52 protein-coding genes and 1 pseudogene (2 of these 53 only partly in view) are annotated in these 56,589 nt (G+C 60.4%); 37 read left to right on the plus strand and 16 right to left on the minus strand.

What is annotated here, in order from left to right:
* The 3 genes in view from ACYU70_RS10445 to ACYU70_RS10455 are tightly spaced (at most 32 nt apart) and all read left to right on the plus strand, a layout consistent with a single transcriptional unit that may run on beyond the window.
* Nucleotides 1-804: the 3' portion of an acyl-CoA dehydrogenase family protein gene (locus ACYU70_RS10445; RefSeq protein WP_342295936.1), read on the plus strand. Its footprint begins 378 nt before the window's first position; the window shows 804 of its 1,182 coding nt (coding positions 379-1,182); its start codon lies off the left edge, out of view; the stop codon is at nucleotides 802-804.
* A 32-nt stretch (nucleotides 805-836) separates the two neighbouring features.
* Complete coding sequence (locus tag ACYU70_RS10450; protein ID WP_342295934.1) at nucleotides 837-1,580, plus strand: PIG-L deacetylase family protein; 744 nt, start codon at nucleotides 837-839, stop codon at nucleotides 1,578-1,580.
* Nucleotides 1,577-2,173, plus strand: a complete 597-nt coding sequence (locus tag ACYU70_RS10455) for a class I SAM-dependent DNA methyltransferase (RefSeq protein WP_342295933.1) — start codon at nucleotides 1,577-1,579, stop codon at nucleotides 2,171-2,173. The genes ACYU70_RS10450 and ACYU70_RS10455 overlap by 4 nt, the downstream gene beginning before the upstream one ends.
* Here ACYU70_RS10455 and ACYU70_RS10460 read toward each other — a convergent pair.
* From ACYU70_RS10460 to ACYU70_RS10475, 4 genes are all read right to left on the minus strand, one after another.
* Nucleotides 2,170-3,405: a glycosyltransferase family 2 protein gene (locus ACYU70_RS10460; RefSeq protein WP_342295932.1), complete on the minus strand. Its 1,236-nt coding sequence runs from the start codon at nucleotides 3,403-3,405 to the stop codon at nucleotides 2,170-2,172. The two genes, ACYU70_RS10455 and ACYU70_RS10460, sit on opposite strands and share 4 nt — an antisense overlap.
* Nucleotides 3,406-3,619: 214 nt before the next feature.
* Nucleotides 3,620-4,888, minus strand: a complete 1,269-nt coding sequence (locus tag ACYU70_RS10465; protein WP_342295930.1) for a BamA/TamA family outer membrane protein — start codon at nucleotides 4,886-4,888, stop codon at nucleotides 3,620-3,622.
* A 125-nt stretch (nucleotides 4,889-5,013) separates the two neighbouring features.
* A complete protein-coding gene (locus ACYU70_RS10470; protein ID WP_342295928.1) occupies nucleotides 5,014-5,337 on the minus strand; it encodes a (2Fe-2S) ferredoxin domain-containing protein in 324 nt (107 codons plus the stop codon).
* 38 nt (nucleotides 5,338-5,375) lie between these two features.
* The gene (locus ACYU70_RS10475) at nucleotides 5,376-5,765 is read right to left on the minus strand and encodes an ArsR/SmtB family transcription factor (protein ID WP_342295927.1); all 390 of its coding nucleotides are present in this window, start codon (nucleotides 5,763-5,765) and stop codon (nucleotides 5,376-5,378) included.
* 141 nt (nucleotides 5,766-5,906) lie between these two features.
* On the opposite strand from ACYU70_RS10475, the gene ACYU70_RS10480 reads away from it, so the two are divergent.
* Nucleotides 5,907-6,557, plus strand: a complete 651-nt coding sequence (locus ACYU70_RS10480) for a carboxypeptidase-like regulatory domain-containing protein (RefSeq protein ID WP_342295926.1) — start codon at nucleotides 5,907-5,909, stop codon at nucleotides 6,555-6,557.
* 102 nt (nucleotides 6,558-6,659) lie between these two features.
* On the opposite strand, the gene ACYU70_RS10485 is transcribed toward ACYU70_RS10480, so the two are convergent.
* The 5 genes from ACYU70_RS10485 to ACYU70_RS10505 all read right to left on the minus strand — a co-directional run bounded on the left by ACYU70_RS10485 (nucleotide 6,660) and on the right by ACYU70_RS10505 (nucleotide 14,900).
* A complete protein-coding gene (locus tag ACYU70_RS10485) occupies nucleotides 6,660-7,970 on the minus strand; it encodes a M16 family metallopeptidase (RefSeq protein ID WP_342295925.1) in 1,311 nt (436 codons plus the stop codon).
* Nucleotides 7,971-8,038: 68 nt separating this feature from the next.
* On the minus strand, nucleotides 8,039-9,262 hold the full coding sequence (gene porV / locus ACYU70_RS10490; RefSeq protein ID WP_342295924.1) for a type IX secretion system outer membrane channel protein PorV: 1,224 nt from the start codon (nucleotides 9,260-9,262) through the stop codon (nucleotides 8,039-8,041).
* A 49-nt stretch (nucleotides 9,263-9,311) separates the two neighbouring features.
* Complete coding sequence (porU, locus tag ACYU70_RS10495) at nucleotides 9,312-13,331, minus strand: type IX secretion system sortase PorU (RefSeq protein WP_342295923.1); 4,020 nt, start codon at nucleotides 13,329-13,331, stop codon at nucleotides 9,312-9,314.
* Between the two features lie 148 nt (nucleotides 13,332-13,479).
* Nucleotides 13,480-14,193, minus strand: a complete 714-nt coding sequence (locus tag ACYU70_RS10500) for a CDP-alcohol phosphatidyltransferase family protein (RefSeq protein ID WP_342295922.1) — start codon at nucleotides 14,191-14,193, stop codon at nucleotides 13,480-13,482.
* Between the two features lie 65 nt (nucleotides 14,194-14,258).
* Entirely contained in the window at nucleotides 14,259-14,900 is a 642-nt protein-coding gene (locus tag ACYU70_RS10505; protein WP_342295921.1) for an MBL fold metallo-hydrolase, read from the minus strand.
* Between the two features lie 142 nt (nucleotides 14,901-15,042).
* On the opposite strand from ACYU70_RS10505, the gene ACYU70_RS10510 reads away from it, so the two are divergent.
* The 7 genes from ACYU70_RS10510 to ccsA (ACYU70_RS10540) all read left to right on the plus strand — a co-directional run bounded on the left by ACYU70_RS10510 (nucleotide 15,043) and on the right by ccsA (ACYU70_RS10540) (nucleotide 24,572).
* The gene (locus ACYU70_RS10510) at nucleotides 15,043-16,122 is read left to right on the plus strand and encodes an NAD(P)/FAD-dependent oxidoreductase (RefSeq protein WP_342295920.1); all 1,080 of its coding nucleotides are present in this window, start codon (nucleotides 15,043-15,045) and stop codon (nucleotides 16,120-16,122) included.
* A 200-nt stretch (nucleotides 16,123-16,322) separates the two neighbouring features.
* On the plus strand, nucleotides 16,323-19,592 hold the full coding sequence (locus ACYU70_RS10515) for a hypothetical protein (protein WP_342295919.1): 3,270 nt from the start codon (nucleotides 16,323-16,325) through the stop codon (nucleotides 19,590-19,592).
* 128 nt (nucleotides 19,593-19,720) lie between these two features.
* Entirely contained in the window at nucleotides 19,721-20,395 is a 675-nt protein-coding gene (locus ACYU70_RS10520; protein WP_425293313.1) for a heme exporter protein CcmB, read from the plus strand.
* A 2-nt stretch (nucleotides 20,396-20,397) separates the two neighbouring features.
* Nucleotides 20,398-21,063: a cytochrome c biogenesis protein CcsA gene (gene ccsA / locus ACYU70_RS10525; protein ID WP_342295917.1), complete on the plus strand. Its 666-nt coding sequence runs from the start codon at nucleotides 20,398-20,400 to the stop codon at nucleotides 21,061-21,063.
* A complete protein-coding gene (locus tag ACYU70_RS10530) occupies nucleotides 21,053-21,298 on the plus strand; it encodes a CcmD family protein (protein ID WP_342295916.1) in 246 nt (81 codons plus the stop codon). Before ccsA (ACYU70_RS10525) ends, ACYU70_RS10530 begins: the two co-directional genes overlap by 11 nt.
* Nucleotides 21,299-21,354: 56 nt before the next feature.
* The gene (locus tag ACYU70_RS10535) at nucleotides 21,355-21,783 is read left to right on the plus strand and encodes a cytochrome c maturation protein CcmE domain-containing protein (RefSeq protein ID WP_342295914.1); all 429 of its coding nucleotides are present in this window, start codon (nucleotides 21,355-21,357) and stop codon (nucleotides 21,781-21,783) included.
* A gap of 188 nt (nucleotides 21,784-21,971) precedes the next feature.
* Nucleotides 21,972-24,572 (plus strand): cytochrome c biogenesis protein CcsA, encoded by a 2,601-nt coding sequence (ccsA, locus tag ACYU70_RS10540; protein WP_342295913.1) that lies wholly within the window; start codon nucleotides 21,972-21,974, stop codon nucleotides 24,570-24,572.
* A 350-nt stretch (nucleotides 24,573-24,922) separates the two neighbouring features.
* On the opposite strand, the gene ACYU70_RS10545 is transcribed toward ccsA (ACYU70_RS10540), so the two are convergent.
* Nucleotides 24,923-28,549, minus strand: a complete 3,627-nt coding sequence (locus tag ACYU70_RS10545) for a T9SS type A sorting domain-containing protein (RefSeq protein ID WP_342295911.1) — start codon at nucleotides 28,547-28,549, stop codon at nucleotides 24,923-24,925.
* Nucleotides 28,550-28,791: 242 nt separating this feature from the next.
* On the opposite strand from ACYU70_RS10545, the gene ACYU70_RS10550 reads away from it, so the two are divergent.
* From ACYU70_RS10550 to pruA, 8 genes are all read left to right on the plus strand, one after another.
* Entirely contained in the window at nucleotides 28,792-29,586 is a 795-nt protein-coding gene (locus ACYU70_RS10550; RefSeq protein WP_342295909.1) for a Rossmann-like and DUF2520 domain-containing protein, read from the plus strand.
* A gap of 70 nt (nucleotides 29,587-29,656) precedes the next feature.
* Nucleotides 29,657-29,992 (plus strand): 2Fe-2S iron-sulfur cluster-binding protein, encoded by a 336-nt coding sequence (locus tag ACYU70_RS10555; protein WP_342295907.1) that lies wholly within the window; start codon nucleotides 29,657-29,659, stop codon nucleotides 29,990-29,992.
* A gap of 134 nt (nucleotides 29,993-30,126) precedes the next feature.
* Nucleotides 30,127-30,363 (plus strand): Fe-S cluster assembly protein IscX, encoded by a 237-nt coding sequence (gene iscX / locus ACYU70_RS10560; protein WP_342295906.1) that lies wholly within the window; start codon nucleotides 30,127-30,129, stop codon nucleotides 30,361-30,363.
* A gap of 147 nt (nucleotides 30,364-30,510) precedes the next feature.
* Nucleotides 30,511-30,705, plus strand: coding sequence for a cold-shock protein (locus tag ACYU70_RS10565; RefSeq protein ID WP_168673555.1), 195 nt, complete (start codon nucleotides 30,511-30,513; stop codon nucleotides 30,703-30,705).
* A gap of 154 nt (nucleotides 30,706-30,859) precedes the next feature.
* On the plus strand, nucleotides 30,860-31,798 hold the full coding sequence (locus tag ACYU70_RS10570) for a geranylgeranylglycerol-phosphate geranylgeranyltransferase (RefSeq protein WP_342295903.1): 939 nt from the start codon (nucleotides 30,860-30,862) through the stop codon (nucleotides 31,796-31,798).
* A 162-nt stretch (nucleotides 31,799-31,960) separates the two neighbouring features.
* Nucleotides 31,961-32,653, plus strand: coding sequence for a YjjG family noncanonical pyrimidine nucleotidase (locus ACYU70_RS10575; protein WP_342295901.1), 693 nt, complete (start codon nucleotides 31,961-31,963; stop codon nucleotides 32,651-32,653).
* Between the two features lie 154 nt (nucleotides 32,654-32,807).
* Nucleotides 32,808-33,356 carry a nucleoside/nucleotide kinase family protein gene (locus ACYU70_RS10580; protein ID WP_342295900.1) on the plus strand — a complete coding sequence of 183 codons (549 nt, stop codon included), beginning with the start codon at nucleotides 32,808-32,810 and terminating at the stop codon, nucleotides 33,354-33,356.
* Between the two features lie 145 nt (nucleotides 33,357-33,501).
* A complete protein-coding gene (gene pruA, locus ACYU70_RS10585; protein WP_342295898.1) occupies nucleotides 33,502-35,166 on the plus strand; it encodes an L-glutamate gamma-semialdehyde dehydrogenase in 1,665 nt (554 codons plus the stop codon).
* A 46-nt stretch (nucleotides 35,167-35,212) separates the two neighbouring features.
* On the opposite strand, the gene ACYU70_RS10590 is transcribed toward pruA, so the two are convergent.
* Genes ACYU70_RS10590 through ACYU70_RS10600 form a run of 3 tightly spaced genes read right to left on the minus strand, consistent with a single transcriptional unit; the run spans nucleotide 35,213 to nucleotide 37,828 of the window.
* The gene (locus tag ACYU70_RS10590; RefSeq protein ID WP_342295897.1) at nucleotides 35,213-35,824 is read right to left on the minus strand and encodes a Uma2 family endonuclease; all 612 of its coding nucleotides are present in this window, start codon (nucleotides 35,822-35,824) and stop codon (nucleotides 35,213-35,215) included.
* A 47-nt stretch (nucleotides 35,825-35,871) separates the two neighbouring features.
* Nucleotides 35,872-36,288 (minus strand): response regulator, encoded by a 417-nt coding sequence (locus ACYU70_RS10595; protein WP_342295895.1) that lies wholly within the window; start codon nucleotides 36,286-36,288, stop codon nucleotides 35,872-35,874.
* On the minus strand, nucleotides 36,269-37,828 hold the full coding sequence (locus tag ACYU70_RS10600; protein WP_342295893.1) for a sensor histidine kinase: 1,560 nt from the start codon (nucleotides 37,826-37,828) through the stop codon (nucleotides 36,269-36,271). Before ACYU70_RS10600 ends, ACYU70_RS10595 begins: the two co-directional genes overlap by 20 nt.
* Before the next feature lie 232 nt (nucleotides 37,829-38,060).
* On the opposite strand from ACYU70_RS10600, the pseudogene ACYU70_RS10605 reads away from it, so the two are divergent.
* The 11 genes and pseudogenes from ACYU70_RS10605 to ACYU70_RS10655 form a co-directional block, all read left to right on the plus strand.
* Nucleotides 38,061-38,450, plus strand: a pseudogene (locus tag ACYU70_RS10605) (NADH-quinone oxidoreductase subunit A); the annotation flags it as partial.
* Nucleotides 38,451-38,551: 101 nt separating this feature from the next.
* Complete coding sequence (locus tag ACYU70_RS10610; protein WP_342295892.1) at nucleotides 38,552-39,109, plus strand: NADH-quinone oxidoreductase subunit B; 558 nt, start codon at nucleotides 38,552-38,554, stop codon at nucleotides 39,107-39,109.
* A 73-nt stretch (nucleotides 39,110-39,182) separates the two neighbouring features.
* Entirely contained in the window at nucleotides 39,183-39,743 is a 561-nt protein-coding gene (locus tag ACYU70_RS10615; protein ID WP_342295890.1) for an NADH-quinone oxidoreductase subunit C, read from the plus strand.
* A 93-nt stretch (nucleotides 39,744-39,836) separates the two neighbouring features.
* The gene (locus tag ACYU70_RS10620; RefSeq protein ID WP_342295998.1) at nucleotides 39,837-41,024 is read left to right on the plus strand and encodes an NADH-quinone oxidoreductase subunit D; all 1,188 of its coding nucleotides are present in this window, start codon (nucleotides 39,837-39,839) and stop codon (nucleotides 41,022-41,024) included.
* A gap of 21 nt (nucleotides 41,025-41,045) precedes the next feature.
* The gene (locus ACYU70_RS10625; protein WP_342295889.1) at nucleotides 41,046-41,621 is read left to right on the plus strand and encodes an NADH-quinone oxidoreductase subunit NuoE family protein; all 576 of its coding nucleotides are present in this window, start codon (nucleotides 41,046-41,048) and stop codon (nucleotides 41,619-41,621) included.
* A gap of 30 nt (nucleotides 41,622-41,651) precedes the next feature.
* On the plus strand, nucleotides 41,652-42,992 hold the full coding sequence (gene nuoF, locus ACYU70_RS10630; protein ID WP_342295887.1) for an NADH-quinone oxidoreductase subunit NuoF: 1,341 nt from the start codon (nucleotides 41,652-41,654) through the stop codon (nucleotides 42,990-42,992).
* A gap of 121 nt (nucleotides 42,993-43,113) precedes the next feature.
* On the plus strand, nucleotides 43,114-44,130 hold the full coding sequence (locus ACYU70_RS10635; RefSeq protein WP_342295885.1) for an NADH-quinone oxidoreductase subunit G: 1,017 nt from the start codon (nucleotides 43,114-43,116) through the stop codon (nucleotides 44,128-44,130).
* A 130-nt stretch (nucleotides 44,131-44,260) separates the two neighbouring features.
* Nucleotides 44,261-45,340 carry an NADH-quinone oxidoreductase subunit NuoH gene (gene nuoH / locus ACYU70_RS10640; RefSeq protein ID WP_342295883.1) on the plus strand — a complete coding sequence of 360 codons (1,080 nt, stop codon included), beginning with the start codon at nucleotides 44,261-44,263 and terminating at the stop codon, nucleotides 45,338-45,340.
* A 6-nt stretch (nucleotides 45,341-45,346) separates the two neighbouring features.
* On the plus strand, nucleotides 45,347-45,925 hold the full coding sequence (locus ACYU70_RS10645) for a NuoI/complex I 23 kDa subunit family protein (RefSeq protein WP_342295881.1): 579 nt from the start codon (nucleotides 45,347-45,349) through the stop codon (nucleotides 45,923-45,925).
* Between the two features lie 77 nt (nucleotides 45,926-46,002).
* Nucleotides 46,003-46,509 (plus strand): NADH-quinone oxidoreductase subunit J family protein, encoded by a 507-nt coding sequence (locus ACYU70_RS10650; protein WP_342295879.1) that lies wholly within the window; start codon nucleotides 46,003-46,005, stop codon nucleotides 46,507-46,509.
* A gap of 129 nt (nucleotides 46,510-46,638) precedes the next feature.
* Complete coding sequence (locus ACYU70_RS10655; protein ID WP_342295877.1) at nucleotides 46,639-47,673, plus strand: phytanoyl-CoA dioxygenase family protein; 1,035 nt, start codon at nucleotides 46,639-46,641, stop codon at nucleotides 47,671-47,673.
* 154 nt (nucleotides 47,674-47,827) lie between these two features.
* On the opposite strand, the gene ACYU70_RS10660 is transcribed toward ACYU70_RS10655, so the two are convergent.
* Nucleotides 47,828-48,016 carry a hypothetical protein gene (locus ACYU70_RS10660; RefSeq protein WP_342295875.1) on the minus strand — a complete coding sequence of 63 codons (189 nt, stop codon included), beginning with the start codon at nucleotides 48,014-48,016 and terminating at the stop codon, nucleotides 47,828-47,830.
* Between the two features lie 278 nt (nucleotides 48,017-48,294).
* A complete protein-coding gene (gene aspS / locus ACYU70_RS10665) occupies nucleotides 48,295-50,058 on the minus strand; it encodes an aspartate--tRNA ligase (protein ID WP_342295873.1) in 1,764 nt (587 codons plus the stop codon).
* A 538-nt stretch (nucleotides 50,059-50,596) separates the two neighbouring features.
* Between aspS and ACYU70_RS10670 the strand changes: the two genes are divergently transcribed.
* From ACYU70_RS10670 to ACYU70_RS10695, 6 genes are all read left to right on the plus strand, one after another.
* Nucleotides 50,597-51,037 carry a hypothetical protein gene (locus ACYU70_RS10670; protein WP_342295871.1) on the plus strand — a complete coding sequence of 147 codons (441 nt, stop codon included), beginning with the start codon at nucleotides 50,597-50,599 and terminating at the stop codon, nucleotides 51,035-51,037.
* A gap of 151 nt (nucleotides 51,038-51,188) precedes the next feature.
* Nucleotides 51,189-51,743 (plus strand): hypothetical protein, encoded by a 555-nt coding sequence (locus tag ACYU70_RS10675; protein WP_342295869.1) that lies wholly within the window; start codon nucleotides 51,189-51,191, stop codon nucleotides 51,741-51,743.
* A 3-nt stretch (nucleotides 51,744-51,746) separates the two neighbouring features.
* On the plus strand, nucleotides 51,747-52,181 hold the full coding sequence (locus ACYU70_RS10680) for a nucleoside deaminase (protein ID WP_342295867.1): 435 nt from the start codon (nucleotides 51,747-51,749) through the stop codon (nucleotides 52,179-52,181).
* A 104-nt stretch (nucleotides 52,182-52,285) separates the two neighbouring features.
* A complete protein-coding gene (locus tag ACYU70_RS10685; RefSeq protein WP_342295866.1) occupies nucleotides 52,286-52,900 on the plus strand; it encodes a superoxide dismutase in 615 nt (204 codons plus the stop codon).
* A gap of 182 nt (nucleotides 52,901-53,082) precedes the next feature.
* Nucleotides 53,083-54,213: an alkene reductase gene (locus ACYU70_RS10690; RefSeq protein ID WP_342295865.1), complete on the plus strand. Its 1,131-nt coding sequence runs from the start codon at nucleotides 53,083-53,085 to the stop codon at nucleotides 54,211-54,213.
* 148 nt (nucleotides 54,214-54,361) lie between these two features.
* On the plus strand, nucleotides 54,362-55,648 hold the full coding sequence (locus ACYU70_RS10695; protein WP_342295863.1) for a nucleoside permease: 1,287 nt from the start codon (nucleotides 54,362-54,364) through the stop codon (nucleotides 55,646-55,648).
* A 109-nt stretch (nucleotides 55,649-55,757) separates the two neighbouring features.
* Here the strand turns inward: ACYU70_RS10695 and ACYU70_RS10700 are convergent, their stop codons facing one another.
* Nucleotides 55,758-56,168: a nucleoside-diphosphate kinase gene (locus ACYU70_RS10700; protein WP_342295861.1), complete on the minus strand. Its 411-nt coding sequence runs from the start codon at nucleotides 56,166-56,168 to the stop codon at nucleotides 55,758-55,760.
* Between the two features lie 226 nt (nucleotides 56,169-56,394).
* Here ACYU70_RS10700 and ACYU70_RS10705 point away from each other — a divergent pair, with 226 nt between their 5' ends.
* Nucleotides 56,395-56,589: the beginning of a DHH family phosphoesterase gene (locus tag ACYU70_RS10705; RefSeq protein WP_342295860.1), read on the plus strand. Its footprint extends 852 nt past the window's final position; the window shows 195 of its 1,047 coding nt (coding positions 1-195); its start codon is at nucleotides 56,395-56,397; the stop codon falls past the right edge of the window.

Raw genomic sequence — 56,589 nt, forward strand, 5'->3', positions numbered from 1 at the left:
CGCTACGCCGCCGACGCCCGCGCCGGGCACTTGTTCGGTGTCTGGAACACTGAAAACCCAGTCGATGGTGTGCACCTGGAGGCCTTGCCCAACGGGCGCTACCGCCTGCGTGGGGCCAAGACATTTGCCTCCGGCGCGGGCCATCTGGCGCGGCCACTCATCACGGGGGCACTGCCTGATGGGCAGGGCTGGCAGCTGTTTGTGCTGCCGGCCGATGCGCAGCCGCCCACGCTGGACCGCTCGTTCTGGCAGCCGCTGGGCATGCGGGCCACCGCCAGCTTCCGGGCCGATTTGACCGGGTTGGAAATCGGGCCGGAGGACCTTATCGGACCACCCAATGCTTATTATCAGCAGCCAGCATTCAGCGGCGGGGCCATCCGGTTTACGGCCGTGCAGCTGGGCGGGGCTGAAGCTGTTTTTGACGAAACCGTTGGCTTTCTGCGCGGCCTGGGCCGCACCGACGACCCTTACCAGCGCCAGCGCCTCGGCGAAATGGCCATTCTATTGGAAAGCGGCCGCCAGTGGCTGCGCGGGGCCGCCGAAAACGCCGCCCGGCCCAATGCAGCTACGGCGGACGGAGCCGAAACTACCGTGGCCTACGCCAACATGATGCGTACTGCCATCGAAACCATAAGCCTGGAGATGCTGCGCCTAGCCGAGCGCTGCGTAGGAGCGCGCGGCCTGCTACGCCCCCAGCCGTTCGAGCGTCTGCACCGCGACCTCACCCACTACCTCCGCCAGCCCGCCCCCGACGGGGCGCTGGCCGATGTGGGCCGTTTTGTGCTCGAAGGCAAGTCGTTTTAGTTGTCCGTTTTTCGTTGTCAGATTTTTTCAGCGTGCTTTCTTTCTCCGAATACCCAGTCCGCGCCGCCAGCCTTGTGGCCGGCCTGGGCTCTACCGTGGTTGTTGCCCCACACCCCGACGATGAGGCGCTGGGTTGCGGCGGCCTGCTGGCCCTGCTGCGTCAGGCCGGGCAGCCCGTGGCGGCCGTGCTGGTGAGCGACGGCACCATGTCGCACCCCAACTCTGTACTGTTTTCGGCCCCGGCGCGGCAAGCGGTGAGGACAGCTGAATTCCGCCATGCCCTCACCATTCTGGGCGCTGATGCAAGAGAGCCGCTCCTTCTGAACCTGCCCGATGGCCGGGTACCCGCCAGTCCAACCGAGCCCGGCTTTACCGAATCCGTAGCGCAGCTGCGCGAGTTTCTGGAGCACCACCAAACCGAAACCGTGCTGGTGCCCTGGCGGCGCGACCCGCACCCCGACCACCGCGCCACAGCCCAACTGGTACAAGCCACGCTAGCTGCCATGCCGCACCTACCACGCCGCCTTGAGTATGTGGTGTGGGCCTGGGAGCGCGCCGCGCCGGAGGACCTGCCCACGGCGGCCGATGCCGTGCAGGGCTTCCGGCTGGACATCGCAGCGGGCCTGAGCCAGAAACAACGAGCCATTACGGCGCACCGCTCACAGGTGGCACCCGGCGTGTTTACGGATGATAGCGAAGGGTTTTTATTGTCGCCGGAGATGCTGGCGCACTTTGCCGGGCCCTACGAAGTTTATTTTGAAGCGCTTGAATCATGAACGAAAACCAGCCCAATACCCTGCCGCCGGAGTATTTTGACCACGTGTACCAAGCCAACCGCGACCCGTGGAATTTTGAAACCAGCCCCTACGAGCGGGAGAAATATGCCGACACGCTGGCCGCCTTACCCCGAACGCAGTACGCCGAAGTCTTTGAAATCGGCTGCTCGTTGGGCGTGCTCACGGCGCAACTGGCCCCGCACTGCGGCCACCTGCTGGCCGTGGATGTGAGCGAGGCCGCGCTGGCCCAGGCGCGGGCACGGTGCGCTGGCCTGCCACAAGTGGAAATCCGGCAGCTGCGGGTGCCCGAGGAATTCCCCAATCAGTCGTTCGATTTAATCGTGCTTTCGGAAGTCGGCTACTATTGGTCGCCGGCCGACCTGGCCCGCGCGGCCGACTTGCTCATCGCCGGCCTGAACCCTGGCAGCCAGTTGCTACTGGTACACTGGACGCCGCCGGTGCACGACTACCCCCTGACCGGCGACGATGTGCACCAGTTCTTCTTGGCCAAAACCACTGAAAATGGCGCGCTGCGCCACCTCGCCGGCCACCGGCACGAAACCTACCGGCTCGACTTGCTGGAAAAGCGCTAGCTCACCGGCCGCCACTCCGCCGCCACGCCACTCCGGATGAGTCGGGGCAATACCAGCAACGCCTGCGAAAGCGGCATTAACGTCATGGTAAGATTGGGACTGTGGACCAGCGCCCACTCCCACAGCACGCCAAATGTGGCCGACTGCTGCATTCGGGCCAGCACCGTGGCTACGGGCAGCCCCAGCCGGGTCATAGTTGCGTCTGGCTCGGCCCCCGGGTGGGTGGCCCAGCAGGCACAAAGCTGGCGGCGCAACTGCCACCGCCGCATTAGCTGCACGGGGTTTTCGACATGCGGCTCGCGCTGCTGCTGGCTCATGCGCAGCCATTCGCTCAGCTGCCAGGACAAGCCTACTTCTACTCTACCTTGGCGGCGGGCCGAGGTGAGGACACGCACCCGGGGGCTGTGGCGCAGGGCCAAATCATGCCGGCGCAGCTCCTGGCACAGGGCTTCATCTTCCAAAAATCGAACTTCGGGCAGGCCGCCCACCCGGCGGTAGGCGCGGGCCGTGAGCGCCAGGCTGGCCCCGAAATGCTGGTAATGGCGGGGCCAACGGTCCATGGGCGCGGGGTCAATCAGGTCTTCGAGGCGGGTGCAGAGCAAGTGATAAGCCGCGTCTTGGGCCTGGATGCGTTGGAGCGCCACCGGCGCTTCTTCATGACTGGTCAAAATGCGGCCGCCTACGGCATCGGCCCCGGCGACTATTTCAGCCTGAATAGTAGCCAGCCAATCAGGCGCTACCTGGGTATCGGCATCGGTGCTGGCGATGATACCAAGGGGCTGGCCCACCTGCTCCAGCCGGGCGCAGGCCTCGTCCATCAGCAGGCGGCGGGCGCGGCCTACGTGGGCCGTATCGCCGGTCAGGCACAGCTCGGCTACATGCACCACCAGTTCAGGGAACCGCTGGGCCTGGCGGCGCACCACGGCGGCCGTGGCATCCTGGCAATTATTGGCCAACACAATTACCTCAAAACTATCCGGCGGCAAGGCCTGGCCGCATTCTGTGACTTGAGCGGCGAGGGCAGCCAGCGCGGTGGGCAAGGTGACAGCTTCGTCTTTGGCCGGAATGATGACGCTGATGCGCAGGCCAGCACGGGGCGGCGGCAATTGCTGGCGTAGGCGCGCCGCGCAATGGTCACGCGGCGGGGCCGGCAGCCTCAGTAACGAAGAAATGGGGGCGGTAGCGGTGGCCTCGTGGGCGGCCAGGAAGCGCGCGGGGGTAGCGTGGTCCATTGGGCAGGGTGTACGCCGGGCACTAGCGAAAGGATAAGGCCCAGCTTATTTCCCGAGCCGCCAATGCCCTTATTGATGGGCTTTTGCGCGGTCATTTATCAAATAATCACTGCACTATCACTCGTAGCTGTTTCGGTTATAAATCCCGGTTGAATTTCACAAAAAAAGCCTCTCCTGATTTCAGGAGAGACTTTTTTGTGAAATTCAACCGGGATTAGAATGCCTCGCCGATGGCAAACAGGATGCCGGGCTTGCTACCAGTGCCGCCGGCATAATCAAGACGCAGATTCACCCGGTCGCGGCGGATGAAGTTGAAGCGGATGCCCGCGCCGCCGGCGTATTTCGTATCGCTGAGATTGAACTTGTCGATGTACTGGTTCACGTTGCCCACGCCGCCAAATACGGCCCCGTCGAAGCGCTTCAACCAGCTGACGCTGGTATTGGGGAACAGCTTATGGCGGATTTCGGCCTGGAACATAATCATCTGGCGGTCGCGGAAGCGCTGCTCGTAGATGCCGCGCAGCAGGTTGGCGTTGTTATACAGCGTGCCGCCCAGGTTGGCACCCAGGCCGGCCAGCTCGCGGAAGGGCACATCGCCGGTGTGGAACTGCCCGAGGAATTGCGCGGCCAGAATCGTATTGTTCGAGCCAAGGGGCTGGAAGTGGCGGGCATCGAGCTGGTAGCGCACGAAGCGGTAGTCCGACCCCAGGCCCGTGCCGTTGAACGTAGCGCCGAAATCGAGCAAATCGCCGTGGAAGGCGGCCAGCGGCACATCCCGAGTGTCGTAGGTAATGACCGGGCCGAGACCCGAAATCTGCGTATTCTGCCGCTCGCGGGCCGTCATGCGCCCCTCGTTGTAGAATATGCTGGGGGTTTTATCATCGGTAGCGGTGGCTGGGCCGTGCACATCCGTGATTTTGGTGAAGCGGTACTGCGCGCCAAAAAACAGCTTGGGCGCAATCTGCTTCTGAATCCGCTGGTTGATAATGAATAGTTTATAATCAGTTTCCGACTCGTTGACACTGGAAGTACCGGCCCCTTTGCCGTAGTAATACAGCAGGATATCATAGGCGCTGATTTCGCCATTCAGATAGAATTTCTCGCCCGGCGTGTACACCGAATGCACCAGCTGAATGAGCGACTGACCCTCGGTAGTGGTCCAGTACTGCACCCGGGCATTGGATGGCCGGGTGAGGGTATCGGCCGAAAACCGACCGCTGAGCAGTGCGCCCAGGCCGTAGCCAAGTCCGGTTTCGGCCTGATAGAATAACACCGGAATGGGCAGCAGGCTAAGTGTACCGTTTTTACCCAACTGCCCGAAGGACTTCGTGCTGCGAACCTGCTGTCCGGCCATTGGCACCAGACCAACGCTGCGAGGCGCGGCCGGGGGAGTGGTATAAACCGAATCGAGGGGGGCTGCCGGCTGCGCGGCGGCAGTAAAGCTCAGCCCGGCGAGGGCCAGGGCTGCGAGAGAAAAACGCATGGGAGCGAGGATGAAAAGCAAATGAATTGCCCTATCAACGGATTATGTAGCTCCACGGTTGGCGGTGGCGGCGGCCGGGCCGGCCAAAGGCCTTATCTACCCCGCTAGTGGCGGCTTCTGCCCGCCTACTGGTCCCGTATCAGCAGGCGCTCCACCACCTGCCCCAGGCCCAGGTGCCGGGTCACCAGCTCAGCAGCATCGGCGGGGCGCACTTTGCCGTAGGCTGTGCCTTCGGGATAGATAATGAGGGCCGCGCCGGGGCCTTTTTTGCACTGCTTGCAGAGGTCGAGGCAATTGCAGGTTTGCACCCGCACATGCTCCCGCTCATCACCAGTCAGCAGCTTTTTCAGGCCTTGGATTTTCAACTCTTTTTTCAGGGCCTTGGCTACGTCCTCCCCCACCCCGGATTTCTGGTTGGTGCACACAAAAAGGCGGCGAACGGTACTCATAAGCGAAAGAAAATGGCCAACTGCACCACGCCAACTAATTACGCGGGGCCGTGCCAGTGGCGGTTTTGAAGCTTATACGCGGCCAGCTCGCGGTTCGACCACAGGGTTTGGTACACTTGCTGGTCGTGCAGCAGCTGGGGGTCTTTTTCCATGAAGGCCAGCAACTGCTGGAGCAGTTCGGCCGTCTCTTCTTTCAGGAAATAGTACATCCAGTTGTCGAGCCGGCGCACGTTCACCAAACCTGCATTCTTTAAGTACGATAATTGCCTACTGGTTTTGGTCTGGGTGAAATCCAGCACTTGCTCCAGGTCGGCCACCACCATTTCGTGGTTGCGCCACAGCAAATGCAGGATGCGCACCCGGCTTTCGTCGCCCAGAGATTTAAAAAGTTGCTGACCAAAAGCAACCGTGAAATGTTTCAAGCGCATCTGCTGTCTGAGAAGCGGGAAGTTCGCCCGTCGTTCTTTCTGCCTAAAGTTACCATCGGCCCCGAACCTAGTGCCGTATATTTGTTCTTCCGCTATCTGAATATGCCTGATTTCTTGCGCCTTCGTCGCTTTTCTTTCTTTTTGGCCGCGGCCCTTTTGGTGCTGTTGCTGGCCACGCCGGGCGCGCACGCCCAGGGCAAGCGCAAGGTGATTCAGTTCACCGGCATCGTGGCCACCGGCGACAGCCTGCTGGGCGTGCCCGGCGCTACCATCTACGTGCCCAAAGCCGGCCGCGGCACGGCCTCAAACATCTACGGCTACTTCTCGATGGCCGTGCTGGCCGGCGACAGCATCGTGATTCGCTCGCTGGGCTACGCCAACCAGACCATCGTCATTCCGAAGGATTTCCAGCGTCAGAGCTACTCTGTCATCGTGCAGCTTAAGGAAGATGCCACCGTGCTGCCCGAGGTGCGCGTGTTTCCCTACACCACCGAGCGCGACTTCAAAAAGGCCTTCCTGGCCCTGCGCCTGCCCACCGAGCGCGGCAGCGCCGCCGCCGACAACCTGAACCAGGAGCTGATGAACCGGATTTTCCGCACTCAGCCCATGGGCGCGGTAGCCAACTTCCGCCAGACCATGAGCAACCAGCAGCTCGACTACGACCGCCACATGGGCATGGCCCCCAACCAGTATTCCAACAACCCGCTGCTCAACCCCTTCAGCTGGCTCCAGCTGATTCAGCAGGTGAAAAAAGGCGAGTTCAAGAAGAAGGATACCAACGACGATTATTAATCGACACGGCCGCAGGTTTCAGTAAGTATTGTTAAAAAAGGACGGCCCCCGAACAGTTTGTTCGGGGGCCGTCCTTTTTTATTGAGAATCAGGACTGATTTCTCAGGCACCGGCCGGGCCGGCAATGACCACCTGCATGGCTTCCGGTGCGAAATAGGCCCGGGCCAGGGCTTGCAGCGTTTGAGCATCGGCAGTTTCAATCTGCTGCACGAATTGGGTGTAGTAATCGGCGGGCAGGTTAAGGAACACGAGGCTTTTGTACTTATCGCACTGCTCGAACACGGTGGATAGCTCGTTGGCAAACTTGCCCAAGATGTAGTTTTTCACCGTTTCCAGCTCGTCCTCCGGAATCAGCTCGTCCTGCAGGCGGCGCAGCTCCAGCACAATCTCGCTCACGGCAAAGTCGGCGCTTTCGCCCTTCACATCGGTGCCGATGACGAGGGACGTACCAAACTCACGCGGGGCCACGCTGGCGTAGATGCCGTAGGTCAGGCCTTTGTCTTCGCGGATGTTGCGCATCAGGCGCGAGCCGAAGTAGCCGCCGAACACGTTCACCAGCAGCTTGAGGCGGTGGGTGTCGGGGTGCGTGGGCGCAGGCCAGTGCCGCCCCATGCGGATGGATGCCTGCAGGCTGCCGGCCACCGCCACCCGGTCGGGCAGCGTGGAGATGATGGGCTCGTCAACCACCGGCGCGGCGGCTGGGGGTACTTCGCTGGCGCGGGCCGTGCCGAAGGCGGCAGCCACCAGCTCCTGCTCGGCCGCCACGTCGCCGCAGAGGAAGATTTCGGCATTGCCAAACGAGTACATCGCCTGATGGAAAGCCTGGGCTTCGGCCGCCGTCAGGGCCTGGTAGCCGTCGGCATCGAAGGGCCGGCCGTAGGCCGTGTGGGCCCCAAATAGTAGCTCATTGAACCGCTCGGAAGCGAGGAAGCTGGTTTTTTTGCGCTCCACGCGTACGTTCTGAATGGTGCGGGTTTTGAGCTGCTCCAGCTCGGCTGCCGGGAAGGCGGGGTTGCTGAGCACGTCAATCACCAGCGGCAGCAGCGTGGGCAGGTGCCGCGTGAGGCAGTAGAGCGTGAGCGTGGAGCGGTCGAAACCCGAATCGCACTCCAGCGACGCGCCGTAGAAAGCCACTTCGTCGGCAATCTGGCGGGCGGTGCGGGTGGTGGTGCCCTCCAGCAGCATGCGAGCGGTGAGGGACGCCAAGCCGGGGCGGTTTTCGGCCAGCTTGCCGGCTCGGAACACGGCTTGCAGGCGCACCACGGGCTGGGCATCGTTGGCCAGCACGTGCAGGCGGGCCCCGCTGGGCAGGGTGCGCACAGCGGCATCGGGCAGCGTGACGCGGGCCAGCGGCTGAACGGGAGGGGCTATGGTACGGTCGAGCACCGAAGCAGAAAGCGAAGAAGTAGGCATATGCAATAATAACAAACTCCTCTTCCCGGCCGGGAAGAGGAGCTGTGGGGTAACCAGAAAAGGCTGGGTTAGTTTGAAGGCGTGCTGCCGCTGGTGCCACCGGCACCGTTCTCGTCAAAGGCTTCGGACAGCTTGTTCAGGTTGAAGTGCAGCGACACCCGGATGGTCTGGGCCAGGGGGTTGGCCTGGCTGTTCTGGCCCGTGGGCACCAGGTAAGTGCCATCGATGCCGAATACCTGGTAGCGCACGCCCAGGCCCAGGCTCACGTACTGACGGCCGCCCTTGTCGGGGTTTTCGTAGAAATAGCCACCGCGAGCGTACAGCAGGTCGTTGTAGTTGTACTCCAGGCCGGTGGAGAGGTTGATTTCGCGCAGCTCTTCTTTGGCCCCGCCGGGCGCGTCGCTGAACGAGTTGAAGATGCCGCTCACAATGTTCTGGTTATTGCGGCGGGTATTTTCATCCGTGATTCGCTTGTCGTTAGCCGGCACCCCGTCGATGTAGTACGGCGAAGGCACGAGCAGCTTGCTGGCATCGAACGTGAGCGTAATTTTATTGTACTGGTCAATCTCGCGGGTGATGGCCGTCCCCAGTCGCATCATGGTGGGCAGGAAGCTGGGATTGAGCGGGTCCCGGTAGGTCATCTTGTTGCCGATATTGGTTATCGAAGCCCCAAATGCCAGGTTGTAGATGCCGGTGCCAATAGTGGCATCCTTGGAGTAGTAAGCGCCCAGGTCGACGGCGGCGGCATTGCCCGACTGGGCATCGTTGTTGGCATAGGCCCCCACCAGGTTCGAGCGGATGTAGCGCGCCGAAGCACCCACACCAAAATTATCGGTGAGCTGCAGGCCATACGAAACGGCCAGGGCATACTCTTTGGGGTTGAAGCTACCCAGGCTGTGGTTGCCGGAATCCGTGTAATCAATGCTCCCCAAATCGAAGTACATCAGCGAAGCGCCAAAGGCCGAGCGTTTGCCCACCTTGGCATAGCCCGAGAGGTACGACAGACTCATGTCGTCGGTGATGTTGCGCAGCCAGGGCGAGTACGACATCGAAGCCGCGTACTTATACTGCACAAAGCCCAGCTTGCCCGGGTTGAAATACGCCGCGTTGGCATCGGGCGAGGTGGCTACGCCGGCTTCGCCCAGCGCCGATGACCGCGAATCGGGGCTGAGGGTCAGGATGGGCACGGCCGTGGTGATTGTGTGGGGGGTAGTCTGGCCCTGAGCAGTAGCTGCTACGGCCACCAAACCGGCGGCAAGCGCCACGCGCGAACGAAAGAAAAGAGGCTGCATAGAGTGGGAAATGGGGACCAGGCGTGGCCCGGGCACAAATAAAAGCGGATTAATTGAGGATGACGAGTTTTTCGTATTTCGAAGCCACCGCGTTGTTGCGCTGCGAGCGCACGGTGAGGCGGTAAACGTATACCCCACGGGCCAGCTGGTCGTCGTAATCGTCGCGGCCATTCCAGCTGATGCTCTGCTGATGCGCTACGGTGCTGGGCACAATGGCATTGAGGGTGCGCACCAGATGGCCGGCCACGGTAAAAATCTGCACTTGTACGTCCAGGTTGTCGGGCTCGCTGCCGGCCTGGTTGTGGTCGAAGAAGAACGTAGTGGAGTGGGCAAACGGATTGGGGTAGTTGAGCACGTGGTCGAGCGCCAGCTTCACATCCTGGGCCACCACGAACTCAATTTCCTTCTCGGCCGAGTTATTATAAGTGTCCCAGGCTTTGAGGGTGAGCGAATGCGGGCCGGTAGCGAGGTCCTTGAACAGGTTCTTCACGTTGCCCGAAGTAAAATCACCAACATTGGCCACGTAGCTGTCGTTCAATATCAGCTTCTTATTGGGGTCGTGGTCAAGAATGGCCGTGATGTCGTGGCCAATGCCCGTGCCCGTGGTGTTGATGCCGTTTTCGTCGGCCAAATCGGCCAGTAGCGTGGTGGTCTGGCCGGTGAGGCCGCCATACACGAAGGCTTTGCTGTCCATAAACAGGCTGATGCGCGGCGGCTGGTTGTCCTCGGGCGCATTGCGGGCCGCGCCGCCCACCAGCCGGGGCTGGTAGCCGTTGGCGTCGATGCTGTGCGTCCCATCGGAAGCGTAGAGGCTGATTTTGCCCGTTCCCACCTGGTAGTTGATGTCCTTGGGCACCACGAATACCAGGCTGAACTTGCCGTTCACCACGTCGGCCTGCCCGCCATAAATTACGCTTTCCTGAATGCTGACCGATGCCACGGTATCGTCGGGCTCATTGCCGAGGGTCTTCACGGTGGTGGGCTTGTCGTAAATCGTAACCTGAGCCCGGCCGGTGAAGGTCGAATTCAGGACACCATTATTCAGCAGATGGCCGTCCAGGCGGATGCGGGCGAGGGCATGCAGGGTATCCGCATTTACCCAATCCTTCCCGATGCGCTGGCGCACGCTGTCGAGCACCACCGTTTGCTTGGGGTAAGCCAGCGTCATGCTGGGGTCGGCCAGCAGCGTGTAGTTGCGGTTGTTGATGCCGCCGGCCTGGTAGTCGTTCTTGCTCATCATCACAATGGTGCCCATGCTGGGCATGCGGCCATTGATGGGCTGAAGCACCCGGTTGAAATAGCGCTGGTTGAGGCCGGCATTGAGGTAGGCTTCGACCACGCGGGTGGTGGTGAAGAGGCCCACGGCGCCGCCCGTGGCATTGTCCGTGAGCGACTGCTCGCCGGCCGAGGTGAAGTCGGGGTTGTCGTAGGTACTGAAATCGCAGGTGCCGGTGGTGAAGAACGTCAGGTTGTTGGGGTTGCGCAGGGCCAGCACCGAGGCGTTGGTCACAATCTGCTCATCGGCCAGGCCCTTGGGGCCGCCGTGGCCCAGGTAGTTCACAATCAGCGAGCCCTGCTCCACCGACTGGTCGATGGCACGGTTGGCATCGGGCGAGCGTTGGCCGGCGGCCACGGCCTGCTGAGCGTACAGGTCAAGGTACACTTTGTGCACGTTGTAGACCGGCGCGGTGGAGTTGATGATGTTGGCAATGCCATCGGAGCCAATGCTGCTGTTGATGAAGATGTTGCCATTGCCATCGTCCGACACCAGGGTAATGCGGTTGCGCCACTTGCCGTAGGCGGCGGTAGCATCGTAGCCAATCACCTTGTTTATTACCTGCTGGGCCTGGGTGGTATTGCGCAAATCATTTTTGGGCGTGCGCACCGGCAGGCGGCCTACGCCGATATCAAACAGCTCATTGCCAATATTCTGCTCAGCCCATTCGCCTTCGTTGTCATCCAGCAAAGCGTAGAAATCATCGGAAGAATAGCTGGACGGCCCGTAAAACCCAGCGGAAAAATAAGGCGACTGCGACTCCCGCGACTCGTAGGTGGGCACGTAGTTCTGGTTGAAGGCGTCGAAATCGGAATCGGTTTTGAAGGGAACCCGTTTTTTCCACCAGGCAGGCTCGGAGCCTTTGTCGTTCGTAGGGTCCGATTTGTAGTCGTACGAAGCATCGCCCAGCAACAGCAGCTGCATGGTTTTGCCGGCCGGGGCGCGGTCGTACAGCATTTTCATGAAATCACGAATGGCCGACACGTCCTGCCCGCCCGAGCCGAACTCGTTGTATATCTGGCTGGGTACCACCACCTGCACCTTCAAATCGTCGTGCGTAGTGCGGTGAGCGGCCAACTGCATGGCCTGCGCCATGAACGCGGGGTGCGTCAGAATAACGAGGTCAATCATGCGCGCGCCAGCGGTAGCATTGAGCGCGTGCAGGTCTTGATTGGCCACTTTTCCAAAGGCCCGCACCGGATGGTCCGAGAAGTCGCCGCCGGGTTGCAGGGCCACAAACTCGCGCACCGTATCGGCCGGAGCGATGAAGCTGCTGGTGGTGCCGTCGAACGTAACGGCCTGCGGGTGGCGCGGGTTGGTCACATCCCACACCACGGCCCCCGTAGGCAGGCCGGTGAACACATAGCGGTTCTGCGCGCCCGGCCCAACGTTGCTCAGGGTCCGAAACTCCAGCTGCGCACCGCTCAGCTTGAGCAGGCGCTCGGCATTGATTTCGAAGAAGTCGAGGTAGCCGCTGGCCCCGGGGTCACCGCTGTTATACGTCAGGCCCAGCTTCAGCTCAGTGCCCGGGGCACTTAGGGGCAATTGGTTGGTGGCTGAAGTCACAATGGCATCGGCCGAGAACGACTGGCCGGAACGGGCATTGATGGACTGCGTGGCCAGGGCTTGCCCATTCAGCGTGAGCTGGAAAGCGCTGGCCACCGAGGAGCTCGCCACCAGATTGGTGGTGACGCGCACGGGGCTGTTCGCCACCAAATCGCTGATGCCGCCCAGCACAAACTCCTGCGTGCCGCCCACCTGAAACCCTTCGCCCACCCAGTTGCGGCCCGAGTGCAGCAGGTTCACCAGGTCGTGCTCGTAAAAGTCACGGTAGGTGAAACTGGTGATGCTCGTGGGCTGGCCCGTAGCCGGCACGGCCGGCTTCGTCGATACGCGCTTGCCCGGCCGCGCATCCACTTTCACGAAGTAGTAAGCCGTGTCAGTATAAACGTTGTTCCGGTGCTGAAACATCCCGTTCTGCGCCGCCCAGGTATGCGCGCCGGGCGAGTAGAACAGGAAATACTCGTTGTCGTCGAGCACGCTGTCATTGTTTTTATCAACAAACAGAATTTCGTTCTCCACCAGGTCGTCGGGGCGGTACACGGCATTAGCCTGGGGCAGAATGCCCATGGCATTGCCGTACAGGTGCAGGTTTTTGGGGTTGATACCCGACGGCAGGCCCAGTCTGCTCAGCGTGGCTTTATCAAGCTTGTAAATGCCGCTCTTGGAGTTGCCGTTTTCGGCTACGCCCAGCTTGTACCAGTCGCCGCTTTGCAGCACCGAATGGCTGGCGTAGTTGCGGGTAGATGCCGTGCCCCGGGCGGCGACGCCGGCCCCGTTGGGGGTGTAGCGATAATCGAACGAAACCAGGCGCTCGGGCTGGCCGCTCTGAGGACCGCGCCGCACGGGCCGCAGGCGCAGGAACGTCACGGCCTGCTTCATCTCGATGCCGGTGATGAGTTGGGCTTCGGGGCCGGCCGGCAGCTTACTGACGTTGAACAGCTTGGCATCGGCAGCCGAGAATGGCTCGTACACCATGTTGAGGAACTCGCCCTGGCGCACGGCCCCATTCAGGCGCAGGCTGAACCAGCCTACCTGGTCATCCATCACCAGCTGGGCTTCGCTGAAGCCGGGTACTTTCTGCTTGCGCGGGCTCAGGCTGGGCACCTCAATGTAACCGCCCCACTTCACTACGCCGTGGGCCGTGGTACCATCCGATTGGGCCTGTGCCGCCGGGGCTGCCGCCCCCACGATGATTCCCACGAATGCAACAAAGAGGAAAGAAAGACGCATACACCTTACTAAATTGAGACCTGTTTCCTGCCTGCCCCGTCCGTCACGTAGTGGCTCCCGCAACAGCACCACCGGGCGGCAGGTTCACCCGGCAGTGGCTTCTTAACAACCAAATAATCTATTTATTGCGTCCCTGCATCCAACAATACTAACGAACGGCCGTTTTCGGCACCGAGAGCAGCACGTAGAGCAGCACCACCAGCGGCACGGCGGCGGCTTTGAGCACCAGCAATAATCCTGCCGCCAACAGCAGGAAGATGAACCGCCGCCGGTTATCGCCCCAACGGAAGGTCTTAAACTTGAGGGCAAACAAGGGCAGCTCGGCCACCAGCAGCCCCGAGAGCAGCATCGTGAGGCCCAGCAACAACCAGGGATTCAGAATAATCGGAGCTATACCAAACTGGTCGTAAGCCAGAATGAGCGGCAGCGAAGCCACCACCAGCGTGCAGGCTGGCGTGGGCAGGCCGATAAAGGAAGTCGTCTGCCGGGTGTCGTTGTTGAACTTGGCCAGCCGCAGGGCCGAGAAAATCGTGACGAGGAAGCCGAAATAGGGCAACCAGGACCAAAGCAATGTTGGTCCAGCATAACCCGCTCCTTCTACAGCTCTGGTTAATAATGCGCCTAAAATAGCGCCCGGCACCACCCCGAAGGAAACCATATCGGCCAATGAATCAAGGTCTTTTCCAATGGCGGAGGATACGCGCAGGGCCCGGGCCAGCAGGCCGTCGGCAAAGTCGGCGGCGGCGGCGGCGGCCACAAACCAAGCCCCGATTTCCAGCCGGCCGGCAAAAATATTGGTCAGCGCCAGGCAGCCGCACAGTAGGTTGAGGCAGGTTACGGCGTTGGGCAGGTGTCGTTTCAAAAGAAGAGGCGAAGTAGGGTGGTGAGGTAAATGGAACGCCAGGCACTGCCTGGCACGGGACGTTTTTAGTTAAGAAACGGGTTGCCGCGCCGCTCTTCGCCAATGGTGGTGGCGGGGCCGTGGCCGGGGTACACCATGGTATCATCGGGCAAGGTCATGAGCTCGGTTTCGATGCTGTGGAGCAGCGTGGCGTGGTCGCCGCCGGGCAAATCAGTGCGGCCGATGCTGCGCTGAAACAGTACGTCGCCACCAATGACGGTGGCCGTGGGCGCGTGGTAGAACACCACATGGCCGGGGGCATGTCCCGGCGTGAAACGTACTTCCAGCTCGGTTTCGCCGATGTGAACGGGCTGGCCGGCTACCAGTTCGCCGGTGGGTTCGGCTGGCTGGTACTGCGGAAAGCCGTAGCTGCCGGCGTAGGTGGGCACGGCGCGCAGCGTGGCTAGGTCGAGCCGGTGCAGCAGAAACGGCGTGCCGGGCCAGGTGTTCAGCACAAACTGATTGCCCAGCACGTGGTCGATGTGCGCGTGGGTGTTCAGCAGCAGTACCACTTGTAAATTATTGTCCTCCACGTATTCCCGCAGGGCCTGCTGCTCAGCGGGCGCGTAGCAGCCGGGGTCCACGATGGCGCACTGCCGGGTGGCCTCGTCGATGAGCAGGTAGGTATTCTCGGAAAAAGCGTTGAAGGTAAAACCAGCGACAGTCATAGCAAAACAGAGGGTCTGAGCAATGCGGAAAGGTACGACGCTGGGCGGAAAGCGGAATGGAGACGGTTGTCAGCCTGACTGGCTAACGCCTTCCTTCGGTTCTTAATTATTCATTAAGCCCAGCGTCCTTACCTTGCCAGCCATGATGACGGACTGTGATTTTCTGGTAGTGGGCCACGGCATTGCGGGCGCTACGCTGGCTTATGTATTGCGCGAGCGGGGCCACCGGGTGCTGGTGTATGACCCCGGCCAGGAGAGCTCGGCCTCCAACGTAGCGGCGGGCCTGATGAACCCCGTGGCCGGCAAGCGCTTCGCTCTCACCTGGCAGGCGGCCGAGTTGCTGCCCTTCGCGGCGGCTTTCTACCGCGAGCTGGAGCAGCGCTACCAGCAGTCGTTTTTTACCGAAACGCCCATTTTCAAAATCTTTGCTTCGGTAGAAGAGCAAAATGCCATGCTGGCCCGCAGCGCCGACAATCCGTGGGGTGATTTTGTGGCGGGTTTCGATACCACCGACCCCGGCCTGCCTGGCGTGAACGCGCCCTTTGGCGGGGCCTGGCTACGGCACGGCGGCCACGTAGCCGTGCGCGAGCTGCTGGCCGCCCTAGCCGCCGAGGGCACCCGCGACGGCTGGCTGCGCCGCGAAACGTTTGACTGGAATCAACTGGTTTTCGAGCCAGCTGGAGCCGAATACGCCGGGCAGGTACGGGCACGCCACGTTATCTGCTGCGAGGGGGCGGCCGCCGTGCGTAACCCCTACTTCAACTGGCTGCCGCTCACGCCCAACCAGGGCGAGGTGTTGGACGTGCAATGCCCGGGCCTGAGCCCGGACCAGGTGCTCAACCGAGGGGCTTACGTGGTGCCGGTGGGCGCAGGCCGGTTTCGGGTGGGCGCTACCTACCGCTGGCCGCCGTTTGCGGACGGCCCCACGGCGGTGGGCCGCGAGGAGTTGGCCGCGCGCCTCACCGTGGTAACCGACCTGCCGTTTGCCGTGACGGGGCAGCGGGCGGGGGTGCGGCCCGCCGTGCGCGACCGGCGGCCGCTGCTGGGCCCCCACCCCACCGTGCCGGCATTAAGCTTTTGCGGCGGCTACGGGTCAAAGGGCGTGATGCTGGCCCCGCGAATGGCAATGCTGCTGGCTGATTTCCTGATTAATCAGGCGGAACTCTGGCCCGATGCCAGCCTGCAGCGTTATCAGGCTTTACAGCCGGCTGGCGTACATTGAAACCCTATTGGGCGCGGCTCCGGGCGGGGCGGCGGCGCGCCATTTGCCCGGCTGGTAGGCGGCCGGATAACAATTCTCCGTTAACTGCTTTTATTGCAGCCCGGGCGGGCAGTTTGGTACTGCTCAGGTCGGCGGTGCGGGCCGTAAATTTTTTAGCGTTTCGGCGGATTAATTTTTGTTTTTGCTCGTTGGTTCCCATTATGACCATTCCACTATCCACTACTACGAAGCGTACGCTGGGGGGCCTGGCGCTGCTCCTGCCGATGCTCTGCCCGCCCACGGCCCGGGCCCAAACGGCGCAGGAGCCTTTTGGACGGGTGCGCGTGCAGTACAAGGATTTTCGCTGGCAGCAGCTTAGCACGCAGAATTTCAACGTGATGTACTACGATGGCGGCCAGGCCAGCGCCCGCCACGCCGCCGAGTATGCCGAGAAAGAGCTGCAGCGCATCACGGCGCTCATCGGCTACTACCCGTATTCGAAATCCACGCTGCTGTTTTATAATTCGGTAGGAGACTTGCGCCAGAGCAACATCGGCCTCACCGCCACGCAGCAGCAGATAAACGGCGGCGAAACCCCGCTGGCCCGCATGAGCAAGGTCCAGATTGCCTTCACTGGCGAGGAAACCGAGTTCAAGCGCCAGCTCAGCACCCAGATTACCGAGGTGCTGCTCAATGACATGATGTACGGCGGCTCACTGAAGGAAGTGCTGCAAAGCAGCTACCTGCTGCAGCTGCCCGACTGGTTTATCGGCGGGGCTTCGGCCTACGCCGCCGAGGGCTGGAGCGTGGACATGGACGGCTACATGCGCGACATGACCAAGCAGTACCCCACCGGCAACCGCACGGCCCCGTTTTTTCTGCGCAATTCCAAACTAGCCGGCCAGAGCATCTGGAACTACGTGGCCGAGCGCTACGGCTACACCACCATCCAGAACATCCTGAACCTCACGCGCATAACGCGCGACGTGGAAGTCGGCATCAGCTCGTCGCTGAACGTGCCGTTTAAGGTTTTCCTGAAAGACTGGCTGACGTACTACCGCGAGCTCAACGGCCAGCCCGTGGCCACGCTGGTGGAGCCCGACAAGAAATTCCGCCAGAGCGGCCGCAACCGCCACGCCGATGTTTTCTCGCAGCCCATTGTGAGCCCTAACGGACAGCAAGTGGCTTATGCCCAGAACGAAGGCGGCCGCTACCGCGTGATGGTGGTGGACCGCGACGGCCGCCACCGCCGCACCCTGAGCCGCGGCGGCTATCACACCCCCGACCAGCAGGTGGAAACCCGCCTGCCCGTGCTGGCCTGGCACGGCAATTCTCAGGTAGCAGTGGCCGAAATGAGCCGGGGCGAAATGGCCCTGCACCTGCGCGACGCCGATGGCCGCGGCCTGGTGCGCCGGGTACGCGAGGCTATTCGGTTCTCGCGGCCGGCCTCGCTGTTCGCCGCTTATGACCAGATACTGAGCATGAGCTATTCGCCCGATGGCAAGGCACTGGTATTTAGCGCAGTGCGCAACGGGCAGAACGATATTTACCTGTTGCGGGCCGGCAGCCGTAAGGTGGAGCAGCTCACCGACGACCTGTTCGATGACGTGCAGCCGGTGTTCCTGCCCGGCGGGCAGGGGCTGGTTTTCAGCTCCAACCGCTACCTCGATTCGCTGGGCCGCGCCCGACCCGCTACGTTCCAGAACGTGGTGAACAACTACGATTTATTCCAGTATCACCTCGATGGCCGCCCGGTGCCGGTGGAGACGCTGGTGAGTACGATTTCGAACGAAACCCGGCCCCGCGCTATCTCCGACGATGAAATTCTGTATCTCGGTGAAGAAAGCGGCGTGCGCGCCCTGTATCGGTACTCGTTGAAAACCAAGCAGCACGCGCTACTAACTAACTGGCTGCCGAACACGCAGGATTTTGATTATAGCCCACTGACTTCGGCGCTGGTATTCGTGGCCCCGGCGCAGTCGCGCGATATCCTGTACGTGTACCCCGAGTACCCGCTGCCGACCACGCTGCCCCTCACCAAAACCGCCCGCCAGCAAACGCTGGAAGAACGGTCGGCGGCTCCACGTCCTGCCACTCCCAAGCCCGCCGCGCCAGCAGCTACGCAAGCTGCCACTACCGTAACGCAGCCAGCTGACACGGCTGATACCCGACCGGCCAACCGCCGCAAAGCCAACGAAGCGGTGAATACCAGCGACTACCAGTTTGAGGAGGATGAGCCCGCGCAGGCCGCCTCGGCCAAGCGACGGCGCCTCACGCCTACTGCTGCCTCCACGGCGGCGGCGGCTACAGCCAAAGCGCAGTCCGAAGCCCCGGCCCTCACCGGGCCCTTCCGCTACGATACGCGCTTCATGGCCGATAACGTGTCGACTTCGCTTTACATGGACCCGCTGCTGGGGCTCGGCCTCCAGTTCAAGGCGGCGCTGACCGATGTACTGGAAAATCAGCGCATTGATGCTAGTCTGTTTGGACTGTTCGACCTGCGCACCAGCAACATCCGGGCTTCTTACACCAACCTGACCAAGCGCTACGACTGGAGCATTGCCTACCAGAAACAAGCTTATTTCTTCGACCTCGACGATGGCCGCTACCGCTACGGCCGCCACGAGATAGCGCCCACCATTGCCTACCCGCTCACCCACAACCTGAGCGTGCGCGGCGGGCCCCGCTTCGTGAGCATTTCGCGCACCCGCCTGGGCGATGTGTCGACGCAATCGGACCAGAGCTACAACTACCTGGGCTACAATGGCGAGCTGGTGTTCGATAACAGCATCAACACCGGTGTGAACATGGTGAGCGGCACCCGCCTGAAGGCCAGCGTGCTGAACCTGACCAACCTGAACAGCCAGAGTCTGAGCTTCGGCAAATTTGTTGTCGACCTGCGCCACTATCAAAAAATCAGCCGCTCCATTGTGTGGGCCAACCGAGCCAGCTACGGGCAGTTTTTTGGTCCGCGGCCGCAGGTTTTCCGCATCGGCGGCATGGACGACTGGCTGAACGGCGGTTACACCGGTTCCCGCTTCCTGACCGACTACCAGGCTCCCGACCAGGTATTCAACCAGGAATTCGTGACCAATCTGCGCGGCTTCGATTACAGCGCCCGCAGCGGGCCGCGCTACGTGCTGTTCAACAGCGAGCTACGTATTCCCATCGTGCAGTATTTCGCGCACCGCCCCATCTACTCAGGGTTTTTCCGCAACCTGCAGCTGGTTGGTTTCACTGATGCCGGTACGGCGTATTCGGGCACCAACCCATTCGGTACCGACAACTCGGCCAACACTAAAATCAAGCAGTTCAACCAGTATTTTGGGGCCACGGTCACCAATTTCAGCAACCCGTTGCTGGTGGGCTACGGCGTGGGTGCCCGCACTACCTTGCTGGGCTTTTATGGCAAAGTAGACGTGGCCTGGGGCCAGGAAGACTACGTAACCCACGGCCCGAAATTCTACTTCACGCTGGGCTACGACTTTTAGGGCTTCACAAGCAAGCGCAATCCTCACTGAAAGGTCTTGCTGAGCAGTGCTCAGCAAGACCTTCTTTTTTATACCCCTCAGCGTCCGGTCCGGTCGTATCTTTGCGGCCCGAAACCGAACCGCTGCCTGTGCCCTTGCTCCGCGAAATTTCCACCTTGTTGGCCAAAGACTTCCGCCTGGAATGGCGGCAGCGGGCGGCGCTGGGCGGGCTGCTGCTCTACGTGGGCAGCACGGTATTCGTGTGCTTTCTGAGCTTTAGCCTGCGCGGCGGCACGCCCCCACCCCCGGCTTGGAACGCGCTGCTGTGGGTCATTCTGCTCTTCGCCGCCATCAATGCGGTGGCCAAAGGCTTTATGCAGGAAAGCCCCGGCCAGCGGCTGTACTACTACACGCTGGTGCGGCCGCAGGCCGTTATTCTGGCTAAAATCCTTTACAATGCGCTGCTGCTCACGGCGGTGGCCTTGCTGGGCTTGTTTCTCTACACGGTGTTTCTCGGCAACCCAATTCAGGATGCGCCGCTGTTTGTGGCCAACCTGATACTTGGTGCGGTAGGCTTTGCCACCACGCTCACGCTGGTATCGGGCATCGCGGCCAAAGCGGGCGGCAACGGGGCCACGCTTATGGCCATCCTCGGCTTCCCGCTGATGGTGCCCATGCTGCTGCTGCTCATCAAGGTGAGCAAGAATGCGCTGGACGGGCTGGACCGTAGCGTGAGCCAGCAGTCGCTACTCACATTGCTGGCCCTGAACATGTTGGTCGGTGCCGTGTCTTATTTGTTGTTTCCTTTTTTGTGGAGGGGTTGAGTATGAAATGGACCTGGTGGAAAGTATTGACCGTGGTGTTCCTGCTGTATTCGGCGGCGGCGGGCTTTTTGCTGCCGGTGCCGCGGCTGGCCATTGTGAATGAGAGCATTCGCAACCTGTATTTCCACGTGCCCATGTGGTTTGCCATGATGGTGATTCTGGGCACGTCGGTGTTCCGCTCGATGCAGTATTTGCGCAATCCGTCGGCGCGGCTGGATATTCTCAGCCACGAGGCGGCCAAGTCGGGCATCGTGCTCGGACTGTTGGGCCTGGCCACAGGCAGCCTGTGGGCCAAGTACACCTGGGGTGCCTGGTGGACGCCCGACCCGCGCCTGAACGCCGCCGCCGTGGCCATGCTCATCTACGGGGCTTACCTGGTGTTGCGCGGCTCGTTCCGCGATGAACAGCAACGGGCCCGCGTGTCGGCCATCTACAACATTTTCGCGTTTGCGGCGGCCATTCCACTGCTGTTCATCCTGCCTCGTTTGGCGGGCAACTCGCTGCACCCCGGCCAGACCGGCAACCCCGGCTTCAACAAATACGACCTCGACAGCACTATGCGGATGGTGTTTTACCCCGCCGTCATCGGCTGGATTCTCTTTGCTTTCTGGATGACTCAGGTGAGCAGCCGGCTGGCCTTTTTGCAATTGAAAATCGATGAAAAATAACCTGTTAGCCCGCCTGTTCGGCGCATTTGGCCTGCTGCAAATCCTGCTTTTCACTGCCACTACGGCTATGGCCCAAGCTCCCGGAGCCGAGGCTCCCGAAATGGCCGACGCGCTGCGCGCCAACGGCAAAATCTACGTGGTGGTGGCCGCCGTGGTCATCATCGTAGCCGGCCTGCTGTTCTACCTCATCTCGCTCGACCGCAAAGTGAGCAAGCTGGAGAAAGAAATAAAGTAGCCCAAACTGTGCCCCCGCGGCACCCGAACGTTGTTACTGCTGTTAGCTATATCCTTATGAAAAAGTCGCACCTCTTCGTTCTGGCCATCATTGCGGTGGCCGCTGCCATCATCCTCAGCACCACCGCCGATGCCAGCGTTTATGTAGGCTTCGGCGAGGCCCGCGCCCGCGCCGCCGAGGGCAACACCACTAAAGTGCACGTAGTGGGCAAGCTGCCCCGCGATGCACAAAAGCACCCCCTGGGCCTGGAATACGACCCCATGACGGACCCCAACTACTTCGCCTTCACGCTGGTGGATACCACTCATCTGGCCCAGCGCGTGGTGTACAACAACCCCAAACCCCAGGATTTCGACGCTTCCGAGCAGGTGGTTATCACCGGCTGCATGAAGGGCGACGTGTTCATGGCCGACAACATTCTGTTGAAGTGCCCCAGCAAGTACGTGAAGAAGGATTTGAAAGGCGCTACGGCTTCAGTCAACTAAGTATTGGTAGCCTCTGACTAAAACACCAGGCGGTGCGGGCGACGAAAATTCGTTGCCCGCACCGCCTGGTGTTTTCATTGGTCTCTCCATCTCAAAAGTCCGGGCCGGCGACTTTTTCACCGACCACTTGTTATTAAGCCTCCCGGCTCCGGCGGCGCGGCCGTAAATTTGCCCGATATTCTTTGCTTATGAACTTATTAGTAGGACAAATCGGCCACCTCAGCGTCATTCTCGCGTTTGCGGCGGCGTTGGTGGCGGCGTATAGCTATTTCCAGGCCTCGCGGGGGCGGGCGCTGGGCGAGGAAGATGCCAGCTGGTTGCGGCTGGGGCGCGGGGCATTTTTTGTGCACGGCGCGGCCATTGTGTCGGTGATTGTTTGCTTGTTCAACATCATTCACGCGCACCGCTACGAGTATTATTACGCCTGGAGCCACAGCTCCAATCACCTGCCGGTGCAGTACATGATTTCCTGTTTCTGGGAAGGCCAGGAGGGCTCGTTTCTGCTCTGGATTTTCTGGCAGGTAGTGCTGGGCTTCTGCATCATGAAGTTTAATCGCAAGTGGGAAGCGCCCGTGATGGCCGTGTTCAGCGGCGTACAGCTGTTTTTGGTGAGCATGATTATCGGCGTAGTAATTGGCGGCGTGCGGATTGGCTCCTCCCCTTTCATCCTGCTGCGCGAGTTCCTGACCGACCTGCCGGTGTGGAAGATGAACCCCAACTTCGTGCCCAAGGACGGCACCGGCCTCAACGCCCTGCTCCAGAACTACTGGATGGTGATTCACCCACCCACCCTATTTCTGGGCTTTGCCCTGACCCTGGTTCCTTTCGCTTTCGCCATTGCCGCGCTCTGGAAAAAGGAGCTGACGGCCTGGGTGAAACCGGCTTTGCCCTGGACGCTCATCGGCGGCGGGGTGCTGGGCGTGGGTGTGGTAATGGGCGCTTATTGGGCCTATGAGACGCTGAATTTCGGCGGCTACTGGAACTGGGACCCGGTGGAAAACGCCGTGTACATTCCGTGGCTGGTGCTGGTGGCCTCGCTGCACGGCCTGGTGCTGTGGCAGAAGCGCCGCACCGGCCTGCGCACCGCGTTTGCGCTGGTTATTGCCACGTTTGTGCTGATTCTTTACGCCACGTTCCTGACGCGGAGCGGGGTGCTGGGCAATGCCTCGGTGCACTCGTTTACGGATTTGGGCTTGTCGGGGCAGCTGTTTATTTACCTGGCGGCCTTTACGGTGCTGGCGGTGGCGCTGCTGGTGTGGCGCTGGAAGGAGATTCCGATTTCGGCCAAAGAGCTGAATGCTTACAACCCCGAGCTGTGGGTGTTTGTGGGCGCGACGGTGCTGTGCCTGGGCGCGTTCCAGGTGCTGTTTACAACCAGCATTCCGGTGTATAACTCCTTTATGGGGCTGCTGGGCATCAAGACCAACGTGGCCCTGCCGGCCGACCAGATTGCGCACTACTCCAAGCTGCAATTGTGGATGGGCGTGGGCGTGGCGCTGCTTTCGGGCATTGCCCAGATTATGTGGTGGCAGCGCAATACCAAGGAAACGCTCATCAATTCCCTCACCGCGCCTACGCTGCTGGCTTTGCTGGGCACGGCGCTGGTGGTGCTGCTGGTGCGCTATAATGGCCTCACGATTTCGCCGGCTTATGTGGTGCTGACGCTGGCGGGGCTGTTTGGGGTACTGGCCAATTTCGGCACCATCTTCACGCTGCTGCGGCGGGGGGTGCGGCTCTCGGGCGGCGCGGTGGCCCATTTGGGCATTGCCTTGATGCTGCTGGGGGTGCTGGCGTCGTCGGGGTATTCGAGCATTATTTCGCGCAATGTGTCGGGGCTGCTGTATTCGCGGGAGTTTACCGAGGATTTGAACCGCGACAACGTGCTGCTGTGGCGCAACGAAACCGCGCCCATGCACGGCTACCAGCTCACTTACACGGGGCAGTATTTTGAGGTGCCGGGCGTGCCGGGCTACGTGGACAAGCAGTTCCTGTACCGCACCGATGACGACTACAAGGCCGTGGCCCGCGCGCCGATTACGGTGGATAGCAAGGTCTATTACAAGACCGGCGACACGGTAAATATCCTGCCGGAAAACACCTATTACCGCATCAATTACAAGGACCAGAAGTCGGGCGAGCAGTTTACGCTGTACCCGCGGGCGCAGGTGAACGAGGAGATGGGCGGCCTGCTGGCCTCGCCGGCCATCAAGAAATTCTGGGGGCATGACATTTATACCCACATCAGCTCGGTGCTGGACCCGCGCAAGGAGAAGCCCTGGAGCGAGGCCAAGCAGTCGGTGCTGAGCGTGGGCGATACCATTTTCCTCAACGACTACTTCGCCGTGTTCCGGGCGGTGGAAGCGGCGCACGAAACGGCCGGCCTCAACCTGCAAAAGGGCGATTTGGCCTTGCAGGCCGACATGATTGTGTACGGCGAGAAGCGGCAGTACCACGTTCACCCCGTGTTTGTGGTGCGCAACCGCATGGTGGGCAGCCTGCCCGACGAGGCCGAAGACCTGGGGGTGCGCATCACCTTCGATGCCGTGGACCCGGCCAAGGGCAAGTTCACCTTCGGGGTGAGCACCACGCAGAAGGACTACGTCATCCTCAAGGCCATGGAAAAGCCGTTTATCAACCTGCTCTGGAGCGGCACGCTGCTCATGGCCCTCGGCTTCGGCTTGAGCGTGCGGCAGCGCGGCGGCAAGGGCGTGCTGGCCGATACCTCGGCCGAAGCGGAGGCCCCGGCCGAGGCCAGTGGGCAGGCCGTGCGGCCCCAGCCGGTGGGCTAAAACTTCCCATTACAACAATCAAAAAGCCCTTACTGCTTGCAGTAAGGGCTTTTTGATTGTTGTGCATGACTATTATAGCACTGCTAACTCGTTTTTCAGAGATGGTAATTGAGTTACCAAACCTGATAAGGCCTTTTCCGACTCTGGAAAAGAAGTTACCAGCTTCGGAAACTTCTTTTCCAGAGTCGGAAATCGAGTTATTACCCTTAGATAATTCTTCTCCAGAGCTAGTAATAAAGTTTCCAACACCGATAACACCTTTCCAGCCTCCTGGAATCTTCCCTGATGAAGCACAAAAAAAGGGCCGCCCAATGGGCAGCCCTTTTGCCGAAGTCAAGCGAAGCCGAAGCTTACTTCACAATCGAAATCTGCTGCTGGGTGTACTCCTCGCCGTTGCGGACTTTGATGGAGTAGATGCCCGAAGCGAGCGAGGACAGGTTCACGCTGTTGCTGAAGTTATCCTTGGCCGAGCCCGTGTAGACGCGCTGGCCGAGCATGTTGGTTACTTCCACGGCCATGGCCTGCTTGGCGTTGGCACCGTGGATTTCGAGGTTGAACACGCCCGTGGTAGAGGGGTTCGGGAACACGCTCACGGCGCGTTTCAGGGCCTCCGAGGTAGCCAGCGGGCCGGCCGAGATGGTGAGGTCATCGATGGCCAGGAAGCCTTGGTTGGCCTGGCTGATGGCGTGGAAGCCCACGTAGAAGTTGCCAGCCGTGGCGGGCGTGATGTCGAGCACTGCCGGGGTGCTGGCGTTGCGGGCCAGCACGTAGGTAGCGCTGGTCATGTTGGGGTTGTTGTAAATCAGGTTGGTCTGGCCGGCGGGGGTAGCGGCAGCGCCATACTTCACTTCCAGGCCTTCGGTGTAGCCACCGGTAGCCACGCGGTAGTAGAACGACAAGCGGTAGGCCTGCGAGGTGGCCATGGTCAGGGCCGGCGTGAAGAACCAGTCGTTGGCGGCTACCGTGGGCGTGGGGCCCTGGTTGTTGTAGGAGTACACCATGGCGTTGGGGGCCGAGCGGGCCACGCTGGTGGTGGCGGGGTCGGTCACGGTGCTGGTGGCGCGCCAGGTGAAGCCGTCGTTGTTGCTATCCGTGACGGTGATGCCGCAGGGCAGCGTCTGGCCAGCCACGATGGCGTCGAAGTTCTGAGTGTAGGGGAAAGCCGCGATGGTGGGCGGCGTGCAGGCCGTGGTCACGCGAACCGGGCCGCCCAGGCCGCTTTGCGACGTAGCGCTGCAAATGGTCTGGATGTAGAAGTCGTAGGTGCTGCTCGGCGACAGGCCGGCCAGCGTGTAGGTGGTGCCGGTGAAGGTGGGCGAGGTGGTGCTACCTGCACCGCCGGGCGTGAAGCCGGGGGCACCGTACACAATCTGGTAGCCGGTGGCAGTAGCCGCGGCCGTGAACGAGAACGAAGCCGACGTGGGCGTGCTGCCCGTGAGCGTCAGGCCCGTGGGCGTGGGGCAGGAGTTGGGCACGGAGGTTTCGGCCCCGAACGGCAGTTTGTAGCCATCTAGCGCGGTGCTGACCAGCGTGGGGGCGGCCGGCGTGGTAGCCGAGCCTCGGTAGAAGGTATTGGGACGCGTCGGGGTCTCGTTCTGCACCCCAAACGGGTAGAACTGAAGCGTCGTGCTGGTCGAAGCCGTTTGGGCCATGCCAATGAGCACGTCGCCGGCAGGCACCGTTACGGGCGAGCTAAACGTGAAGGTGTGTTGCACATCGATGTCGGCCGCCGTGATAACATAATCGGGCGTACGGCCCAGCAGCACGCCGGTCGTTGCGTTTACTACAACGCCGTACACACTCTCGCCCACCGATGTTTTCGACGTGGCGCTGGCACCCGCCGAGCTCACCAGGGCACTAATGGCCGTGATGCTGCGGGGGTCGTTTAGGGTGATTTTAGCTGCGTAGTAGCTGTTGGCCCCGGCCGAGAATACGCCATTGCCGCTAGCGGCATTGGGCGTTTCGAACGAGATGCGCGTCGCGCTGGTAGCCATTGCCTGGGCCACCGAGTTGTTGCCGTTGTTGTCGTCGCTGGGGACGGTCACGGTCACGGTGTTCTGGCCCACGTTGGTCAGGCTGATGTTGGTAAACGTCACCACCCCGGTGCTGCTGACGGGCAACGAAGTCAGCGTCTGCGTTTGGGTGAAGGTATTGGCTCCGCTGATGGTCAGCGTCACGACCGTGGGGGTCGTCACGGCGGCGATACCGGCGTTGCGGACCACGGCCCGGATGCTGAACGGATTGCTCACGGGCACCGCGATAGAGCCGTAGCCCTGAATCTCGTTCACGGCAATGTCGTTGGTGGCCGGGGCAGCGGTTGTGGCTCCGAAGGGGAATTTGTAGTTGGAGGTGGTGGCGGCGGCCAACGCAGCCGCCGGCGTACCACCGGCCGTCGAGCCGGAGTAATAGGTATTCAGGCGGTTCGGGTCCTCAATCTGCACGCCGAAGGGGTAAAAGGGCAGTGCGCCGGTGGGCGCGGCCTGCGCCATGCCAATCAGCACATCGCCGGCCGGCACCGTGGCGGGAGCCGTGAGGGTAAAGGTGTGGAAGGTATTGACATCGGCGGCGGTGATGACGTAGTTGGCCGAGCGGGCCAGCAGCGTACCAGTCGTGGCATCAATGACCACCCCGTAGACGCTTTGGCCGACGGACTCGGACGACGTGGCCGAGGCGCTGGCGCCGCTAACCAGCGCCCTTACCGCCGTGATGCTGCGGGGGACGCTCAGCGTGATTTTCGAGGCATAGTACCCATCGGCTCCGGCGCTGAACACGTTGTTGCCACTGGCCGCGCCCGGCGTAGCCAGCGAGATGGTGGTGGCGCTGGTTTCCATGGGCTGCGAAATCGAGTTGTTGCCGCTGTAGCCGTCGTTGGGGAGTGCCGTCGTGAGGGTGACAGTGTTCTGGCCCACGTTGGGCAGGCTGATGCCCGAGAACGTGGCCACGCCCGACGCGCCCACGGCTAGGGCCGCTACGTTCACCGTCTGGGTGTAGGTGTTGGCCCCGCTGATGGTCAGCGTGACGGGGGTAGCGGCGGCCAGGGCGGTGTTGCCGGCGTTGCGCACCACCCCGCGCAGGGTGAAGGGGTTGCTGGCCGGTGTGATAACCGAGGCATAGCCCTGGATGGCCGATGCCGCGGCATCATTGGCCACCTGAATGGAGAAGCGGTAGGTGCGGCCCAGGTCGGGCACCACGGTGCCACGGAAATTGTGCCCGTTGCCGGTGTAGGGGCCAGCGCTGAACGCGGTGCCCGACCACGGCGTGGCCGAAGGCTTCACGCCCAGAATGGCCGAAGCAGCGTCGGTGCCTTTCAGGCCCACAATGCCAAATTTGGCGACGTCGGCGCTGGCGGCACCCGGCGTAGCCGTGCCGTACACGAAATCAATCTGGTTGCTGGTTTCATACAGCTTCACCTGGAAGGAGAAGTTGGCGTACTGCGTGCCGATTGCGGCCGACGAGGCCGAAGCCGGCCGGGCCTTATCCGACACGTTTTTCCACTGAATGGTGCACACGCGGTTGGGGGCCGTGCCGGTGGTTGATACCCGGTACTCGGTGCCGCCGGCCGAGCCAGCGGTCAGGTCCTGGTTGAAGGCCAGCAGCAGGTTCGTATCCGCGCCATCTACCGGACCATTGACGGTGCTCTGGCCGCCGTCGGTGTACTGCGCCCCGGTAGGTGCCGCGGTGCCGAGCTTGATGAACCCGTTCGTGTTCAGCACGAAATCGGTAAAGGCCGCGCCGTTGTAGCTAAAGCTGAAACCAATGGGCGTGGCGGCCGAGTTGGCATCGTCCGTATTAGCCGTGGCAATGGCCGTGCCGGTGGTGCCCAGGTCGGTGTAAGTACCGGGGCTGTTCACAACGTTGCCGGCCGAGTATGGCAGCTGGGCGTGGGCCGTGCCCACAGCGCCCAGCGCGAATAGCGCGGCCAGTGCAACGTGCCGCAGGCGCACAGTTGGCCCCGGGCGATTGTATTGGTGGTTCATTGAGAAGAGGGAGTAAAATGGGTGAATAAGAAGATTATAAAGTTGAGCAAACGCGCTGAACTGACCGTTGCGCAAGTCGCCTTACGGGCCGGACGGTAGCTTTGGGGGTACAAGTTGCTAAACTTTGGGCACAAATCCGTGAGCACGCCTCTTTTTGCCACTACCTCAACCCTTGCAGCGGTGGATGTTCGATGGTCAACCGTTTACCCCATTCTATCATTATTATATTTCATCATTAATTAATGACAAAAACCCCGCCTGCTTCTCTGCGCATCGGCCTGTTTGGCACCGGCCGCGTGGCCAGTCAGCTGGCCCCGGCGCTGGTAGCCGCCGGCCACCAGCTCGCCTTCGTGTGGAGCCGCACGGCCGCCGCGGCTACCGCTCTGGCCGCCACGCTCCCCGGCACCCCGGCGCTGGCCACCTTGGCTCCGCCCCTGCCCCCCGCCGATGTGTACCTGCTGGCCGTGCCCGATGCCGCCGTGGAGCCGCTGCTCGCCAGCATCCAATGGCCCGAGGGTGCCTTGGTTGCGCACCTGGCAGGCGCGTTGCCGCTATCCGTATTTGCCGCGCAGCCCGCCGTGCGTGGCGGCGTGCTCTACCCGCTCCAGACCTTCAGCCCGGGCCGGGCCATTGATTGGCCCGCCGTGCCGCTGTGCATTGAGGCCGCCACGTCGGATGCCGAAGCCACTTTGCTGGCCCTGGCCGAAAGCCTCAGCCGGCACGTGCTGCGGCTCGACTCGGCCCAACGGCTCAAGCTGCACGTAGCGGCCGTGTTTGCCAACAATTTCACCAACCACCTGTTGGGCATTGCCGATGCCTTGCTGGCCGAGGCCGCCCTGTCACCGGAATTGTTGGCCCCGCTGGTGCGCGAAACCTTGGACAAAGCCCTAGCCAACCCGCCCTTTACGGTGCAAACCGGGCCGGCCGTGCGGCACGACGCACCCACGCTGGCCGCCCACCACGCGGCGCTGGCGGCGCACCCGGCCTGGCAGGCGCTGTATGCGCAGCTCACGGCCAGCATCCAGGCGCAGCTTTGATGCCGGGGCCGGGAGGAGTACCTTTGCGGCGGCAAATGCCGCGTATTATTCGACTTATTTGATTCCTGTTTTGTCTGTTTCCGCCACCACCATCACCTTCCAGTTCAACGACGGCCAGCCGGCCCAAACCCACGTGGCGGCCTCCGGCGAATCGGTGCTCGACGTGGCGCTGAACAACGGCATTCAGCTCCAGCACAACTGCGGGGGCGTGTGCGGGTGCAGCACCTGCCACATCTACATCAACGCCGGCGGCGACGACCTGCCCGAAATTTCCGACAAGGAGGAAGACTTCATTGACCGCGCCGAAAACCCGCGCATCAATTCGCGCCTAGCCTGCCAGTGCGTAGTGGAGAAGGACATGCAGCTCGTCGTCACCATCCCGCCCCAGCACTTCCTCGGGCACTAGGGTTTGAATTATGAGTTTTGAATTATGAATTATGAATTGCTGCTCTGCGCAATTTATAGTTGGTAGTTACTTGTTGAAACTCGTTTTTCCGCCACCAATTCATAACTCAAAATTCATAATTCATAATTAAACAGATGGCCCATTTCGAGCCGCCCATGCACTGGGCCGACCACGAGGATATTGCCATGGCGCTCTACGAGAAGTTCGGCGACGACTTCACGGAGGCCAAAATCTACCGCATCCGCTTCACCGAGCTGATTGAGTGGGTGCTGAGCCTGGACAACTTCGACGGTACCCGCGAACAGTCTACCGAAGGCCATCTGGAGCAAATCCAGGCCAAGTGGGTGTACGAGTGGCGCGATAACCAATAGCCGAACTACGGTCGAGCCTAAGCCGACGGCCCGCCAACCCCGCGCTGGCTTCCCGCGTAAGCGGTTTTGAAATGGCGCTCTAATGCCGTTTCAGGCCTTTCCGCAGCCTTTACCCGGGCGGTTTTTTTCCCCTTTTTGTTTTTTTGCATGAAAACCGGCATCATCAAATTTTTCAACGAAGCCAAAGGCTATGGCTTCGTGACCGACGACCAAACGAAAGAAGACTTTTTCGTACACGTAACGGGCCTGAACGGGACCACAGTGCAACAAAATGACCGGGTAGAATTTGAAACCCAGGAAGGCCGCAAAGGCATCAATGCCGTGAACGTGCGCAAAATCTGAGCTTGAAAACTCCATGATGGCTGCCCCCGCGCCATCGCAAAAGCCTCTCCCGCCACGGAGAGGCTTTTTTGTGCCCATCGCGCGCGCCAGCCACGCAGGCAGCCCGCCACTTCTGCCGACCTTTGCACTTCGCCCCTGCCCCGCGCTGCTACCGATGAACCCGCTGCCCCCCAAGCCGCCTGCGCCTGCCCTGCCCCCGCCGCCCCCCGCAGAGCGGCTGCGCACGGCCCTGCCCACGCTGGTGCGCTGGCCCAACCTGCTCATTATGCTGCTGTGCCTGGCCCTGGTGCGGGCCGGCCTGCTGCTGCCCGAGCTGCCCCTGCGCGAGTCGCTGCTCAACCGGCGATTCGGGCTGCTGGTGTGGGCGGCGCTGCTGGTGGCGGCGGCCGGCTACATCATCAACGACTATTACGACGTAAAAATCGACGCCATCAACCGGCCCGACCGGCTGGTGATTGGCCGCGTGGTGAACCGGCGCATGGCCATGCTGGCCCACATGGTGCTCAGCGGCGTGGGCGTGCTGGTGGCGGGCTGGCTGCACCCGGTGCTGGGCCTCGTCACGCTGGGCACGGCCCTGCTGCTGTGGGGCTATTCGGCGCGCTTCAAGCGGGTGGCGCTGGTGGGCAACCTCAGCATTGCCACCCTCACGGCGGCGCTGGTGCTGCTGCCCGAACTGCAACTACAGTTGGAGCGCCACGATGGCCACAGCGTGGTGTGGCCCTACGCGCTGGCCGCCTTCCTGCTCACGATGGTGCGCGAAATCGTGAAGGATGTGGAAGACATGCGCGGCGATGCCCAGCACGGCTGCCGCACGCTGCCGCTGGTGTGGGGCGTGGCCCGCACCAAGTGGATAGCGGGCTTTTTCCTGGCGAGTCTGGCGCTGCTCACGCTGGGGGCCACGGGCCGGCTGCTGCTGGGCGGGCACTGGCCGCTGGGCCTGTGGCTGCTGGTGTTGGTGCTGCTGCCGATGGCTCAATTGACCCGCCTGCTCATCCGGGCCGACCGGCGGCGGCACTTTCGCCACCTGAGCACGTTCTGCAAGGGCATCATGCTGGCCGGCGTGCTGAGCATGGCCCTGGCCGGCTCGCTGTGATGTGCACCAGCGATAAAAAGAACGTCATGCAGAGCGCAGCGAAGCATCTTGCCCGCTTCGTTGTTTCGATTGAATTACTGCTGCGGTCAAGATGCTTCGACTGCGCGGACGCCAGATGAACATGACGCACCAGGCTGTTAAATGTTAATTGATAACTGTTAAATGAAATATCGCCACCTCTTCTTCGACCTCGACCACACGCTGTGGGACTTCGAAAAAAACGCCAACGAAACCCTGCACACGCTCTACGAGCGGCACGATTTCGCCCGCTACGGCACCTTCACGGTAGACCAGTTTATCAGCGTCTACAGCGACATCAACCATGCCCTCTGGCGTTTATACCAAAGCAATAAAATCACCCAAAGCCAGCTGCGCGAGGTGCGTTTCAGCCGCACGCTGACGCGGCTGGGGCTGACCGAAGACCAGATTCCGGCCACCATCTCGGCCGAATTCACCGATATTCTGCCCCAGAAATCGGCCGTATTTCCCTTCACCCACGAGGTGCTCGACTACCTCAAGCCCAAGTACCGCCTGCACCTCATCACCAACGGCTTCAACGACGTGCAGGGCATCAAGCTGAACTCGTCGAACCTGACGCATTACTTCGAGGAGGTCATCACCTCCGAGGAAAGTGGCTGTCTCAAGCCCGACCCGCGCATGTTCGCCCACGCGTTGGAGCGCACCGGGGCCACCGCCGCCGAAAGCCTGATGATTGGCGACAACCTCGAATGCGATGTGCTGGGGGCCTACAACGCCGGCATCGACCAAGTGTATTTCAACCCCGATAAGCGGCGGCACTTCAACCAAATCACGCACGAAATCAGCTGCCTGAGCGAGCTGAAGGACATTTTGTAAGAGTCTTGAATAATTTAATAGAACGTCATGCTGAGCGCAGTCGAAGCATCTCTACCGCACAACGCAATCCAATCGACAGGATTAGTGCTGCGGTAGAGATGCTTCGACTGCGCTCAGCATGACGTTCTTTTTTATCCGTTACTCCTCCCACCCCATGGTACACCTCATTGGCCTTTCCGGCCGCCGGGGCAGCGGCAAAGACACCGTGGCCCGCATCCTGCAACAGCTCCAGCCCCAGCGCATCTGGCAGATTCGCTCCTTCGGCGACTCCATCAAGTCCGTCTGCGCCGCCCTCACGGGCGAGGCCGTGGCCCCCTACTACACCCAGGCAGGCAAGGCCGAGCTGGTGCCCACCTTCCACCGTACGCGGGGCGAAATGCTCCAGCAAGTGGGCCAGGCCCTGCGCGAGTGGGAGCCCCTGGTCTGGGTCGATGCCTTCTTCGCCGCCCTGCCGCCCGAGGCCTTCGTGCTGGTGCCCGACGTGCGCTTCGCCAACGAGGCCGACCCCATCCGCGCCCGCGGCGGCCTCATGCTGCGCGTGGAAGGAGACCCGCTGCACCAGCGCGGCGACGGCACCCGCGACGACAACCACCCCAGCGAAACGGCCATGGACGACTACCCGCACTTCGATTTCACCCTCCACAACACCGGCTCTTTAGAAGACCTCACGCGGCAAGTGCGTGAGTTGCTGGGGCGGCTGTAGTATAGCTTTCCCGCAGTGAGCGCATTGTTGTTTTACGAGCCATACCAGAACAGCACTGCGACCACCGCGTTTACCACTGCGCCCACTGCGGGAAATTCGTCTCCCTACCTTTGCCCCAAGCCCACCTCAAAAACTCCTTCTAACTATGGCCACCGGCTTTTTCAACGTCCCCGTCCCCATCAACGAACCCGTCAAAGGCTACGCCCCCGGCTCGAAAGAGAAGCTGGAGCTTCAGCAAGAGCTCAAGCGCCTGCGCGGGCTGGAGCTGGATATCCCCATGCACATCGGCGGCGAGCAGGTTCGCACCGGCGACCTGCGCCGCATGAGCCCCCCGCACGACCACCAGCGCACCCTCGGCCACTTCCACTATGGCACCGCCGCCCACGTCACCCAGGCCATTGAGGCCGCCCTGGCCGCCCGCACCGCCTGGGCCGAGCTGCCCTGGGAGCACCGCGCCGCCATCTTCCTCAAAGCCGCCGACCTGCTGGCCGGTCCCTACCGCGCCCGCATCAACGCGGCCACCATGCTGGCCCAGAGCAAAAACGCCTTCCAGGCCGAAATCGACGCCGCCTGCGAACTGATTGACTTTTTCCGCTTCAACGTCCACTTCATGCGCCAGGTCTACGAGCAGCAGCCCGAGAGCCTGCCCGGCATGTGGAACCGACTGGAGCAGCGCCCCCTCGAAGGCTTCGTGTTCGCCCTCACGCCCTTCAACTTCACCTCCATCGCCGCCAACCTGCCCTCCTCGGCGGCCATGATGGGCAACGTAGTGGTGTGGAAACCCGCCGATACGCAGGTCTACTCCGCTCAGGTATTGATGGAACTGTTCGAGGAAGCCGGCGTACCCGCCGGTGTTATCAACCTGATTTACGCCGACGGCCCCGTAGTGGGCGACGTGGTGTTCAAGCACCCCGACTTCGCCGGCATCCACTTCACCGGCTCCACCAAAGTCTTCCAGACTATCTGGCAGGAAATCGGCCAGAACATCCACCGCTACAAATCCTACCCCCGCATCGTGGGCGAAACCGGCGGCAAAGACTTCATAGTGGCCCACAAAACGGCCCACGCCAAAGCCGTAGCGGTCGGCATCTCGCGCGGCGCGTTCGAGTACCAGGGCCAGAAATGCTCCGCCGCCTCCCGCGTCTACCTCCCCAGCAACCTCGCCGATGAAATCCTCGGCTACGTGAAAGAAGACCTCGCCTCCTTCAAAATGGGCGACGTGGAAGACTTCTCGAACTTCATCAACGCCGTCATCAGCGAGGTTTCCTTCGATAAGCTCGCCAAGTACATCGACGGTGCCAAAGCCGACCCGAACGCCGAAATCATCGCCGGCGGCGGCTACGACAAGTCGAAAGGCTACTTCATCGAGCCCACCGTCATCCTCGCCAAAGACCCGAAATACATCACCATGTGCGACGAGCTGTTCGGCCCCGTCGTCACCGTCTACGTCTACGACGCCGACAAATTCGAGGAAACCCTGGAGCTGGTCGACACCACCTCGCCCTACGCCCTCACCGGCGCCATCTTCTCGCAGGACCGTTACGCCATCGACCTCGCCTCGAAGAAGCTGACGCACGCCGCCGGCAACTTCTACATCAACGACAAGCCCACCGGCGCAGTAGTAGGCCAGCAGCCCTTCGGCGGCGCCCGCGCCTCCGGCACCAACGACAAAGCCGGCTCCATCCTGAACCTGCTGCGTTGGGTATCCCCCCGCGCCATCAAGGAAACCTTCGTGCCCGTCACCGATTACCGCTACCCCTTCCTCGGCTCCGCGCCCGCCGAGGATTTGAACCGCGACAAAGGCCTGTAAGCCGAAATAAAAAACGGCCCGCATCGAGTGATGCGGGCCGTTTTTGTTAATCTAATTCGCTTTTAGCTTCCGGGCCAGGGTAAATAGTCATTTGCACCACGCCAGTATCCTCATAAACATCCTGGACCCGAAGCGTGAGGCTCAACTCCGGAAAATAAATTTCATCCGTAAACTGAGCCAGCGGCGTGAACGACCACACCCCACTTTCTTCCCGCCGGTACCATTCTACCAGACAGGTTTTCTGCGAAACCAGCAAGTAGTGCCGCAACGATGGCAGCGCCTTATAACGGTCAAACTTCCAGCTGCGGTCGCGGGTTTCGGTCGATTTAGACAACACCTCAATCAGCAAAACCGGCGCTTCGATGGTGCGTTCCGCCGCCAAATCAGTCACTGAGCAGGTCACCGCAACATCGGGGTAGCTGTAGTACCGCCCTTTCTCCACCGCCAGTTGTACACCTTCAAAGAATATCCCGCATTTTTTACCTCGCAACCCAATCCGCAAGGCAAAAACGCAGTTACCAATCAGCCTGTTGTGTCGGATAGACCCACCGGACATCGCAAACACTTTGCCCTCGAAAAACTCGTGGCGCACGTCGCTCCGCGCTTCGAGGGCCATGTATTCTTCCACGGTGTATAATCGTTGCCGTTCCTGTTCCATAAGTTGCTGCCTGATACCCAAAGATACGCCAGGCACACCCGGCGCAATCAGCAGTCGCAGGGCTCATCATCGCCTACCGCTTCACCATCAAACTGCGACTGGATAGCCCGAATTTCCTCGCTATCCAGCGGCTTATGAATCAGGCCGGCCACCAGCTCGTACTCCTTGGATTTCTCCAGGTCCTTCAGCGCCAGCGACGACGTGAGGATGTAGATGTGGCAGGTGCCGCGCAACGCTTCCTGATAAGGTGCCAGGGCATCGAGAAACTGCCAGCCGTCCATTAGCGGCATGTTCAGGTCCAGAAACACGACCTGGGGCACGGCTTGCTTTTTCCCCACCAGTTTGTCCAGCGCCTCTCTGGCCGACTGAAACGTGCAGATGCAATTGGAAAACCCTTCGGTTCGCAACAGCTGCTCGGTGAGGTAGATGGCAAGGTCGTCGTCATCAATGAGGTAGGTTTTCATCCGCATGGGGCCTGAAATAGAGAGTGAATTCGGTTCCTTCATCGGGGCGGCTGGCCACGGTCACCTGCCCGCCCATGGCTTCTACGTGGGCCCGCACCAGGTACAGGCCAATGCCGCGCCCGGCCTTGCCCGCATGGAAGCGCCGGTAAAGCTGAAAAACGTTGTCGCCGGCCTGCTCCCGGTCAAACCCCAAGCCATTGTCGCGCACCGTGATGGTCAGCCCCTCCGCCGGCGTCACGGTAGCCGCGATGTCGATACGCAGCGGCCGGGCATCGGCCCGGTACTTGATGGCGTTGGAAATCAGGTTGTGAAAGATGCTATGGAAATAGGCCCGACTGCCGGCCACGCGCAACTCGGCCGGAATCTGTAGGTGAAGCTCGCCGCCCGCCGCTTGCAGCGCCTCCTGCAAGCCCAGCACGGCCTGCTGGCACACGGCGGCCAGCGGCACTGACTCGGCCCGGTAGCCGGCCTCCTCGTCGCGCACCGAGAGGATGTCGTTCACATCATTCAGCACCTCATCGAGCAGCCGCAGGCTGGTGCGCAGGTTTTGCAGCGACGTTTCGAACACTGCCGACGACTTATCCACGCGGGCCAGCAGGTCGCTAAACCCCAGGGCATTGGCCAGCGGAGCCCGCAGGTTGTGCGACACGATGTAGGTAAACTGCTGCAAGTCGGTATTCTGGCCAATTAGTTTCTCGGTCATCAGCCGTTGCTGCCGTTCGGCCTGCTTGCGCGGCGTGATGTCCTGCATGGCCCCAATCATGCGCACAGGCCGGCCCGCCGCATCGCGCAGCAGGTAGCCCCGGTCAAATACCTCAGCCCAGGCACCATCGGCCCGCCGGAACCGGTATTCCTCCTCCCAGAACAGGTTCGTGGTTTCAAAGGCCGCGTGCCGTAGGCCGGCTACCACGCGCGGGCTGTCATCCGGGTGCACAAAGTCGGCCCATTTGCTGAATGGCGTAGGGTTTTCGGTAAGATGATGCCCAAACAAATTCTCAAACCCTTCGCCCCAATACAGCGTGTCGTCCCCAACGTTCCAGTCGTAGATGGCATCGGTGGTGGCTTTCAAGGCGTAAGCAAACCGCTCGTTGCTGAGGCGCAGCGCCATTTCCACTTGCTTTTCCTTGGTGAGGTCGTGCACCACCCCCACCAGCTGGCAGCAGCGGCCGTGCTCGTCGGGCACTGGCGTCACGCTCACCTCGCCCACCACCCGGCCCGTGGGATAGTCCGATGTTTCCTGCCACACCACGCGCTCCATGCTGGCAATGGCCTCGCGGTATTTGCCAAGCACCAAGCTGAGCGAGGGCTCCGGAATGATGTCCTCCACGTAGCGCCCCAGCACCTGCTCTACCGGCAGGCCGGTGGTTTTCTCAAAGGCTTTATTGGCGAATACAAACCGGTAGCGCCCCTCGCCCTCCACATTCAGCACGAACGTGACGTCGGCAATGGTATTGAAAAGGACCGAAAGCTGATGCTCCCGCTCCGCCAGGGCCACGTTAGCCGCTGTGAAGTCTCTCAAAGAATCAGCGGAATCAGACATGGAGAGGAAAGATTAGTGCTCAGCTTGCCCCTAAAGAAAGCACATCCAATCCAAATAAAACTCCATTGCGGGCCGAATATTTCCGCCCGCTGTTATCCCGGCAGGCCACCATCACCGGCCCAATTCAGCCATCCCCCCAGCGGTTCACGTTTCAACATTGCGCCCCAACCCCGTGGGCGCTACCTTTGCCCTTCAGCGCCCGTGAGGCCTGTTTGCTATATAATTGACCTCTATGTACCTAGCCCTGCCGGCTGCCAATTATCAGCCCTCCGATTATCTTCCCATTGTCATCCAATTTGGTCTGGCCCTGGCATTTGTAGCCTTCGCCATGATTGTTTCGCACATGGTGGGGCCCAAGCGCCACAGCACCGTGAAGGACGCTTCCTTCGAGTGCGGCATCGAATCGGTGGGCAACGCCCGCACCCCGATTTCGGTGAAATACTTCCTTACGGCCATTGTTTTCGTGCTTTTCGACGTCGAGGTTATCTTCATGTATCCCTGGGCTGTGAATTTCCGCGAGCTCAATAAAGACGGCTACTACGGCTTCATCGAGATGATAATCTTCATGACGCTGCTGCTGGCCGGCTTCTTCTACATCATCAAAAAGGGCATTCTGCGCTGGAATGAAGTACCAGCCGGCCAAACTTTCGCCACTACGCCAGTGTTGGAAAACCGGCCCGCCCAAGTGGCCAAAGCCGCCTAATCTGCTTGTCTCTTATAACTATGGCTGATAACCGAGTTCCTGAAATAAAAACCGTCGAAGCTCCCGAGGGCGTCGAGGGCGCTGGCTTTTTCGCCACCTCACTGGAGAAAGTGGTGGGCATGGCCCGCGCCAACTCGCTCTGGCCGCTGCCCTTCGCCACCTCCTGCTGCGGCATCGAGTTCATGGCCACCATGGGGTCGCACTACGACATCTCCCGCTTTGGCTCCGAGCGCCCCAGCTTCTCGCCCCGTCAGGCCGATTTGCTGATGGTGATGGGTACTATCGCCAAGAAAATGGCCCCCATCGTGAAGCAGGTGTACGAGCAAATGGCTGAGCCCCGCTGGGTGCTGGCCATGGGTGCCTGCGCCTGCTCGGGCGGCATTTTCGACTCCTACTCCGTGCTGCAAGGCATCGACCGCATCATCCCGGTCGACGTGTACGTGCCCGGCTGCCCGCCCCGCCCCGAGCAGGTGCTCGACGGCCTGATGCGCGTGCAGGACCTCGCCCGCAGCGAATCCTTCCGCCGCCGCAACGCGCCTGAGTATCAGGAGCTGCTGGCGTCTTACAACATTAAATAGTCTGTATCAGGTAGTCGGCAGTCGGATAGAAAGGCCGCCTTTTTTCCGACTAGCTGGCTAACACCACCCCCGAATGAATCCTCAGGAATCTGCCGCCGCTCCCGAAGCGCCCGTTGCCGAAGACCCGATAAAGGCCCAGAATGCGCAGGTAATGGCGTTGCTCACCCGCTTGTTTGGCGAGGCTACGTTCACCGATGTGCACGAGCCATACGGCCTGCTGACGGCGACCACCACGCGGGAGAAAATCCACGAAATCATCGCCGGCCTGCAGCAGGACCAGGAATTGAAATTCCACTTCCTGACCACAATGTGCGGCATCAACTACCCCGAAAACGTGGGTAAGGAGCTGGGCATGATTTACCACCTGCACAGCATGACGAAGAATATCCGGCTGCGCCTGAAAATCTTCTTCCCCATTGCTGACCCAGTGGTGCCGACCCTGACCGACCTCTACAACACCGCCAATTGGATGGAGCGTGAGGCCTACGATTTCTTCGGCGTCATCTTCACCGGTCACCCCAATCTCATTCGCATCCTCAACGTGGAGGACATGGACTACCACCCGATGCGCCGCGAATACCCCGTCGAAGACGGTACCCGCGAAGACAAAACCGACCTGTTTTTCGGCCGCTAGGCCCCTGATACTCATATCATGGCAGTAAACGACGCCCTGGCAGGCACCCACAAGATTCAAGAAGAGGCCGCCGCCCAGCGCCCCGGCCAGCTGATGCCCATTCTCAACGACTTCAGCCAGGAGCTGACGACGCTGAACCTGGGCCCGACGCACCCCGCCACGCACGGCATTTTCCAGAACATCCTGCAGATGGATGGCGAGCGCATCGTGTCGGGTGTGCCCACCATCGGCTACATCCACCGGGCCTTTGAGAAACTGGCCGAGCGCAAGCCGTTCTACCAGATTACTACGCTCACCGACCGGATGAACTACTGTTCGTCGCCCATCAACAACCTGGGCTGGCACATGACGGTGGAGAAACTACTTGGCGTGACCGTACCGAAGCGTGCGCAATACATCCGGGTGATTATGATGGAGTTGGCGCGCATTGCCGACCATCTTATTTGTAACTCGATTCTGGGCGTGGACACGGGTGCTTTCACCGGCTTCCTCTACGTGTTCCAGGAGCGCGAGAAGATTTACGAAATCTACGAGGAGGTGTGCGGTGCCCGCCTTACCACCAACATGGGCCGCGTAGGCGGCATGGAGCGCGACCTCTCCCCCGCCGCCCTCGACAAGCTCCGCGCCTGGCTGAAAAGCTTCCCGGCAGTGATGAAGGAGTTCGAGAACATGTTCAACCGCAACCGCATTTTCATGGACCGCGTGGTGAACGTGGGCCCAATTTCGGCGGAAAAGGCATTGAGCTACGGCTTCACCGGCCCCAACCTGCGGGCCGCTGGCGTCGATTACGACGTGCGAGTCATGAACCCCTACTCTTCTTACGAAGATTTCGAGTTCGACATTCCGGTGGGCACCAACGGCGACACCTATGACCGTTTCATTGTGCGCAATGAGGAAATCTGGCAGAGCCTGCGCATCATCAACCAGGCCCTCGACAAGCTGCCCGACGGTCCCTACCACGCCGATGCCCCGCACTACTACCTGCCCACCAAGCCGGAAGTGTATAAGAACATGGAGGCGCTGATTTACCACTTCAAAATCGTGATGGGCGAGATTGATGCACCTGTGGGCGAGGTATATCATTCGGTGGAAGGTGGCAACGGCGAGCTGGGTTTCTACTTGGTTTCGGACGGCGGGCGCACGCCGTATCGCCTGCATTTCCGCCGGCCCTGCTTCATTTATTATCAGGCTTATCCCGAAATGGCCGTGGGCACGACGCTGTCGGACGCCATTGTCATTCTCTCGTCCATGAACGTCATCGCCGGCGAGCTGGACGCTTAGTTTTTGTTGAAATAGACTGCTATGGAGCCGACCACCGCGCCCACCAAACCGCAATTCTCTCCCGCCGCCCAGGCGGAAATAAAGCGCCTGCTCACGCACTATCCGGAAGACCGGAGCAAGTCGGCCCTGTTGCCGATTCTGCACATCGCGCAAGCCGAGTTCGGCGGATGGGTGAGCCCTGAAGTACAGGACCTGGTGGCTGAAACTTTGAAAATCAAGCCAATTGAGGTATACGAGGTGTCGTCATTTTACACCATGTTCAACCTCAAGCCGGTGGGTAAACACGTCTTGGAAATTTGCCGCACGGGTCCCTGCATGTTGCGCGGCTCCGACGAGTTGACGGCCAATCTGGAGCGCATCACCGGAGCCAAAGTGGGCGGCACCTCGCCCGACGGAAATTTTACCCTGAAAGAAGTGGAGTGCCTGGCGGCCTGCGGCTTCGCCCCCGTCGTACAGGTGCGCGAGAAATATTACGAGCAGTTGGATACGCCCGAGGCGGTGGATGCCATGCTCAACGAATTGCGCGGTCAGGTTCATCGGCCCATCCTCTCGTGGGAAGAAAGCAGCAGCCTGCCCAACTCCCTGAAAAACAACTAACGGCTGGCCATCAGCACAACGCGTAATCTTATGGGCCGCAAGCTATTAACTGAACATATCAACGTCGAAGGCATCAATACCTTCGAGGTGTACCGCAAGCACGGCGGCTATCGCTCCGTGGAGAAGGCGCTCAAAACCATGACGCCCGACGAAGTGACGGAAGAAGTGAAGAAGTCGGGCCTACGCGGGCGCGGCGGTGCAGGCTTCCCCGCTGGCATGAAATGGGGCTTCCTGGCCAAGCCGGAGGGCGTGCCGCGCTACCTCGTTTGCAACGCCGACGAATCGGAGCCTGGCACCTTCAAAGACCGTCAGCTGATGACGAAGCTGCCCCATCTGCTGATTGAGGGCATGATTACGGGCAGCTATGCCTTGGGCGCGCGCACCAGCTACATCTACATCCGCGGCGAGTTATTGTACGTGTTGCGTATTCTAGAAAAGGCCATTGCCGAAGCCTACGCGGCCGGTTTCCTGGGCGAGAATATCCTCGGCTCGGGCTACTCGCTCGATTTGCACGTTCATCCCGGTGGCGGTGCCTATATCTGCGGCGAAGAAACCGCGCTGCTGGAGTCGCTGGAAGGCAAACGTGGCAACCCGCGCAATAAGCCGCCATTTCCCGCTGTGCAGGGCCTCTACGCCCGCCCCACGGTGGTAAACAACGTGGAAACCATTGCGGCGGTGCCGGTTATCGTGAACGAAGGCGGCGACGAGTACGCCAAAATCGGCATCGGCAAAAGCACGGGCACCAAGCTCATTTCGGCCTGCGGTCACCTGAACAAGCCCGGCATCTACGAAATCGAGTTGGGCCTGCCCGTTGAGGAATTCATTTACTCCGATGAGTATTGCGGCGGTATCTGGAAAGGCCGCGACCTAAAGGCCGTAGTGGCCGGTGGCTCGTCTGTGCCAATTCTGCCCAAAGAGCTTATCCTGAAAACCGCCGCTGGCGAAAACCGCCTCATGACTTACGAGTCGCTGAGCGACGGCGGTTTCGTGACGGGTACTATGCTGGGCTCGGGCGGCTTTATTGCGATGGACGAAACGACGTGCATCGTGAAAAACACTTGGAATTTCTCACGCTTCTACCACCACGAGTCATGTGGGCAGTGCTCGCCCTGCCGCGAGGGCACGGGCTGGATGGAGAAAGTATTGCACCGCCTCGAACACGGCCACGGCTCGATGCACGACATCGACCTGCTGGTGAGCGTGGCCAAGCAGATTGAAGGCAACACCATTTGTCCGCTGGGCGAAGCGGCCGCTTGGCCGGTAGCGGCTGCGGTGCGCCACTTCCGCCACGAGTTCGAGTGGCACGTGACCAATCCCAAAGAGGCTACGGCTCCCGGCGCGGCATATCGCGGCGCGGCGGTGCTGGCGTAACGGCTGTCATGCTGACGAAGGAAGCATCTTATCACCGCTGCTTTCGTCAGAAATAACTAACTAAAAGCTGCGCAGGCGTGATAAGATGCTTCACTCCGCTCAGCATGACAATACTATACCAATGGCTAAAATAACGTTCGACGGCATTGAGGTGGAAGTTCCAGACGGAACCACCATCCTGAACGCGGCCCGCCAGATTGGCGGCGGCATCGTGCCGCCCGCCATGTGCTACTACACGCCGCTGAAGGGCTCGGGCGGCAAGTGCCGCGCCTGCCTGGTGAAGGTTTCGGCCGGCTCGGCCAAAGACCCGCGCCCCATGCCCAAGCTCGTGGCCTCGTGCATCACCACGGTGCAAGACGGCATGGTGGTGGAAAACACCATCAACCAGCAGGTGATGGACGTGCGCAAGGGCATCGTGGAGATGCTGCTCATCAACCACCCGCTTGACTGCCCGGTGTGCGACCAGGCCGGCGAGTGCAGCCTGCAGGATTTCGCCTTTGAGCACGGCGTGAGCACCACCCGCTACGAGGAAGAGCGCCGCACTTTCGAGAAAATCGATATCGGCCCGCTCATACAGTTGCACATGACGCGCTGCATCCTGTGCTACCGCTGCGTGTACACCGCCGACCAGCTCACGCCCGAGCGTGTGCACGGCGTGCTGGGCCGAGGCGATGCCTCGGAAATCGGCACCTACATCGAGAACATCATCGACAACGAGTTCAGCGGCAACGTCATCGACGTGTGCCCGGTGGGCGCGCTGACCGATAAAACTTTCCGCTTTAAACAGCGCGTGTGGTTTACGAAACCCGTGGATGCCCATCGCGACTGCACCACCGACAAGTGCGGCGGCCGTGTAACGTTGTGGTATAAAGGCAAGGATGTACTCCGCGTAACGGCCCGCAAGGATGCCTATGGCGAAGTGAAGGAGTGGATTTGCAACACCTGCCGCTTCGACAAAAAGGAAACTTCGGACTGGGTTCTCGAAGGCCCGGCGCACATCAGCCGCGCCTCGGTTATCGCCCAGAACCACTACGAATTGCCGGTGGTGAACCCGCAGGTGATTCAGGATTTGCCGGAAAGCACCACCCGCGAATTGGAGCGCAACCCGCCGCTGCGGTTGGGAGGTTTGAATAACTAAGTAGCAGAAATAAGCACGTCATGCCGAGCGTAGTCAAGGCATCTCGCGTGTGGTAGTAAACCAATCGATTGAATTAGTTATGAGAGCGAGATGCTTCGGCTGCGCTCAGCATGACAAACGTCCATAATCAATGACTCTCCCCGCTCTGGGCTGGCAAGGCCTCGTCGTTCTGGCAACCTTCGGCATTTCGCTGCTGATTGCCACGTATTGCACCTACGCCGAGCGCGTAATTGCCGCATTCCTGCAGGACCGGGTGGGCCCGGACCGCGCCGGTCCGTTCGGCCTGCTCCAGCCGCTGGCCGATGCCGTGAAGCTCTTCACCAAAGAAGAATTCTTCCCCGCCGGGGCCAACCGGGCGCTGTTCGTTTTCGGCCCTTGCCTGGCCATGGTCACGGCCCTGATGTCGTCGGCGGTGATTCCGTTCGGCAACTTCCTGCAGTTCGGTGATACCATTATTCACCTGCAAGGCATCGAAATCAACGTGGGCATGCTCTATGTGTTCGGCATCGTGTCGCTGGGCGTGTACGGCATCATGATTGGCGGTTGGGCATCGAACAACAAGTTCTCGCTGCTGGGTGCCATCCGCGCCGCTTCGCAAAACATTAGCTACGAGCTGGCTATGGGCCTCGCCCTGATTGCCGTGCTGATGATGTCGGGTACGCTCTCGCTGCGCGAAATCACTTTGCAGCAGTCGGTAGCAGGCGAGTGGCACTTCTGGAACATTGCCAAGCAGCCGCTGGGTTTTGTCATCTTCATCGTCTGTGCTTTCGCGGAGACGAACCGCACGCCTTTTGACTTGCCGGAGTGCGAAACCGAGCTCATCGGCGGCTACCACACCGAGTATAGCTCCATGAAAATGGGCCTATATCTGTTTGCTGAGTACATCAACGTATTCGTGGCTTCGGCCGTGATGAGCGTGCTGTATTTTGGCGGCTTCAACTTCCCATTCCAGTATGAGCTGCGCGATTGGTTCGTATCGAGCCGCGGCCTGGAGCTGGTGACGGCTCAGAACATCATCACCATCCTCGGGCTGGTGGGCTTGTTCGCCAAAATCTTCGGTTTCATTTTCTTCTTCATGTGGGTGCGCTGGACGCTCCCGCGCTTCCGCTACGACCAGCTGATGCGCCTGGGCTGGACCATCCTCATCCCCTTGGCTATTTTCAACATCCTGCTCACGGGCGGCCTGATTACGTTCGGCGTAATTAAATAACGACTCATGGAATCCTTAAGCAAACGCGCCAAAGTCCTCGAAAAGAAGCCCATGACCTTGGCCGAGCGGGCATACCTGCCGGCTATTTTCCAGGGCTTGTCGATTACGATGCAGCACTTTTTCCGGGCAGCGACCAAGAAGCAGGTCACCATTCGCTACCCCGAAGAGACGCGCCCATTCTCCCCCGTTTTCCGCGGCCTGCACGTGCTGAAGCGCGACGAAGCCGGCCGGGAGCGTTGCACCGCCTGCGGCCTCTGCGCCGTGGCCTGCCCTGCCGAAGCCATTACAATGGTGGCTGGCGAGCGCAAAAAAGGCGAGGAAGGCCTCTACCGCGAGGAGAAATACGCCGTCAGCTACGAAATCAACATGCTGCGCTGCATCTTCTGCGGCCTGTGCGAAGAAGCCTGCCCGAAAGCCGCCGTGTATCTGCAAGCCGATAAAATGGCCCCGCCGCGCTTCGAGCGTGACGAGTTCATCTACGGCAAAGACCGGTTGGTGGAGCCCGTGACGCCGGATAACCGCTCGAAGCGCGGCATCCAGCTCACGCCCGAGCAAGCCGACAAACTGCGCGCGCAAATCGCATAATGTAGCGCGGACTTTTAGTCCGCGACTGATTATCTGTCTTCATCCCACTCGCGGGCTAAAAGCCCGCGCTACTGCTCATGTCCCTCTTCCTCTTTCTCTCGTTCGTGGCCCTGCTGAGTGCATTGGGCGTGGTGCTGGCCAAAAACCCGGTGCACAGCGTCCTGTTTCTCATCCTCACGTTCTTCACGCTTTCGGGCCATTACCTGCTGTTGAACGCGCAGTTTCTGGCGGCGGTGAACATCATCGTGTATGCTGGGGCCATTATGGTGCTGTTCCTGTTCGTGATTATGTTCCTGAACCTGAACGAGGACACGGAGCCGCACAAGCCGGCTCTAGCTAAGTTCGCGGCCGCCATTGCCGGTGGTTCGCTGCTGCTGATTCTGGTAGCCGCGTTGCGCAACGTGAGCCCGGCTGGCTACGACCCCACCAGCTTCGATTCGCAGATTGGCATGGTTGACCGCCTGGGCATGGTGCTGTTCAAGGAATATGCGCTGCCATTTGAGTTGGCTTCTATTCTGCTGCTGGCCGCTATGGTGGGCTCGGTGATGCTGGGCAAGCGCGAAACGGGCGAGCGGAATTTCTAATTATCGTCGATTTAAAAAAACCGGCAGCTGAAATTTCAGCTGCCGGTTTTTTTATGCCTGCTCGTAATTTGCTGCAGACTGGACGTAGGGTGCAGTTGTCTTAACCGTTTACAGCCATTCTAACAGCCGATGAATACTCAAGACGCACTTGCCAGCGCAGAAGAAATTGGAGCACTGGGCGTACGGCACTTAAAGCGCTTTTGGTCACATTCGTTGGCGAAGCGGCATGGTGTGTTTATCGAGCAAGATGAACGGAACTGGCGTTTTGACAACCTGATTCTGAACGGGCTTTGCCTGCCGCTGGAAGAAACTACGCGCTACCTGATGCAGGCGGCCCCGAGCTTTACGGAGTTTGAAAACTGGATTCTGGCCAAGAATAACGGGCAGATTGACCCACTACAAATCGAACGCCTCAACAGCATCATTTCTCAGCAACCTTATCCGGAGAGCCTGAAGCAGAATCTCCGCGAAATTGAGGGCGAGGAGAACGTGCTGAGCGCGGAAGATTTAGCTTTCTGGGACGAGCATGGCTACGTCATCTTGCGCGCAGCCGTTTCGAAAGAACAGGCGCGGGCGACTGAAGAAGCCGTGTGGGAAGTGCTTGGAATGGACCCACAGAACCCGGCAACCTGGTATGAGAAGCCCATTGGCAAGGGCATTATGATGGATTTTTACCATCATCCAACCCTGCGCGAAAACCGCCAGTCGAAGCGAATTCAGAAAGCTTTCGCCCAGTTGTGGCAAACGGCCGACTTATGGAAAACTACCGACCGCACCAGCTTTAATCCGCCCGAAACCGCTACCTACCATTTCCAGGGGCCGCATCTGCATTGGGACATGAGCCTGGAGCCGCCGTTGCACTTCGGTACGCAGGGACTATTGTATCTGTGCGACACGCCGGCTGAGCAGGGCGCGTTCTGCTGCGTGCCGGGCTTCCACCGCACGCTGGAGGGCTGGCTGGCCGCGCTGCCCGCCGGCACCGACCCGCGCCGGGTGAATCTGGACGCGCTGGCCATGCCCATCGCGGCCGAAGCCGGCGATTTTGTTATCTGGCACCACGCCCTGCCGCACGGGAGCAGCCCGAACCACGGCACCTACCCGCGCATCGTGCAATACCTCAATATGTACCCGGTCGATTTCAAGGAAAATATGGCGTGGCTTTAATCGAACTGTACGGCAGCTTATTCCTGTATCCTCCAAAACAGCAGCGCCGAACCTGTCAGGTTCGGCGCTGCTGTTTGAGCTTAGCTTTAATTTATAACAACTTATTTGTCGAATAGAATAGCCTACAGATGATAGAATAGCCTACAGATGATAATTAATTGTAGGCAACAGCAGTAGTAGTCGTGTTCACCTGCGCGATAACCGTGGAGCGAACGGGCATGGAACGGTAGGTGGGCACCCGCATCTTGTGCATCGGCGAAGCCACCAGTTGCACTTGCATCAGGGAAGCAGCAAGGGCGCTCCAGAACAGGAAAACGGCGGCGAAGATGTACAGCTTGGACATATATGCGAGTGTTGAAGTGGTTAACTGATACAAACCTACTAGACTGAGGCAGGGTCGGATTTTCAACTTCGCCCAAATGGGGTAGCCGTTCGTTCAAGGGCCCTGATTGCCCGGTAAACGGTTGATTTGGGGGCACCAATACTGGCCCTTGTAGATACCTACCCATTTGCAGTAGGTGCATCAAAGAATGAGCTACTTACGATGAATCGTCAGCAATAAAAAAAGCGGCGACTGAAGTATCAGTCGCCGCTTTTTTTATTGCTGACGATTCAAAAAACCTACTTCGCCACTACCGCCGTGGCGATACTCAGTTCCTTCAGCTGCACGTCCGAAATCGGCGAGGGCGAGTCAATCATTACATCACGCCCTGAGTTGTTCTTCGGAAAGGCGATAAAGTCGCGGATGCTGTCGGAGCCGCCGAAGAGGCTGCAGAGGCGGTCGAAGCCAAAGGCGAGGCCGCCGTGGGGCGGCGCGCCGTACTCGAAGGCGTCGAGCAGGAAGCCGAACTGGGCCTGGGCCTCTTCGGGAGTGAAGCCGAGCAGCGAGAACATGCGGGCCTGCACGGCGCGGTCGTGGATGCGGATGGAGCCGCCGCCGATTTCCACGCCGTTTATCACGAGGTCGTAGGCGTTGGCGCGGGTCTGGCCGATGGTTTCGGGGTTGTCGAGCAGGGCCAAATCCTCGGGTTTGGGCGAGGTGAAGGGGTGGTGCATGGCGAAGTGGCGGTTTTCCTCTTCGCTGAATTCGAGCAGCGGGAAGTCAATCACCCACAGCGGCGAGAACGAGTTGGGGTCGCGCAAGCCGAGGCGGCGGCCCATTTCGAGACGCAACTCGCTCATGGCTTTGCGGGTTTTGGCTTCGGGGCCGGCCAGCAGCAGGATGAGGTCGCCGGGGTTGGCGTTGAATGCGGCTTTCCACTTCTGCAATTCGTCCTGCGAGTAGAATTTGTCGACTGAGGATTTCACCTGGCCGTCGGCCTCCACTCGGGCGTAGACGAGGCCGGTGGCGCCGATTTGCGGGCGCTTCACCCACTCGGTCAGTTCGTCGATTTGCTTGCGGGTGTAGGCGGCGCAGGTGGCGGCGTTGATGCCCAGCACCAGCTCGGCACCGTCGAAAACGGGGAAGCCCTGGCCCTTCACGGTGGCGGTGAGGTCGGCGAACTTCATCTCGAAGCGGGTGTCGGGCTTGTCGTTGCCGTAGTCGCGCATGGCGTCGGCGTAGGTCATGCGGGGCACGGTGGGAAAATCGAGGCTTTTGATTTCCTTGAACAGGTAGCGCACCAGGCCTTCGAACATGTCGAGGATGTCTTCCTGGGTCACGAAGGCCATTTCGCAGTCAATCTGCGTGAATTCGGGCTGGCGGTCGGCGCGCAGGTCTTCGTCGCGGAAGCACTTCACGATTTGGAAGTAGCGGTCGAAACCCGACACCATGAGCAGCTGCTTAAATGTCTGGGGCGACTGCGGCAGGGCGTAGAATTCGCCGGGGTTCATCCGCGAGGGCACCACGAAATCGCGCGCGCCTTCGGGCGTAGACTTGATGAGCACGGGCGTTTCGACTTCGATGAAGTCCTGGCCATCGAGGTAACGGCGCACGGCCTGGGCCATTTTGTGGCGCAGCATAAGGTTGTTGCGCACCGGGGTGCGGCGCAGGTCGAGGTAGCGGTACTTCATCCGCAGGTCGTCGCCGCCATCGGTGTCGTCTTCGATGAGGAAGGGCGGCAGCTTGGCGGGGTTCAGAATCTCGACTTTCTCGGGGCGAATTTCGATGCCGCCGGTCGGGATTTTGTCGTTTTTGGAGTAGCGTTCTGATACCTTGCCGGTCACGCTCAGCACGAACTCGCGGCCGAGCTGGCGGGCGGTTTCGCGCACGGCTTCGGCCTCTACGCCTTCTTCGAGGGTGATTTGGGTGAGGCCGTACCGGTCGCGCAGGTCAATCCAGAGGATGGCACCCTTGTCGCGGGTGCGCTGCACCCAGCCGCAAAGGGTGACGGTTTGACCAATGTGTTCGGGGCGGAGCTCGCCGCAGGTGTGAGTACGTAGCATGGCAATAGGGTTTTGGGCAAAGTTAGGCCTTGCGGCCGGGCCTGCCGCACGATTCTTAGGCCTTGCTTTTCTACAAAGCCCCATTTAGACGTTCACAGGAGCCTCGACAAATGCGTTAATGCCCGAAAACCGTTTTTCAGGCACCCACACAAATGCACGGTGCCTTGGAAAACGTTTTTCAGACACCCATACAAATGCATAGTGCCTTGAAAAACGCCATACAGGCATCAGCAGAAACTCTTGCGGCTCTGTAGCTCAGGTTTCAGGCACCCATAGAAATACAAAGTGCCCGCAACCCGGGTTTCAGGCACCTATAGAAATACAAAGTGCCCGCAACCCAGGTTTCAGGCACCTATAGAAATACAAAGTGCCCGCAACCCAGGTTTCAGGCACCTATAGAAACACGCCAGGCTCCGCAACTTCATTGGCACGCCCCAATAGCCGCAGCGGCAACCCGACCCGGCCGTTTTTGGTACGGAGTATGCAAAGGGCGTTAGCAACTGCGTTCCTTTGTCTTCTCAATCCCTTCAAAACCCTCATGAAATTCCTCCCCGCTCTCGCCCTGGCCGCCGCCCTCTTAGCAGCCGGCTCCGCGCAGGCCCAAACCAAAATCAAGACCAAGAGCAAGTCGGATGCCTCGGGCACCGTCATCAAATCGAAGGGCACGACGGATGCCGTGACGCTCGACGGCCCCATCAAACGCATCGAAACGCTGTCGGGCATCGACGTTTTCCCCAAGGCAAACTCAACCGATATCCTGCTCAGCTTCACCCAGCAGTTCACCAAACCCGGCACGCTGGTGATGACCGACTACAAAAACAAGGTGATGTACCAGACCGAGCTGGACCCCGCCAACAACACCGGCGCGCCCGTGAACCTGGGCAAGATTCCGGCCGGCACCTATTTGGTAGAAGCCAAAACCGGCAACTACGTGTACTGGAAGAAGGTGCGGATTAAGTACCCCACCATTCGTCGGTAGTTTGGCTGGTCATTCTGGAATAACCGGAACGTCATGCTGAGCGCAGCCGAAGCATCTCTACCGCGCAAGTAATCAATTTTACTATTGCGGTAGAGATGCTTCGGCTGCGCTCAGCATGACGTTCTTTGTTATCGTTTATATACCCTCTGCTATGAAATTCGTCTCCCTCCTGCTGTTGTTTTTTGGCCTCACGGCCTTCGCGCCCAAGCCCAAGCTCACCACCGTGAAGCTGGCTTCCACGCTGAGCGTGGGCGTGCCGGTAGGCTTCGCGCCGCTGCCCGACGACGGCATTGCCGTGAAATACCCCTCGCCGCGCAAGCCGCTGGCCGTGTTTTCCAACCCCAGCGGGCGCGTGGATTTCAGTGTGGCCGTGCGCCCAACCACGTTCGAAAGCTTCGATTACGGCGTGCTGATTAAGATTTACAAGTCCAGCATCCAGCGGCTTTATACCAAAGTCGACTTTATCAAGGAAGACATTCGGACCGTGAATGGCCGCGATTTCATCTACTTCGAATTCGTTTCGACGGTGGCTGATAGCAAGCGCACGGGCAGCCAGCTGGCCCCTATCAAACGCTACCAGACCGTGCAATACGCCATTGAGGGCACGCAATTGTACGTCTTCACCTTTGTGGCCCCGGCCGAGGAGCAGGCGCAGTGGCAGCCCACGGCCCAGGCCGTGATGGGAGCTATTGTGATGAAGAAGTAAGTCGTGCCTACCGACGACTATTTTATGGCCCAGGCGCTGGCTGAGGCCGAAAAAGCCTTCGCCGCCGATGAAATCCCCATCGGGGCCGTCGTCGTGTTTGAAAACCAGATAATCGGCCGGGGCTACAACCAGACCGAGCGCCTGCGCGACGTAACCGCCCACGCCGAAATGCTGGCCCTGACGGCCGCCGCCAATTACCTCGGCAATAAATACCTGGCCGATTGCACCCTTTACGTCACCATCGAGCCCTGCGTGATGTGCGCCGGGGCCAGCTATTGGGCGCAGGTGAAGGCCGTGGTGTTCGGGGCCGATGAGCCGAAAGTAGGCTTCCGGCGGCATGGGGCGCTATTGCACCCGCGCACCAAGCTGCGCGGTGGCGTGCTAGCCGAAGAATGTGCGGCCTTGATGCGGCGATTCTTCACTTTAAAGCGTAAATAATCTACTTTTGATATTGAATGAGCAGCGGCCCGAACCAGCCGCTGTTCTGGCTGTTTTAGCCCTGTCCATTTCACGTACTCTTCACCACCCAAACCCTTTTTATTATGGCTTTCGAACTCCCGAAACTTCCGTACGCTTACGATGCGCTCGAACCCACGTTTGACGCGCAGACCATGGAAATCCACCACAGCAAGCACCACCAGGCTTATGTGACCAACCTGAACGCGGCCATCGCGGGCACGGAGATGGAAAACCAGACCATTGAGGAAATCCTGCACAACATTGCCAAGGCTCCGGTGGCCGTGCGCAACAACGGCGGTGGCCACTACAACCACTCGCTGTGGTGGACCATCCTCTCGCCTAACGGCGGCGGCCCGGCCACCGGCGCGGTAGGCGAAGCCATCACCAAGGCGTTCGGCACGTTCGATAAATTCAAGGAAGAATTCACCAAAGCCGCCACCACGCGCTTCGGCTCGGGCTGGGCGTGGCTGTGCAAGCAGCCCGATGGCTCGGTGCAAATCTGCTCGACCCCGAACCAAGACAACCCGCTGATGCCCGAGTCGGGCTGCAAGGGCATGCCCATCCTCGGCCTCGACGTTTGGGAGCACGCTTATTACCTGAAGTACCAGAACCGTCGCCCCGACTACATCGCCGCGTTCTTCAACATCATCAACTGGGATGAAGTGAACCGCCGCTACGCCGAGGCGTACGCTGCCTAGTTTCGGTAGCGCAGGTTTATAATTCTTGCCGAAAAGGCCCGTCTCCATCAGGAGGCGGGCCTTTTTTTATTGCGAAGTCAGCTTGTGAAAATCAGTCGAAAACAATTCGTGTACGTACCTGCTTTATCACCGCGTTTCATCAAACCCGGCGACTCACGCACGACGCCACTTAAATCGCACTTATGTCAAGCAAAGCCTTTGAGCCCGCCAAACTGGGCAACCTCACCCTCACCAATCACATCGTAATGGCCCCCATGACGCGCAGCCGCGCCCTGGGCAACGTGCCCAACGAGTTGATGGCCGAGTACTACCGCCAGCGCGCCACCGCCGGCCTCATCATCACCGAAGGCGTTTCGCCGTCGGCCGATGGTCTGGGCTACGCCCGTATTCCCGGCCTGTTCAACGCCGAGCACGTTACTAACTGGCAGCGCATCACCGAAACCGTGCACCACCACGGCGGCCACATTTTCGTGCAGCTGATGCACGCCGGCCGCGTGTTCCACCCCCTCAACCTGCCCGAAGGTGCCGAAGGCATTGCCCCTTCGGCCGTGGCTGCCCAGGGCCAGATGTGGACCGACCAGCAGCAGATGCAGGACCAGCCCACGCCTCGCGCCCTGCACACCGACGAGTTGGCCCGCGTGCGCGACGAGTATGTAAACAGTGCCAAGCTGGCCCTCGAAGCCGGTTTCGATGGTGTGGAGCTACACGGTGCCAACGGCTACCTGCTGGAGCAATTTCTGAACCCCGCCAGCAACCAGCGCACCGACGAGTACGGCGGCAGCATCCAGAACCGCGCCCGCTTCGTGCTCGAAGTAACCAAAGCCGTGGCCGAAGCCATCGGCCCTGAGCGCACCGGCATCCGTCTGTCGCCCTGGGGCGTGTTCAACGACCAGCCGAACTACCCCGAGATTGACGAAACCTACGCCTACCTGGCCGAGGAGCTGCAAAAAATCGGTGTTGTGTATGTACACCTCGTCGACCACCAGAGCATGGGCGCGCCCGCCGTACCGGCCGAAGTAGTGCCGCTCATCCGCCAGAAATTCACCAACACGCTCATCCTGAGCGGCGGCTACACCACCGTGGAGCAGATTGACGCCGCCCTCGCCGGCAACGCCGACCTCGTGGCCATCGGCCGCCCGTTCATCTCGAACCCTGACCTGGTTGAGCGCCTCGAAAAAGGCCTGCCCCTGGCTGAGAGCGACCAAGCCACCTACTACGCCCCCGGCCCCAACGGTTTCGCCGACGGCTACACCGACTACCCCACAGCCGATGGCCAGCCCGCCGGCACGTTCTCGCCCACCTACGAGGCGTAAAACTGCCCCCAGCGGCTAATTGAAGCCCCTGCGAAGCTCGTCCCCCACCGGGCGCTTCGCAGGGGCTTTTTTATTTATCTTTGACGGTCGTGGCTCGTGCGCCGCGCTTGCATTTGTCTCATCCCACCCCCTTTTGCCCCGTTCCCGCATGAATACGAAGCTGCGCCTTACTGTCCTGAGTTTCCTCCAGTTCTTCATCTGGGGCTCGTGGCTGATTACGATTGGCGCTTATTGGTTTCAAACGAAGCAATGGTCCGGTGCCCAGTTTGGCGCCATTTTCTCGACCATGGGCATTGCTTCCATCTTCATGCCCTCGCTCATGGGCATCGTGGCCGATAAGTACGTGAACGCCGAAAAGCTCTACGGCGTGCTGCACATTCTGGGCGGCCTCGTGCTGTGCGCCATCCCGCAGGTAACGGACCCCGGTACGTTTTTCTGGGTTATCCTGCTGAACATGATTTTCTACATGCCCACGCTGGCGCTGTCCATTGCCGTGTCGTATTCCATTCTTAAACGGCAGGGGCTTGATGTGGTAAAGGACTACCCGCCCATTCGGGTGTGGGGCACCGTCGGCTTCATCGTGGCCATGTGGACGGTAAGCCTGCTGGGCTTCGAGAAATCGGCCAGCCAGTTCTACGTGGCGGCCGGTGCGGCCATTCTGCTGGGCATCTACTCGTTCACGCTGCCCGCCTGCCCGCCCCAGTCGGCCAGCACGTCGAGCCAGAACCTGGCCGAAATCCTCGGCCTTAAGTCGTTCGCCATTCTGCGCGACCGCAAGATGCTCACGTTCTTCCTCTTCGCCCTTTTGCTGGGTGCCGCGCTGCAGCTCACCAACGCCTACGGCGACACTTTCCTGCACGATTTCGACAAGAGTCCGGCCTACCAGGAAACCCTGACGGTAAAGTACCCGGCCATCATCATGTCCATCTCGCAGATTTCGGAAACGCTGTTCATCCTTGCCATTCCGTTCTTCCTGCGCCGCTTTGGCATCAAGCAGGTGATGCTCTTCAGCATGATTGCCTGGGTGCTGCGCTTCGGCCTGTTCGCCTACGGCAACCCCGGCCAGGGCCTCTGGATGATTATTCTCTCGTGCATTGTGTACGGCATGGCTTTCGACTTCTTCAACATCTCGGGCTCACTGTTCGTCGAAACCCAGACGCAGCCCAGCATCCGGGCCAGCGCGCAGGGCTTGTTTATGATGATGACCAACGGCTTCGGGGCCGTACTGGGCAGCTCGCTTAGCGGCCTCATCATCCAGCACTACTTCACCGATGCCAACGGCGTGAAGGACTGGCACAGCATCTGGCTCACGTTCGCTGGCTATTCGCTGGTTATTGCCGTGCTGTTCGTGTTTATCTTCAAGCACAAGCACACCACGCAGCCGGTTGAGGAAGCTACGCCAGCCAACTCGTTGCTCTCGGTGGAGCAGGCATAAGTAAGCTCAACAATACAAGATTGGTATAAAAACAGTCTGTTTTTGGTATAAAGAAAAAGCCCGCTCTGCATCGCAGAACGGGCTTTTTGCTGCCTTGCGGCGGCCGGAATTACTTGTTGCCGAAGAAGAACTCGCCTTCAATCTGAGCATTTTCGTCCGAATCCGAACCGTGCACGGCGTTGGCTTCGATGCTCTTGGCGTACTTCTTCCGGATGGTGCCTTCCTCGGCATTGGCCGGGTTGGTAGCGCCGATGAGGGTGCGGAAGTCAGCTACAGCATTTTCTTTTTCGAGAATGGCTGCCACGATGGGGCCGCTCGACATGTATTTCACGAGGTCGTTGTAGAACGGACGCTCGGCGTGCACGGCGTAGAACTGGCCCGCGCGCTCGGCGGTGAGGTTGATTTTCTGGAGCTCCACGATGCGGAAGCCGCCGGCCTCAATCATGCTCAGGATGCCACCAATGTGGTTTTCCTGAACGGCATCGGGCTTAATCATCGTGAATGTGCGGTTGGTGGCCATTGCGTTGGTCGGGGGAGAATTGGGTGTTGAAAATATTATTGAGCCACAAAAGTAGCACCAAAGCCCACGGGTTGCTTTGACCGAGTCTGGCCGGCTGTTGAGATACTCAGAGAGAACCTTCCGGAGGCAGTGCGTTGTTGGGAACGGATTTATGCCGACTTTTGCCGCCCCAATTATTCGTAAGCCACCGGCCCTCAGTTCCGTTTCCGGGCCATTCACGTTGTCGATGTCTAGTTCAATTTCCGCGCTGCAAGCGTTGCTGGCGCAGCCCAAGCAGGTTGTTATCACCACCCACCACAAACCCGACGCCGACGCGCTGGGCTCGTCACTGGCCTGGGCCGGCTACCTCAAGCAGAAAGGCCACCACGTCACGGTGGTCACCCCATCTGATTATCCGGCCTTCCTCAATTGGATGGAAGGC

It is taken from the genome of Hymenobacter segetis (assembly GCF_054776495.1).

Bases quoted from the DNA above. Each gene is read 5' to 3' on its own strand.
- ACYU70_RS10455 (WP_342295933.1), top strand. From the start codon at position 1,577: ATGAACGAAAACCAGCCCAATACCCTGCCGCCGGAGTATTTTGACCAC.
- ACYU70_RS10460 (WP_342295932.1), bottom strand. From the start codon at position 3,405: ATGGACCACGCTACCCCCGCGCGCTTCCTGGCCGCCCACGAGGCCACC.
- ACYU70_RS10465 (WP_342295930.1), bottom strand. From the start codon at position 4,888: ATGCGTTTTTCTCTCGCAGCCCTGGCCCTCGCCGGGCTGAGCTTTACT.
- ACYU70_RS10470 (WP_342295928.1), bottom strand. From the start codon at position 5,337: ATGAGTACCGTTCGCCGCCTTTTTGTGTGCACCAACCAGAAATCCGGG.
- ACYU70_RS10475 (WP_342295927.1), bottom strand. From the start codon at position 5,765: ATGCGCTTGAAACATTTCACGGTTGCTTTTGGTCAGCAACTTTTTAAA.
- ACYU70_RS10485 (WP_342295925.1), bottom strand. From the start codon at position 7,970: ATGCCTACTTCTTCGCTTTCTGCTTCGGTGCTCGACCGTACCATAGCC.
- porV (WP_342295924.1), bottom strand. From the start codon at position 9,262: ATGCAGCCTCTTTTCTTTCGTTCGCGCGTGGCGCTTGCCGCCGGTTTG.
- porU (WP_342295923.1), bottom strand. From the start codon at position 13,331: ATGCGTCTTTCTTTCCTCTTTGTTGCATTCGTGGGAATCATCGTGGGG.
- ACYU70_RS10505 (WP_342295921.1), bottom strand. From the start codon at position 14,900: ATGACTGTCGCTGGTTTTACCTTCAACGCTTTTTCCGAGAATACCTAC.
- ACYU70_RS10510 (WP_342295920.1), top strand. From the start codon at position 15,043: ATGATGACGGACTGTGATTTTCTGGTAGTGGGCCACGGCATTGCGGGC.
- ACYU70_RS10515 (WP_342295919.1), top strand. From the start codon at position 16,323: ATGACCATTCCACTATCCACTACTACGAAGCGTACGCTGGGGGGCCTG.
- ccsA (WP_342295917.1), top strand. From the start codon at position 20,398: ATGAAATGGACCTGGTGGAAAGTATTGACCGTGGTGTTCCTGCTGTAT.
- ACYU70_RS10530 (WP_342295916.1), top strand. From the start codon at position 21,053: ATGAAAAATAACCTGTTAGCCCGCCTGTTCGGCGCATTTGGCCTGCTG.
- ACYU70_RS10535 (WP_342295914.1), top strand. From the start codon at position 21,355: ATGAAAAAGTCGCACCTCTTCGTTCTGGCCATCATTGCGGTGGCCGCT.
- ccsA (WP_342295913.1), top strand. From the start codon at position 21,972: ATGAACTTATTAGTAGGACAAATCGGCCACCTCAGCGTCATTCTCGCG.
- ACYU70_RS10545 (WP_342295911.1), bottom strand. From the start codon at position 28,549: ATGAACCACCAATACAATCGCCCGGGGCCAACTGTGCGCCTGCGGCAC.
- ACYU70_RS10550 (WP_342295909.1), top strand. From the start codon at position 28,792: ATGACAAAAACCCCGCCTGCTTCTCTGCGCATCGGCCTGTTTGGCACC.
- iscX (WP_342295906.1), top strand. From the start codon at position 30,127: ATGGCCCATTTCGAGCCGCCCATGCACTGGGCCGACCACGAGGATATT.
- ACYU70_RS10565 (WP_168673555.1), top strand. From the start codon at position 30,511: ATGAAAACCGGCATCATCAAATTTTTCAACGAAGCCAAAGGCTATGGC.
- ACYU70_RS10570 (WP_342295903.1), top strand. From the start codon at position 30,860: ATGAACCCGCTGCCCCCCAAGCCGCCTGCGCCTGCCCTGCCCCCGCCG.
- ACYU70_RS10575 (WP_342295901.1), top strand. From the start codon at position 31,961: ATGAAATATCGCCACCTCTTCTTCGACCTCGACCACACGCTGTGGGAC.
- ACYU70_RS10580 (WP_342295900.1), top strand. From the start codon at position 32,808: ATGGTACACCTCATTGGCCTTTCCGGCCGCCGGGGCAGCGGCAAAGAC.
- pruA (WP_342295898.1), top strand. From the start codon at position 33,502: ATGGCCACCGGCTTTTTCAACGTCCCCGTCCCCATCAACGAACCCGTC.
- ACYU70_RS10590 (WP_342295897.1), bottom strand. From the start codon at position 35,824: ATGGAACAGGAACGGCAACGATTATACACCGTGGAAGAATACATGGCC.
- ACYU70_RS10595 (WP_342295895.1), bottom strand. From the start codon at position 36,288: ATGAAAACCTACCTCATTGATGACGACGACCTTGCCATCTACCTCACC.
- ACYU70_RS10600 (WP_342295893.1), bottom strand. From the start codon at position 37,828: ATGTCTGATTCCGCTGATTCTTTGAGAGACTTCACAGCGGCTAACGTG.
- ACYU70_RS10610 (WP_342295892.1), top strand. From the start codon at position 38,552: ATGGCTGATAACCGAGTTCCTGAAATAAAAACCGTCGAAGCTCCCGAG.
- ACYU70_RS10615 (WP_342295890.1), top strand. From the start codon at position 39,183: ATGAATCCTCAGGAATCTGCCGCCGCTCCCGAAGCGCCCGTTGCCGAA.
- ACYU70_RS10620 (WP_342295998.1), top strand. From the start codon at position 39,837: ATGCCCATTCTCAACGACTTCAGCCAGGAGCTGACGACGCTGAACCTG.
- ACYU70_RS10625 (WP_342295889.1), top strand. From the start codon at position 41,046: ATGGAGCCGACCACCGCGCCCACCAAACCGCAATTCTCTCCCGCCGCC.
- nuoF (WP_342295887.1), top strand. From the start codon at position 41,652: ATGGGCCGCAAGCTATTAACTGAACATATCAACGTCGAAGGCATCAAT.
- ACYU70_RS10635 (WP_342295885.1), top strand. From the start codon at position 43,114: ATGGCTAAAATAACGTTCGACGGCATTGAGGTGGAAGTTCCAGACGGA.
- nuoH (WP_342295883.1), top strand. From the start codon at position 44,261: ATGACTCTCCCCGCTCTGGGCTGGCAAGGCCTCGTCGTTCTGGCAACC.
- ACYU70_RS10645 (WP_342295881.1), top strand. From the start codon at position 45,347: ATGGAATCCTTAAGCAAACGCGCCAAAGTCCTCGAAAAGAAGCCCATG.
- ACYU70_RS10650 (WP_342295879.1), top strand. From the start codon at position 46,003: ATGTCCCTCTTCCTCTTTCTCTCGTTCGTGGCCCTGCTGAGTGCATTG.
- ACYU70_RS10655 (WP_342295877.1), top strand. From the start codon at position 46,639: ATGAATACTCAAGACGCACTTGCCAGCGCAGAAGAAATTGGAGCACTG.
- ACYU70_RS10660 (WP_342295875.1), bottom strand. From the start codon at position 48,016: ATGTCCAAGCTGTACATCTTCGCCGCCGTTTTCCTGTTCTGGAGCGCC.
- aspS (WP_342295873.1), bottom strand. From the start codon at position 50,058: ATGCTACGTACTCACACCTGCGGCGAGCTCCGCCCCGAACACATTGGT.
- ACYU70_RS10670 (WP_342295871.1), top strand. From the start codon at position 50,597: ATGAAATTCCTCCCCGCTCTCGCCCTGGCCGCCGCCCTCTTAGCAGCC.
- ACYU70_RS10675 (WP_342295869.1), top strand. From the start codon at position 51,189: ATGAAATTCGTCTCCCTCCTGCTGTTGTTTTTTGGCCTCACGGCCTTC.
- ACYU70_RS10685 (WP_342295866.1), top strand. From the start codon at position 52,286: ATGGCTTTCGAACTCCCGAAACTTCCGTACGCTTACGATGCGCTCGAA.
- ACYU70_RS10690 (WP_342295865.1), top strand. From the start codon at position 53,083: ATGTCAAGCAAAGCCTTTGAGCCCGCCAAACTGGGCAACCTCACCCTC.
- ACYU70_RS10695 (WP_342295863.1), top strand. From the start codon at position 54,362: ATGAATACGAAGCTGCGCCTTACTGTCCTGAGTTTCCTCCAGTTCTTC.
- ACYU70_RS10700 (WP_342295861.1), bottom strand. From the start codon at position 56,168: ATGGCCACCAACCGCACATTCACGATGATTAAGCCCGATGCCGTTCAG.